The sequence below is a fragment of the Shewanella sp. 10N.286.54.B9 genome (genome assembly GCF_041468565.1).
Taxonomy (GTDB): domain Bacteria; phylum Pseudomonadota; class Gammaproteobacteria; order Enterobacterales; family Shewanellaceae; genus Shewanella.
This window is the reverse complement of sequence record NZ_JBFRIY010000033.1, coordinates 1-57,671: the sequence shown is the minus strand read 5'-3', so window position 1 is coordinate 57,671 and position 57,671 is coordinate 1. Positions and strand designations below refer to the sequence as shown.

Sequence of the window (57,671 nt, the reverse complement as noted above, 5' to 3'; positions counted from 1 at the left end):
ACTATTGATCACTCTATGCCAAGGCAGGGCGAGTGAATCAGGCGCTGCCTTTAGTGCTTTGGATACATAACGCGCTCGACCTGGTAACCCAGCTAAATCGGCTATTTTTCCGTATGAACTCACTTTCCCTTCTGGGATCATAGACACAATATGCCATATTTGCGTCATCGGTGAAGCTTTGATATCGCTTTGCATTAACCACTATCCCTAGATTTTATACTGATTGATATTTAATTCTATCGCTAATTTGTATCACTCGACAGTGCTTTTAAGGATTTTGAATGAGCTTAATTGCGTTACGTCTGTTAACGTTTTACGCGCATGCTGCGCACTTATTAGTGCATTGTAATATAAGGTAAAAGTTCTTGCTGACACTTGGTGCTGACGTAATAATAGCGCTTTTTTACGGTATATATCATGTCTATGCAGGTTTCCAAGCCTCTTGTTTGTTCATTGTTGCTGTCAACTTTTTCTGTACCTGCTTTAGCCGAACAGTATCGCCATATTGCTGATCCACTCTATCTTAGTGATTCGCTTTATGTCGGTTTTGATGGTGATGTGCTTAAAGTGGGTGGTAGTTTGGCCACTAGCCATCAAAAATTTACAGGCAATACTAATACCGGCGGCGATAAATGGCATCTTGGCTATTTGTACTCAGCTAACCAGTGGCACCTGCGAGCGTCGATTGATCATGGTAAAACAGACACTCCGGCTGGCAGAGCGAGTCATTATCAATATCAATTAGGATTAATGCATGAGCATAAAGGCTGGCTAAACAGCCAAGTCTTTACAGAGCTGGCGGTTAACCACTTGGCGGTTAAATCCTACACCGATAGCACTGCAGCCAATGCCAGTATGACAGTACTTAAACCTATCACAGAACATTGGTATAGCGAATTGTACGTCAGCGCGAATGCTGGTATTGACGGCGTTGAGCGTTTTGATGCTCGCGGCTGGTTGGCCATGGGTTATCAAGTTAATCCGCAGTGGTCATGGGTAATACGTTATCAGTATGATTGGGAAAAGCTTGAACAATATGAAAGCGATGATACTCAGTGGGTGTTTGCGGTACGTTCGCAGTTCTAATTTAGATAAAGCCCGCGTAAGTATTATTTGCGCGGGCTTTAAAATGACGGTTTAGCGCCTATATCACGTTAATTGGCTTGAGCAAGTTCGCCGTTAACCTCGTCTTGTGCTTGTGGTGTCACGCCAAATTTATGGAAGATGATCAAACCAAAGGCGGTGAGTAAGCCCAGTGCACCAATAATAAACCACATTAGATCTGGACGTTCAGCGCCTTTAGCAACTTCACTGTAAAGGTAGCCAGATAGCGGTCCTGCCAGTAAGAACCCAATCGCTGATGATACAAAGTAGTAACCCATGAACATGGCTTTTTTGTCATTGGGTGCAAAGCTTGCGACATATTCTTGGCTCTTTGGTGACGCAACCATTTCGCCAATAGAGAATACTAAAATAGATGTCAGTACCATCGCGCCGCCCATTACTGCACCATGTGCAAATCCGCCAATAGCAGTACCCAGTGCGAGAATAATCGTACCACCAACCAACACCGGTAGTGCTTGGAAACGTTCAACAAAACGGCTGATCAATAATTGCATCAAAACAATCGACAAGAAGTTAAGTCCAATTAGATATTCAGGGTTCACTTGGCGATAGTCATTAGCCCAGCTCTGAGCATATTGTGCAGCTAAGGCTGGGGTTTGGCCAATGGCGGTAAACGCTTGAGCTATTTCCACTGTAGGCACCATCACTTTTGCATGAACTAGCTCAAAATAGGCTTGCTTAGCGTTTAATGTGCCAGTACTGAACTCTTGCGCTAAGCGAGCTAACTCTGATTGCAGTAACGCGGTATCGACAGGAGCAAAGAATTGCTGCAAGTCAGGGTAGTTGGCTAGCATTAGTACCAGGTCGGTAGTGTCGACAAAGTCACGAATGTAGATAGGTAGGGTAATAAATATTTGCTGATAGACCATCCAAAGGCCAGATAGAATAAGCAGATAGATCACAAAAGGTTTATTACCTAAACTAATTTTTTGACCGTACCAAGGCGCGCCCTTATTAGAGGAAGCTAATCTGTCCCATATAAGATGCCCCGTGAACCAAGCTGCGTAGATGATTAACGTTGTTTCACCGGTAATCCATTTTGCGCCATAAGACATTAATATAATAAGCGTACCAAAAAATAGAATAGCGAAACGGGCGTTACCGAGTACTTCTTGGATATCGTTAAAGACCGCTTTGAGTGGCTTACCTTTTTGGCTGTTTTGATCTGTGGGTTCTTTGTAGAAAAACAGTGCAGGAATAAAGTTAAGCCCGATCCAAAATGCCGACATGATGAACACCCAGTCCCAACTAATAGCGCGCACATATCCAGCAACAAATGGCCCTAAGAACCCGCCGATATTCACCATCATGTAAAAGATCCCGAAGCCTAAACCACGGTTAGTATCATCGGTTGTTCGTGCCACGGTGCCTGTTACTACAGGTTTAAAACATGCGGCTCCGACCGCGACCCCCATAAAGGCAATAAAGAAACCAGTAAAGCTATCAACTTGGCCAAGTAAATAGTAACTGGGACACATAATCGCATAGGCGACCAAGAACATTTTCCGATAACCATAGCGGTCAGCGAGTGCTCCGGTTAGTACAGGGAAGAGGTATAAGAAGAAAGGGATCATTCCCTGTAGTAGTCCACGTTCTTGGTCTGAAAACCCGAGTCCACCTTGATTTTGTGGTGATGTCATATAGAGGGATGACAGCGCGAAGAAGCCATACCAAGCGAGTCGTTCAAATATCTCCATAGTATTGGCAACAAAGAATGTAGGGGGTAAAGGGGAGCGCACAGCTTGTGACATATTATTATCCGTATATTTTATACATTTCTACAAATATAACATAACTGATCCATTAAATGGACTGAATTGTCGGTTTATGAACTTTTTTAGAGAAAAGTCGCAGGGGGGAGTTATGCCAATTGTGAGCAACTCTTTAATGGAGTTAGTATTATGGCTGTTGATCTTCCGATCTTGGTTTTTGTTCGAGCTCAATGATTTTAGGGCAAGGCTGAGCGATGATGCTTAGCGAGCTAAGTGAAAAGTGGTAACGCCCGCTATGTTATCCCCGTTCTATCTGAAAATGCAGCTTATTTGTGGAGAATGACTAAACCCCATAGCTTCTGTTTTTCAACCTAGCTAATAAACTGCGGTCAAAACAACTGTGGAAGATCAACAGCTTCTTGTTTGAGTTTATAAAGCGAAATGTACTGATAGTTGCCTTTGCTGTTGATTCGGTCATAATAGCGCGAATTTTTTAGTTAATACTAGTGTGATAATGATATGGCAGTGTTAGAAATTTTAACGATCCCTGATGCTCGGCTTAAGCGTAAAGCCGAGCCAGTGAAAGACATTGATGCGGTACAGGGATTTATTGATGACTTAATTGAAACCATGTACGACACCGATGACGGCATCGGTCTTGCGGCAACACAAGTGGGTAGTTTACACGCAATTTTGGTTATCGATCTGTCTGAAGAACGTGATCAACCTATGGTATTAATTAACCCTGAAATTGTTGAGTCACGCGGTGAGTTCCAAGGTGAAGAGGGCTGTTTGTCTATCCCTGGTTACCGCGCGAAAGTGAATCGCCATGAAGGCGTTAAGGTCACAGCATTAGATCGCACAGGTGAAGCATTCGAAATTGATACTGATGAGTTTCTTGCGATTGTATTGCAACATGAAATGGATCATCTTAAAGGTATTGTGTTTACCGATCATCTGTCGATGCTAAAACAACAAATAGCGCTTAAAAAAGTGAAGAAGTTTAAATAGTCCATTGACAGCAAACTGTTTCGAGAACGCCCCTCTTTTTAGAGGGGCGTTTTTTTTGGGCTGAAACAACAGGCTTGTTATAGACCATGCAAACGTATATCGAATGCCACATGCGCGGTATTAAGTGATTTTTCCATGCCATATACCAATTGCATTGAAAGTTTGACCATTCAGCATTTTGCCCATTTTTTACTTCAGCCGCACTACGTGAGCCCTTCAGTCTTTCCACTTCTGCTTTGCATTGGCTTTAACCATTTGTTCCACAAGATGCCTTGAATGAAAGCTCTGAACTGAGCATATCTTTAATGGGATTGCTATAAAGCAATGCTTGCGATCTTAACCAAGATAATTATACTGTATGTATATACAGTATTTGTTGTGTTGGAATAAACCCAGTCAAATGTGCAGGTGATCCCTTCAAATAAATACGCTTTTATTACCACAAAAGGTGTAAAGATGGGGCATTCAAGTGCAAAGGCATATTCGATACTGCAAGATATAGCGGCATCAGAGCAGGTTGGCAGTACGCCGCTTTTAAAACCTGTTGCGGATAATGCGAGTTCATTGAGTCAATTATTGGCGCGGCAAGATATTTGGCGTGGGCAGCAGTGGCAACAGCAACAGTTGGGTTATTCAACAGGCTTCGCACTTCTTGATGAACACCTTGCAGATAATGGTTGGCCGCAAGTTGGTGTATGTGAAGTACTGTGTGAGGGGACCGGACAAGGTGAACTGAGTATGGTACTGCCCTTGCTCAGTCAGCTGATTGGCTATGATTTATCACCAACAAAAACCGCAACACAACAGCAAGATACCATGGTTATGCTGGTGGCACCGCCTCATGTTCCTTCTGCTCAAGCATTATTACAACAAGGGCTCGAATTAGCGCGTTTAATTTGGATTGATACCGAAGAGAGAAAAGAGCGTCTATGGGCTATTGAGCAGGCGCTTTCCAGTGGTTGTGTACCGCTAGTGCTGGCTTGGTTAGATAACCTTTCGACCACTGAAGCGAGACGCTTACAACTAGCAGCAGAGAAGGGCGAGTCGTTATGCATGCTCTATTTACCAAGCCGTTGTGCACAGCAGTCACATCCAGTTAATTTACGTTTAGCACTGCAGCGACAGCATTTTTCGGCTAGAAATAGCGTTAATCACCACAGTGCTCATCATGAGTATGCAGACTCAAGTACTGCTGCGCCCACGTTGAAATTGGTACCTAAACAAGCCGCGTTAACCCAATTTTTAAATAGCCACTTAGGTATGACCGAGGTCAATATTATTAAACGTAGAGGAGGCTGGCCTAGCCCTATGTTGAGTTTACCCTTGCTACCGCCACACATTAAGGAAAGCCTACTTGGAGTCGATGTTTACCCGATGCAAAATACCTTATTGAAAGAGAATAGTGCTGTGCAGTTGCACAGCCGCGAACAGTTTGCTCAAGTCCCTGTTGAGACGTTATCGATGAGTAATGAAGAAGGGCTTGCCGATTATAGTGTGGAGTTTAGTCAGCCACTGTTACCGATTACGGCTAGTTATCAGCATGTATTTATCTATGTGACAAATGCGAGTATCGCCATGACAACGCTGACGATAGCCACAACTAGCACAGGTCTTACAAGGCGTCGTACAGACAATCGCATTAAAGAGCACAATGACGCTAATCAGCAACGGGTTTATCAAGACTCGGCACCGGAGCAAGAGTCTGCTTTATTTCTTGAACCTATACGCAGATTAAGCTTACAAGCTACAAGCTCTCTTAAACGCCCTTTTAGTGAGTTTGTGCAGGGCTCCATTGAACAAGGTGACGAGCTTGCCGCTCCCTCGTTCTCCAAGATTGGAAATTACCCTCAAGGTACACTTGAAGGCGCAGCGGTTAGTTCTACTGTTGATTTATGGGTTGAACCTTCTTATAGCTCGTTACCGTCTGTACGCAATTTTTCTCACAAGATCCATTAAAAAGGTCGTTGATTGATATGTTATGGCTGGCCGCACATTACCCGCAATGGGCATTACAATATTTTTGTTATCGTAATGAGCTTGGGCAAAACACGGCTGTATTGCTGTATGAGCCGAAGTCATTGCAAGTGCTTGCGCTTGATCGTCAGAGTGAACAGGCTGGCGTAAAATTGGGAATGAGCCTGTCTACTGCACAAAGTCTAATGCCGTCGGCGATGTTAGTGGAGTTTGATGCCTCTATTAGCCAACAGGCTTCAGATTGGTTGTGCCAATGGAGCTACGAGTTCAGTGCCCGAGTCGTGCCGCTACGCTGCTCATTAACCGTTGAGGTACAAAGTACACCGAGAACTAAGTTTGATGTCGATGAATTTTTACCCGATACACTGTTACTGGAAGTCAGTTCCATGGCACTCATTTTTAATGGTATTGATAAGCTTGTTGAGCAGTATCGTCAACGCGCTAAAGCGTTAGGCTTAGAGGTTTCACTTGCCCTCGCCAAGACTCCTTTAGCCGCTCAGCTACTGGCGTGTGATACTTCAATGGGAAATCTGCAAGCTAAGCCCATTGCTGAAACGTTTAGTCAGAATGACTATCTTAATGCCGATAAAACTTTGCAATTACTTAAACAACTGCCGATTGCTTTATTACCTCTGTCAGATTTTCTACAACAAAGTTTGCACGATATTGGTATTAAATCTTTTGCATCACTGTCTGCTTTACCTGATAAAGAGCTTGGGCGACGCTTCGGAGTCAAATTGTTGCAGTTACTGGCTAAAATATCAGGCAGCTTGCCTCAACCGTTAAGCTATTTTGAGCCAGAAGAAAGCTACCAACAAAAGCTCACCTTACTATATGAGGTTGAATTAATGCAGGGCATTGTTTTCCCCTTGGGGAGAATGCTTAAAGAGATGGCAGGCTACCTACAGTTACGTCAGCTTGCTATTCAACAACTTAAGTTGAGCCTTATCTATCGTGATAGCGAACGAAGTCAGCTCGATATAACTATTCAGTATCCTTTTTCTGAGCATCGTAGTGACCGTTTATTGAGCCTATGTCGTATGCAACTTGAGCGCGTCACTCTGTATCAACCTGTGGTTGAAATGGTTATTTATGTAGAAAAATTTGTGCCGGTAGCCGTATCGCACGACAGTTGGTTTGGACAACAAAAAGAGCAGCAAGGACAGAGGTCAGAAAAAGCGTTGCGGCTAATGGCTCAGCTGCAAGCAAGACTTGGTAAAGCAAAAGTCAAAGGGCTACAGGCTAGTTATGCGCATCTGCCAGAGGATAGTTGGATAGCTACCGATCTGTCAGAGACAGCTAAAGGTCAGTCTATAGCAGGCAAACGACAGCAAGCAGTGTCTGAAACGACACCTGGCTCAAGTGCTCTGTGCGCTGGAGCGTGTCGTCCAAGCTGGCTGTTAACGATGCCAGAGTTGATCGCGGTTGAACAGATTGAGCTTTTAAAAGGGCCAGAAAGATTACAAACCCTATGGTGGCAAGAGCCGCAAATATGTCGTGACTACTATGTCGCCAGCCATTATCAAGGTGGGCTGTGTTGGGTATTTAGAGAGGGGAATCGCTTCTTCTTACATGGCTGGTTTGGCTAATGTACGCCGAATTACATGCTATCTCCAATTATTCTTTTCTTAGAGGAGCCTCTCACCCTCATGAGCTGGTTGAGCAAGCTGCAGGACTTGGTTACCAAGCGATTGCCATTACAGATGAATGTTCATTTGCCGGGATCGTCAAAGCGCATGAGGCAGCTAAAAAGCATCAAATAAAGCTGCTGGTGGGCGCTGAGTTTCTGTTAGCTGAAGGCGTATTTGTAATACTTGCCATGAACCGCAAAGGTTATGGACAGATCAGTCAACTTATCACGTTAAGCCGCCGTCGAGCTGAGAAAGGAGCATACCTATTGCGGCTCAATGAATTGCTGCAGGGCCTAGATAACACCATTTTGCTATGGCAACCACCTTCGCTTAAATCTATCCGTAGCGATCTCGGTGAACTGTCGACTCAAATTGCAGCTTATCAGTCTGGTGTATTAGCGGTGGGACAATCTCTGCAACAGCATTTTTCTCAGCGTTGCTACTTGTTGATGGAACGTAATTTAGTGGCTGGTGAAGCATTAAAAATCCAGCTTTGGACACAAATTGCCATGCAACTGACTATGCCCTGTGTGGCAGCGGGAAATGTACGTATGCATTGCCCACAGCGACAGAAATTGCAGGATGTTCTTACGTGTATTCGATATGGGACTGAACTTGCTCAAGCCGGTGAGTTGCTGCTGGCTAATACTGAAACCGCGCTAAAGCCGGTAGCCACCCTTTATAAGCGTTATCCTAAAGAGTGGATTGAAAATAGTCTATCTATTGCCGAAAGGTGCAACTTTAGTTTGGAGGAGCTTAAATATGAATACCCAAGTGAGGTGGTTCCCAGTGAACTATCAGCAAGTGAATACTTAGCCCAAGAGGTGTATAAAGGTGCATTGCGCCGCTTTAATCATCAAATTCCAGCTAGTGTAACTGCGCAATATAACAAAGAGCTGGTTTTGATTAAAGAGATGCAATATGAGTACTTCTTTTTAACCATTTACGACATTGTTCAATACGCGAAGTCACAACAGATTTTGCATCAAGGGCGTGGTTCGGCGGCAAACTCTGTCGTCTGTTACTGCTTAGGGATCACTGAGGTTGACCCCACTAAAGTTAATATGTTGTTTGAGCGTTTTGTCTCGAAAGAGCGTAATGAGCCACCCGATATTGACGTTGATTTTGAACATGAGCGCCGTGAAGAGATCATCCAGTACATCTATCAAAAGTATGGGCGAGAGCGTGCAGCGTTAGCGGCGACAGTGATAAGTTATCGCTTTAAGAGTGCGCTCGCTGATGTGGGCAAAGCTCTGGGGATCGATAAGCAACATTTAGATCATATCCAGCACAGTATCGATAGACGTGATACTGAAACTGACTGGTTGATACAACTGCAGGAAAAGTCATTGCTGCCTAGCGAAGGGATGGGGAAATACCTATTTCCATTAGTGCAGAGCATTTTGGGGTTTCCAAGGCACCTATCACAGCACGTTGGTGGTTTTATTATCTCCTCAGGCCCGTTAAGTGAACTCGTGCCGGTTGAAAATGCATCAATGGCTGATAGAACTGTTATTCAGTGGGATAAAGATGATTTAGAAAGCTTAGGACTGCTTAAAGTCGACGTGCTTGCACTCGGTATGCTCACTGCCATTCGTAAGTGTTTTGAACTTATTAGCACAGCCACTCATCGTTTTACGATGGACCAAGTCGAGTGGGAGCAAGCTGCTGTATATCAGATGCTGCAGCGTGGCGATAGTATTGGGGTGTTTCAAGTTGAGTCTAGAGCGCAAACCTCAATGCTGCCTAGGCTTAAGCCCAATTGTTATTATGATTTAGTGGTGCAAATAGCCATTGTTCGACCTGGACCTATTCAGGGGGATATGGTGCACCCTTATTTGAAGCGAAGAGATGGTATCGAGAAAGTGACTTACCCCAGTAAAGAGGTCGAGTCAGTATTGTCGCGTACCATGGGGGTGCCTATTTTCCAAGAGCAAGTCATTCAGTTAGCCATGGTTGCTGCAGGTTTTTCTGGCGGTGAGGCCGATCAGTTGCGGCGAGCGATGGCGAGTTGGAAACGTTCAGGAGAGCTACAGCAGTTTGAAGCAAAATTATTGCAAGGTATGCAGAGCCGAGGTTACTCGACAGCATTTTCTAAACAGATCTACCGGCAAATAAGGGGATTTGGAGAATATGGCTTTCCAGAGTCTCACTCAGCAAGTTTTGCATTGTTGGCTTATGTGTCTGCTTATCTGAAATATCACCATCCTGCAGCATTTTGCTGCTCGTTACTTAATAGCCAACCTATGGGTTTTTATAGTCCCTCACAACTTATCCAAGATGTGCAACGTCATGGGGTGGTGGTTTTGGCTGTGTGCGTGAACAAGAGTCAGTGGCAACATACATTGGTGACCATAGCCGGCAATCGTACTGCGATCCGTCTCGGTTTTCGCTTAGTAAAAGGTCTAAACAGACAAGCGATCGAGGAGTTGATTGAGCTGCGACCTGAGCAAGGTTTTTCGCACATAGATCAAATTTATTACTTAGGTATTGCACGCCACGAACTGGAAATCCTTGCCAGTGCTGATGCGTTCAACGATATCGCAGGTCATCGTCATCAAGTTCGTTGGCAATTATCAGCCTGTCAGCCAAGCTTACCGTTATTTGATGATGTGCTAGAAGTACCGCCTCAGAAACGGGCTGACAATCAAGCTGGCTGCACAGATAGTGGATTTAACAAGGTTACAGAGAATACTCTCCCCAGCCCAAGTTTAGTCGAGTCTATGCAGGCTGACTACGCCTATACCGGAGTGACACTAGGCCAACATCCCATGAGCTTATTACGAGATACACCTTGCTTACATCACTGCTCAACTGCTGAGCAATTGGATGAATGCCGCAATGGCCAAGTGGTGACAGTGGCAGGGCTCGTGGTAGGGCGGCAGCGGCCTGGCACCGCATCCGGTGTTACCTTTATTACGCTAGAAGATGAAACTGGCAATGTGAACTTAATCGTTTGGAGCGCAACGGCAAGGGTGCAAAGAAAGGCTTATCTGGTCGCTAAAATCATGAAGGTGACCGGTGTATTAGAACGAAAATCGGGAGTCACCCATGTCGTTGCAGGCAAGTTGGTTGATATTTCTACGGCGCTCAATGAATTAGTGATACCGTCACGAGATTTTCATTAACCACGACCAAGGTAATGATTCACTCACTTAGCAAGGCTCGTATATAATGATCAAGTCGACTGTAAAAGAGAAAAGCTGTTGCAAATTATTCTGTTAACCCATGAGCGAGAAGTTACCCGTCCAACAAATACCGGGCAGCTTGCCATAAATGTGTATCCTGAGCGTTGCAAACGTATTGTTTGGGCGAGAACTGCGCCGGATGAGGCATTATTAAATCTTCTTAAAACAGAGGGCTGCGCTTTATTGTTTCCTGATGAAAACGTAGCAGAAAAAACTGACTTAATTGAATCCGGTTGTACAGAGAATCATCAAAGCGGTATTAGTAAATCGATGCCTAGTACTTTGGTCATTTTAGATGCTACATGGCAAGAAGCGCGTAAGATGATCCGCCGAAGCCCATACCTAAAAGAAGCAAAGAAATATGCGTTACCTAGCGCTCAAGACTCTCGATTTACTTTAAGGCGTAACCAAACTGACGGTGGGCTCTGCACTATTGAGTGTATTATAGCGCTCTATAAGCAAGCCAATATGCCACAAGAGGCCGAAGTATTAACAATAGAGTTTGAAAAAATGCTAAAGCAAGCAAAAGTTTAGCAAACAGCTCTATCATTTTTTTGATTAAGCTGTTTGTATGGATAAGCTTAATGAGGCGCAGTTAAATCACCGTCAAATAGATGCATAGAAAGTGACTTATCGCGCCGCCTAATACAAACAGGTGCCATATGGCATGATTGTAAGGAATGCGTTTAGCGACATAGAATATAACCCCTAAGCTATAAAACAGCCCGCCAGTAATTAACAAGTTAAAGCCCAAAGGCGACATGCCTGCAATCAACTCTTTCATTACTGCAACGCAAAGCCAGCCCATCGCTAGATACAAGACCAAACTGAATACTTTGAAGCGGTTAATAAATAAGGTCTTAAACAGAATACCACCAACGGCCAATGACCAGATTGCAATTAGTACTAAGTTCGCATTCTCATTGCCGGTTTCGCTGTTTAAGCTGAGCAACATTAATGGCGTATAAGTACCCGCAATGAGAAGGTAGATCGCACAATGATCTGCCACCTTAAGCTTATGTTTTAAAACAATATCTGTTGCATTGTGGTAAAGCGTTGAGCAAAGGAAAAGCAGAATGATACTGGTGCAATAAACAATAACCCCGGCCATTTGGACAAAGGTTAAGTGCTCGTAACCTTTGATGATACACATGATTAAGCCTATGACTCCTGCGACTACACCCAATCCATGGCTTAAACTGTTGGCAAGCTCCTCTTTAACGCTATAGCTCGCGTTTGTGACCATATTGGCTTTTGAGGGAAGGGTAGACTCTTGACTCGACATAGGGGGAAACGACTTCTGCTTAAACCACGATTATCTGCAGTCTATCAGCTTTTATCACAAAAGCTATCATTTTAGCGTACACGTGTTCGCTAAAAAGCTGATGTAGTGTATCTATTTGATCTTCAATGCAATTAGCATATATACAGGAGTTCTGTTCAAATGTTGAACTTTTGTAATAAAGCCATCTCTAATGGTATAAACTGCAATAAAATGAAGGTATTTGCTTCAGTTTGGATTAAAGGAGTTCTGAAATTCGTGTGTTTTTACACTCGAATGTAAGCCATTAAGTTACGCATTTTACTGCTTTTTATGGACAAAAAATAAATCATCGGACTGAAAATTTGAAGAGAACTGTTATACCGTCTTTTACGGCGTTTAGCGCTAATGGACCAGCGCTAAATGAATCAAAGCCTAAGCAGCTTTATAACTGCGTAGAGCAAATCTGCGCGAGTAAAGAGCTTGCGAAGGAAGACTGTAAGTCGTTATTAACGGCTGTCTATGCAAACAAGGTTACAGATGAAGTTGCAGAGACTGCGGTGGCAATAAAAAGTACTAAAGATTTTAAGCAGCCATTAAACCCACCGCTGTCATCATCCAGGCATTACCATAAAATTTTATTACTTTTGTTCGTTATTGCTATGCACGTTTTAGTTATCGCAGTAATTAATCAGTTTTGGGTTAAGCAAGATTTGCACTTGTCAGTTCCAACGCCTGTAAAAATTAGTTCTTATCTTTATGTTGCGCCTAAAAAAGCACAGTTAGAGCCTATTGATGACGAAGCAATAGTCAAAACGACAGCAGTTGAAAAAGTACTTGTCGAAAAAACAGCAGTAATAATAGATGAAAAACCTAAGCCGGGTAAATCAACGGAAAGTTTACCTGCTAATGCTCGCCAAACAACGGTAAGTAGCAATACAGAAAACAATGAACTGAGCACTATAGATACAACAGCAAAGACAGCGAGTAAAAACAATCGTTATAGTGCCATGGCTGCGGCGCAGTCATATTTACAACGTCAGAATGATGCGGCGTTAGATGCACTTATTGTCGACAAAGCAAATGAGTACACAGGCCCACACTCTTTGAGCGTAATGGATGGTGACATGGAGGAGTTGGTATTTCCTGAAGTGGATCAATACAGTAAAGTTCCTACTAATGATCATCGACTCGATCCTAACCGAGTCGTGCGTCAAGGCGATACCTGCTATCGGATTGTAAAGACCCCAACTCAGATAAATCCCTACGCTGAAAATATTGGTTTTCCATTCAATTGTGGTGGCGATAAAGTTAAAAAAGCGATTGATGCCGCTATCTCCGCACGGTTAGAAAAGCGCATGATTAGCCGTAAAAATTGATTGTTTGATATGATATTTTTTCACTTAAAAGTAGGCTAACGGTAAGTCTTTTACTTAATTTATTTATTTTTCAAAGTTTTAGTTGAGCTTTTTTTTGATGGCATAACATTGTTTTATTGGGGGCGCCAACTTGTTTCTTAGCCTGAGATAGGATTATACTGCAGCCTCATCTTGTCGGAGTGCCATATGGCTGAGACCGTTTATTCGGGATCCGTTGAACCTGATCAGGCTAGAACCTGCGAAGGAAACAAGCGAAATTTTTGCATTTGTAAGGCTATATTAAAATAGTCAGCTGCAACATTTCGGTGGTTAAGTGTATTTTAAATTGGCATAAAAATGCTGTTTGATTTGCGCTTTCAACATTTACATTCTCAACTCTCCTGACAAGCAACTTCATTTTTATAATAGTGAGTTTGCTAATGTCTAAACGCCGCGAAACCCGAGCTCAGGCTCAACAGTTCATCGATAACTTAAAACCATTACAGCACCCCAATTCTGAAAAAGTATATCTGCAAGGCAGTCGCCCAGATCTAAAAGTGGCTATGCGCCAAATCCACCAAGCTGACACATTGCTTGGAGGTGATGAAAGTAACCCTCAATTTGAAACCAATCCGCCGCTTAAAGTTTATGATTGCGCCGGTGCTTATTCAGATCCAGACGCCAATATTGATGTGCGTAAAGGTTTGGAAAAATTCCGTAATAGCTGGATCATTGAAAGAGATGACACCGAGCAATTGAGTGCAGTTAGCTCAGGCTTTACCCAGCAACGTCTAGCTGATGATGGTTTAGATCATCTACGCTTTGAATCTTTACTGCCTCCTCGCCGTGCAAAAGCTGGTCAGCGAGTCACTCAATTACATTACGCCCGCCAAGGCATTATCACTCCTGAGATGGAGTATATCGCCATTCGCGAAAATATGGCGATGGCTGAAGTTACCGACCCAATTTTGACACAGAAAGATAAGGGAGAAAGTTTTGGCGCCTCAATCAGTGAACCGATCACCGCTGAGTTTGTTCGCAGCGAAATAGCCCGTGGCCGTGCAATTATTCCATTAAACATCAATCATCCTGAAGCTGAACCTATGATTATTGGGCGTAACTTCTTGGTTAAAGTGAACGCCAATATCGGTAACTCAGCAGTAACCTCATCTATCGAGGAGGAAGTTGAAAAGCTGGTGTGGTCTACACGTTGGGGCGCAGACACGGTAATGGACTTGTCTACTGGTCGCTATATTCATGAAACCCGTGAATGGATCATTCGTAACTCTCCTGTACCTATTGGTACCGTCCCTATCTATCAAGCGTTAGAGAAGGTGAACGGTGTTGCTGAAGATCTCAATTGGGAAACGTTCCGCGATACCTTGATTGAACAAGCTGAACAGGGCGTTGATTACTTTACTATCCATGCTGGCGTACTGTTACGTTATGTGCCAATGACGGCAAAACGCTTGACCGGAATCGTGTCTCGTGGTGGTTCCATCATGGCTAAGTGGTGTTTGTCACACCATAAAGAAAACTTTCTTTATGAACACTTTAAAGAGATCTGTGAGATCTGTGCCGCTTATGATGTTTCATTGTCACTTGGTGATGGTATGCGTCCAGGTTCGATTGCAGACGCCAATGATGAAGCGCAGTTTTCTGAGCTGGAAACGCTAGGCGAACTGGTTAAAGTGGCGTGGCAATATGATGTGCAAACCATCATTGAAGGCCCAGGGCATATTCCAATGAATTTAATCAAAGAGAATATGGATAAGCAACTCGATGTGTGTGATGAAGCGCCGTTCTATACGTTAGGCCCACAAACAACAGACATTGCGCCTGGTTATGATCACTTCACTTCAGGGATTGGTGCGGCGATGATCGCTTGGTATGGCTGCGCAATGCTCTGTTATGTGACGCCAAAAGAGCATTTAGGCTTGCCAAATAAAGAAGATGTTAAGCAGGGTTTAATCGCATATAAGATTGCTGCACATGCAGGGGATGTTGCCAAAGGGCATCCTAGTGCGCAAATTCGCGATAATGCATTATCAAAGGCGCGCTTTGAATTTAGATGGGAAGACCAATATAACCTAGGGTTAGACCCCGATACAGCCCGTGCTTATCATGATGAATCACTACCACAAGAATCAGCTAAAGTGGCGCATTTCTGTTCTATGTGCGGCCCTAAGTTCTGTTCAATGAAAATTACCCAAGAAGTGCGAGATTATGCAGCAGCGCAAGAGAAGCAAGCGCTGCAATCTAGCGGCTTAGAGGTAAAGTCTGCTGCTGAATATAAAGCATACAATGAACAAGTCACTTCTACTGGACTATCTGATAGTGATATCAATAGCGGTATGGCACAAATGTCAGCTGAATTTAAAGCCAAAGGTGCCGAGCTTTATCATGAAGCGGATGTTGAACAAAGCGCTAAAGAAACTGCGCTAGAGGATTAAATATGGCGCAGGTTAATACTAACCCTGTGCCAAACTGCAATCGTCCTATTGTGTGGACGATTGCAGGATCTGATAGTGGCGGCGGGGCGGGCATCCAAGCGGATCTGGCGACTATTAATGATTTAGACGCTCATGGTTGCAGTGTAATTACTGCAGTGACAGCACAAAGCTCTGTCACTGTCGCATCCGTTGAAGCGGTATCATCACAGATGTTAATCGCACAGCTTGATGTGTTGGCGGCAGATCTTCCTCCCAAGGCAATTAAAATTGGCCTATTGGCGAGCCAACAACAGATTGATTTTCTGGCTAGCTGGATAGCAAAAAGTCTATTGCACTGGCAAAACCGTGGCTTAACGGTTGCGGTTATTCTCGATCCGGTGATGGTGGCGACTTGTGGAGACGTGCTTACGGGGGCAGAAACGCTCGACTTTACGCCATTCAAGGGACTGCTGACATTAATAACTCCTAATGTTAGCGAGCTTGCCACGTTAGCAGGGCGCGAATTGCTAACTGCAAAGCAGAGCGTTCAGGCTGCTCAAGCTCTAGCCATTCAATTACAAACCTCAGTACTCGCTAAAGGCGGTGATATTGGCCCGAATTGGCATAAAAGCTACGCTCGGGATTTGCTCGTGTGTCATCAAGTGGCTGGTGTTTCGAGTATGCATAGTGAGCAAGCCTTTTGGCTTACTTCTCGCAGAGTCGAGACTGAGAATAACCATGGCACCGGCTGTACACTGTCATCGGCAATTGCCACCGTTATGGCCCATGGCTTTGTATTAAATGACGCGGTAGTGGTTGGGAAATCTTATGTTTCTCAAGGATTAGCTCGAAGCTACCAGCCTGGAAGTGGTCCCGGCTGTTTAGCGCGCTGCGGCTGGCCAAATGAGCTGCCTGTTTATCCATTTATCGAGCTGCTTAGTGAAATAAAAGCCGTTAGTGGTGTTAATGAGTTGAGCGTTAGTGCTTTTAAAGCAGTAACCGAACCATTGGGAGTTTACCCAGTGGTTGCTGAGCTTGATATGTTGCTGCAACTGCTTAAAGCGGGAGCGAAGACGATTCAGCTGCGGGTTAAGGATCCGACCGATCCGCAACTTGAACAAAAAATAGTGCAGGCTATTGCCTTAGGGCGAGATTATAAGGCTCATGTATATATCAATGATCATTGGCAGCTAGCGATAAAGCACCAGGCATATGGGGTTCACCTCGGCCAAGAAGACCTTGTAGTGAGTAACTTACAGCAGCTAAGTGAAGCTAATATCGCACTGGGTTTATCGAGTCATAGTTACTTTGAGATTTTGCTAGCGATGCAACACAAACCATCCTATATCGCTTTTGGGCATATTTTTCCGACAACGACGAAGCAGATGCCATCCGCGCCCCAAGGGCTTGATAAGTTAGCTCGCTATGTCGACTTGATGCAGGGCGAGCTGCCGATAGTGGCGATTGGCGGTATCGACTCTGGTACGATCGCTAAGGTGAAACAAACCGGTGTGGATGATATCGCAGTAGTGCGAGCTGTCACGCAAGCGACACATCCAGAGCAGGCCTACCAAGCCTTAGTCAACCAGTGGACCGAGGGAGCTGATAATGACGCTCTCTGATAAGGACTTTTTGCACTACTCACGGCAAATTCTTTTGCCTGAGGTGGGTGAGCAAGGCCAGAGTACTTTTAATCAGTCCCATATATTGATTATTGGTGTTGGGGGCTTAGGTACTTTGGCGGCGAATTACCTTGCAGCTGCAGGCATAGGCAAAATAACACTGGTTGATGGCGATGTTATTGAACTATCGAACCTTCCTAGGCAGTTACTGTTCTCCAAAGAGGACTTAGGCGCCAATAAAGCGCAAGTTGCAGCCACAAAACTGATGCGCGCTTATGAAGATTGTGACATCGACAGCCACAGCGAATACCTAAGTGCAGCCAATATTGATGAGCTGTTTGGTCGCAAGCATTCTAAGTTTGATCTATTACTCGATTGCAGCGACAACTTTGCTGTGAGGCAACTGGTTAATCAACAAGCTTTAAAGTATGGGATCACTTTAGTGTCAGCATCCGCTGCTCACTTTCAAGGTCAGCTATTGAGTATTAACCAACAAATTGCTCCCGAATCGGGTTGTTATCAGTGTTTATATCCAAGCGATATGAGTGTGAGTCAAACTTGCCAAACGATCGGCGTGTTAGGCCCTATGGTCGGCACGTTAGCCTCAATGCAGGCATTAATGAGTTTGAATCTATTGCTAGAGGCTGAGCTTAGACCGTTATTAGATGAGGATGCGGACACAGCAAACACTAGTGGCTCTCAATTACTCGGAAAGTTATTCCGCTTTGATGGTGCAAGGTTTGTGTGGCGACAAGCATCGCTTTTACGCGATCCCAACTGCAGTGTCTGTAGCGTTTGAAGCGTTTCACTCCGAAGTTGATTGCTAAACAGAATAAGGAAAATGAGAAATGATTAGCATTTTTTTAAATGATGAAGCGATGAATATCGCTACTGGATCATCTTTAACTGATGTATTACAGGGTCAAACCATCGCTGAAAACGGCGTAGCTTTAGTACTCAATTCTGAAGTTGTACCAAGAAGTCGTTGGCCGCATATCATGTGCCAGCAAGATGACACGCTAGAAGTTTTTTCCGTTGTCGCTGGAGGTTAGTGATGTTGAAAATTGGTGATACTGAGTTTAGCTCTAGACTGTTTACAGGCACAGGTAAATTTGCTGATGAAAAGACGATGCTCGCGGCGATTAGCGCTTCAAGTTCGGAGCTTGTCACACTAGCGGTTAAGCGGCTTGATCTTAAAACGGGCAGCGATAATATTTTAAAGCCACTGCAACAGCGTGGGGTAAAATTACTGCCAAACACAGCTGGTGCTCGCAATGTTAAAGAGGCCGTTTTTGCAGCGCATTTATCTCGAGAGATGCTGGGGACTAATTGGATAAAACTTGAGATCCATCCTGATCCAAAATACCTGATGCCCGATCCTATCGAAACATTGGCCGCTGCACGGATTTTGTGTGAGCAGGGCTATGTGGTGCTGCCCTATGTCCACGCTGATCCCGTCTTGTGTCGACGCTTAGAAGAGGTCGGTTGCGCCGCAGTGATGCCACTAGGAAGCCCTATAGGCTCAAATCAAGGTTTAGCAACAGAGCCGTTTTTAAAGATCATCATTGAGCAGTCACAAGTGCCAGTAGTGATTGATGCTGGAATTGGCGCGCCATCACAAGCGACTAGCGCGATGGAACTGGGCGCTGATGCGGTACTGGTTAACACTGCGATTGCGAGCAGTGCCGATCCCGTTGCTATGGGTCAATGTTTTGCACAAGCCGTAGATACTGGCCGAGCTGCATTTAATGCCGGCTTAGGAAGTGTCAGCAAACAGGCAAATAATACCAGTCCATTAACGGGTTTTCTGAATGTTTAGCCGCTTATATACCCAAGCTAGCCAGAAGGTAGCATCATGAGTTTTGTCGATGAGTTCAAAAAGCTGTCACGTAGTGAATTACAGATATCTTTGTATTCAACGACTAAACAGGATGTAGAGCAAGCACTGCAAAATCCTGAGGGCAATTTATCGAGTTTACTGGCATTGCTATCGCCAGCAGCTGAGCCATATCTAGAACAGATGGCGCAGCGTTCTGTAGCACTTACCAGACAACGATTTGGCGCGAGCCTTGGCATGTATATTCCGCTCTATTTATCGAACTTATGTGCCAATGAGTGTGACTACTGTGGTTTTACCATGAGTAATAAGCTTAAGCGTAAGACTTTGTCTGAAAAGGAGTTACTTAAAGAGCTCTCTCTGGTCAAGAAAATGGGCTATGACTCGATATTGTTAGTCTCCGGTGAGCATGAAACCAAAGTTGGTATGGACTATTTTAAGCAGATGTTACCGTTGGTAAAACAGCAGTTTAGTCATGTTGCGATAGAGGTACAGCCGCTTGAGCAAACAGATTACCAATCTTTGATTGAAGATGGACTTGATGCGGTAATGCTTTACCAAGAAACCTACAATCCAGTCACCTATGCTAACCACCACACCCGTGGCAAGAAGAAAGATTTTAGTTATCGATTAGAGTCCCCAGAGCGAGTCGCTAGAGCTGGGGTCGATAAGATTGGCTTAGGCGTTTTACTCGGTCTCGATGATTGGCGCTTAGATGCTCTGCTAATGGGTCACCATTTAGCCTATTTAGAAAAGCACTATTGGCGCAGTCGTTATAGCATCTCATTACCCCGTTTACGCCCCTGCACTGGTGGCGTACCGCCTAAGGTTGAGTTGACCGATAAAGGATTAGTGCAGATGATTTGTGCTTTTAGATTGTTTAATCAACAACTTGAAATTAGTTTATCTACCCGTGAAAGTCCTGCGCTGCGTGATAATCTGTTCGCACTTGGTGTAACCAATGTCAGCGCTGGTAGTTCAACACAACCTGGTGGCTATGATGAACCCAACTCTCAGCTCGATCAGTTTGAAATAAGTGACGAGCGTACTCCGATGGAAGTCGCTACAGCAATGAGTGTTCGAGGCTTAAACCCTGTGTGGAAAGACTGGGAGATGGGGTGGAAGTAAAAAGTAGGTTGGGCTGATACTAAGATAAATGTGTAAATTATTGTTAGCGGATAAAAGGGAAACAGAGTGAATATAGAAAAGATCTCAATTGATAAACTCGATGACTTAGTGCCTTTGTTTGATCAATACATGGTGTTTTATAAGCAAGCTTCTGCACCAACTAAGTATCGTGACTATTTAAAAGAGCGTTTGGGTAATGGAGAAGCGACAGTCTTTATTGCCTATAGCGATAATGAACCCGTTGGGTTTGTGCTTAATTATCACACGTTTTCTTCTGTTTCATTAGCAAGAGTGATCGTTCTTAACGACCTATTTATCTGTGCATCACATCGGCAGCAAGGTATCGCGAATAAGCTGATTGAAAACGTTATAGGGTTAGCTAAATGTACTCACTCTGTACGAATTGACCTCGGTACCGCTATTGATAATTACGCCGCGCAAGCATTGTATGAAAAGATTGGTTTTATTAAAGATACGGAGTACTTTTCATATAGCCTACCAGTTGCTTAAATGACTTTAGCCAAGGTGTTTTTTTAATTTGCTGTAAACATCAGCAGGGGTGATGGGCTTAAAGATATAATCTTGAGCGCCTAACCTTAACGCTAAGTTTTCATCTGAATTTTCATTTAAGCTACTAATAATAATGACTGGGATCGCACGAGTTAAGTCATTATCCTTGATGTCTTTTAGCACTTGATAACCATTTTTATCTGGCATCATGATGTCGAGGAAAATACAGTTTGGTTGCAAACTGGTGGCAAGTTCTGTGGTTTGAATGCCTGAATTAGCTGTGGTGACATGATAATCATCACCTAATATTGACAGTAAAAGGCTTGAGCAGATTGGGTCGTCATCAATCACTAATATTTTGGGTTTTTCCATAGTCAGATTTACCTTTATTTCATATCTAATGATTTAGTTTTTACCGTATCATTTTAATCTGTTAGTGGCTAATTTTAAAAGGGCTTAAGTGGCTAAATAACTCGTTTTTTATAGCTAGATCATCAGTGTGACAGCCCTTTATTTTTAGGGCATTTAGCTAAATATGCGAAATACTACACTAATCTACTTGTACTCGTGCTGAACGGTCAACTATATGTAATACCAACTGCATGAAAAGTTTGACCATTCAGTGTTTTGCCAATTTTTTACCTTAGCCGTACTGCGTGAGCCCGTCAGTCTTTCCACTTCTGCTTTGTAATGGCTTAAAAGGGAATAACCATTTCTTTACCAATACGCTTTGAATTGAAAAGATTGAGGGGCGCTGAACGGGTCAAATACTAATGCAATTGGTATAAGTTACTACAATTTGAGAGCTAGTCATAAAGCACTGTTAACGTCGATGAATGTCTATATGAGTATAGTTGGTTAACTTATTGGAACCGTTAATTATGTTGATAATCACTGTACATTTTTAATACGTTACTTGATAATCTAAGTACTTATTCCAATTGAGCGCTGTTATGCAAATACCTCCTAGTATTATTTCAGGACACAATGGCTTTCAAAGTGCGCAGTCTGATTTAACCCAAGCAACTGTGGATGTTGCTAGTTCAAGTCAGTCCGCTGTAGCGACAACAAGTGCAAGTGTTGGCGATAGTAGCGCAGATATAAATACCGCGCTTATCAATGCCACTCAGGCTGTCCATCATGCCGAAGCATCGGCTGAAGTCATTGAAGCTTCTTCTGAGATGATTGGCACAATCATTAATATCAAAGTCTAGTAATAGAAAAACGCTCTTGCGAGCGCCTTGGCCTTGGTTAAGTGGTTTCAACTTGATGATGAGTTTTAAATAATCGCTCTATCACTTCACTTGCAGGACCTTGTTTATCACGGTTGGGGATCACTAAGCTAAGTGTAGCTTTGCGTTTTGTTGACCCTTTTAAGTTGAGCTTTTTCAACTCACCACTTTCAATCGCACTTTTCACTAAAGCTTCTGGTACCCAGCAAAAGCCTAAGCCCTTTTTTAATATCACGATGGCTTCGTGAAAATTTGCGACGGTCCAACGCTGCTCTGCCTTAAGCCAGCCTAGATCTGCATTAGGACCTTGGGAGGTATCTTTGATCACAAGCTGCAAATGTTGGGCAAGTGTTTGGTCTTCTTCGATGACATCGTACTGAGCTAATGGGTGGTTAGAGTGGCATACAAGACTAAAGTTGATGTCCACTAACGGCTCGGCTAAATATCCCTTAGGCGGTGGCCCCCCACAAATAGCAATATCAACCGTTTCGTTACGGATAAGTTCCGCCGTTCCTGTTAAGACGGTATCAAGCACAGTGACTCTTGTACCACGGCTTACGGGATAGAAGCGGCTGAGGACATCAACGAGATCATCCATTGGATAGATGATCTCGCGGGCGATTGTTAGTGACGGTTCCCAGCCTGTTTCCAGGTTATTGGCCAACAACTCTAATTCAGACACCGATTGGGTTATGTGCCGAGAACGACGAAGCAACACTTCGCCGCATTCTGTGAGGTAGGCTTTTCGGCCTTTGACCTCAAGCAACTGAACTCCCAACTGAAATTGAAGCTTAGCGACAGCATGATTAAGTGAAGATTGGCTTTTGTTCAACTTTTCTGCTGCTTGGGCATAGCCACCATAATCGACTACAGCTTGGATAATTCGCCACTGCTCTAATGTTGATTTTGCTCTGTCCATTACTTAGCTTTCACCTGTTTTGGCAGGTACTTCTTGGTTGCTTTTAGCTCTGCAAGGTGAGGGCCTCGGTGAAGTTTCTCAGGCCAATCCAGCAACATCATTGCTAACACGTTTCGATGTTCACCCATGACGAGATCTGGATTACCGCGTGGTGAAGGGATGATCTGCTCTTTTTTGTTGAACGCGTTGACGATATGCTGCTGGGTTTTGGCCACGACCGGGTTATCTGCTTGCCCAGCTAATAGAAAGCTAATACCGACCTCTGCAATGATATCATCTGTGGCGTCTTTTAAAATCCGATCAATATTTTGCTCAAAATGATCTAATATCCAGGCGAACTCTTTAGCATCAACATTATGTTGGTAATACTCACTGGCTGCGAATATAAAATGAGTCATACCGTAGAGTTTGTTTCGGTATTGCTTTTTATCTAGCTCACTGTCTTTGCTATCAGGATAAACTCCAATGAAGGCCGTTTTGTAGTCAGCTAAGTAATCTCCAACGCCAATTTGCTTAGCCCAGTAAACATAGTTAATCAACTGAGCAGCCCAAGTTTCAATCATGGCTTTATCTGTTAGGCCAGTTTTCAAATCAGCTTTTTTTAGCGTTTCAATTAGCTGCTCATGACAAGGACCGGTTAAATCAAATTCATCAATGCGACTGGAGTAACGTAATAACACATCGGTATAGAAAATAAACTCAGGAAATGGCTTTAATGCTTTTTTACGTGCTTTGGCACGAGGACCTTTTCCTAATACAGAGATAGCCTTATTAGCTTCATTGCTAATAAAATCTTTCTTATCCAGATTACAAGCGTAAAAAGCTTGTGCCTCAGTAACTGCATAAAGGTCGACTAATGCGGCGTTAGCGTATTTTACATCGCCAGTCATACGGTATTGCCGAATACCATAATGACCTTGAATACGTGGCGGTAGCTCAAACAGGTGCTTTTCAAGATTTGCTTTTATAGCATGATAGACTTCAGCGTTTTCTGCTTCAGTGACTGTTGGCGCGGCAATACTACTGGCGCAAAAAAGTGCAGCTGCTACTGTGCTTATTCTGAGCATCGAAGCCATGTTGAATCCTTTTTATAAGTGAATCGGCGTTAATGGGTAAACCTACAAGCATTGTTAGAACTGTTTCAATGCTATTTGATGCCTCATTAACAACTAACGTATCAAAAACGGCAGCTTGGTCTTGGCAGTTTTTGGTGGACTGATAAATATACTCTGCTACTTTCTGTTGCCATAACTTTTGGTAGTAAAGCGGTCCCTGGTAAACAATAGCGCTAAATGTGTAAGGTGCGTCTGCGGTCTTATCCCAGTATTTACCAAAACTAAGATAAAATTGCTGATGAGGATCAAATGAATTTTTTTGTTGATGCGCTCTATATAGGTTTACCGCAATTTTAGCTCTAAAAACATTAAGTTGTTCTGAGTATAGTTGTAAAACGGCTTCACGAGAGCCGTCTTTTACCAGTGGAAGCATTCTATCTGCTAGCCAGTTTTCTAACCATAGCGCATCCAAGTTACTGCTATCGTTTGTTTCGCTTATGGTATTGAGTAAGTAAAATTGCTGCCCTTTAGCTAACTTTGTGATTGCGGTTGAGATAGCTTTTATCGCTTGTTTTTGCTGCTGATATTTAGCAAGCTCGGTAGGGAATGACAACTCAATTTGGCCAAATTGTTGTCCAACCACCAACTGTCTTATTGGTTTTACCGTAACTTTTTTACTTTCAGATAAATAAATGTCGCCTAGAAGGCGGTTTCTATGCCATAGCCGTATTGTTTTGTTATTAATCCAATCGAAACGAACTTCAAGGGCCAGCAACTCTTTTTCGACCGCAAATAGCCACTTTGTAGAATCCATGCTGCTGACCTTTGTCGCCGGAGCATTGGCAAGTTCGTTGCCGATATTCCAAGGTGCAATGGCAATATTATTAGTTTGAGTCATTAAAAATTGCTCAACTAACTCAGGAGAGTGCAGCATCTGCCGCTGTAATAGGTATTCACTGTAACTAGCAAAACCTGCCTGCATAGCTTGTTGCTGTCTAAGTTGTCTAATAGTTGCTAACGCGAGCATATTCTTGCCAGAGGCTCGAGCTTGATATGCTTGCCAGACTCGTTTTCTACATTGCTCATCGGCCTGTTTAATCAAGTAACTGGCCAATGAACCGTTAAAATTTTTGATTACTGGATCAGTACTAGGCTTAGAGATTTGGCAGCTTGAGTCGGAAATATTTAAGCTAAGTGCTTGCGAGCTTATCTCTTGTTTAAAGGCGGCTTGAGCTGTATGCAGTTGTGCTTTGAGTTTCGGGGACATACTGCTCTTTGATAAGTGATTTATCCGTGTTAGCAGTGCACTTATCTGTGGTTGTTGGTTTTTAGCAAGGCTAAACTGTATCGATTGGAAAGGGACTGAATCTAAGTAAAGTGCCAGCTCATCAGCAAGGTAGAGTTGGCACTGCAATAGCAGCTCCCTATCAGCATAAGAAAGCGGGAAGTGGCGATAATACTTAATACGGTCATTGATATTGAAAAAGCCAATAAGCTGCCGTTCAAGGGTTATTGCATTGCTCTTGCTATCTAAGCTTGGGTCGATGGCTAGCGTTGGAAAATCGAAGCGAAGACATTGCTCCACTAAGAGAGGGATTGGAGATACGGCAGCATAAGCTGCCGTATTGACCAAACTTGTAAGGACAATAAAGAGTCCTACAAGGTGTATTTTTAATTTAGCTGGTAGCACTAAAATGTATTTTTGCATATGCCACACGTTCTTCAACTGACATATTATGATTTTTCATCTGCTCAACATGGCGTAAATTACCTAAAATCCCTCGGCCATTGGCGATTTGAATCGCCAAGCCTGGTCGAGCATTTAGCTCAAGTAATAATGGCCCTTTATATTTGTCGAGTACCATATCGGTTCCCAAGTAGCCAAGTTCTGACATTTCATAAGCTTTAGATGCCGTATGTAACAATGTGTCCCATTGTGGAACTTGAATCGCTGTTAGCTCTTTTTGAGTGTCGGGATGTAAAGCTATCGGTGTATCAAACTGCACAGCATGCAGTCCCTTACCGGTCGCTATGTCAACACCCACTCCAACAGCCCCTTGGTGTAGATTCGCTTTACCGTCAGATGCTGCAGTGGATAAACGGATCATCCCCATAATTGGGAAACCTTTAAACACAATAAGCCGAATGTCTGGCACTCCTTCATAGGAATAGCCATCAAATACAGGATCAAACTGTATTAGCCCCTCTACAATGGCGACGTCTGGATTGCCACCTAGAGAGAACAGCCCACTAAGCACGTTAGAGACATGGCGGTAAACTTCTGAAGGGGTAACTTCTTGGCCATTTGGCTTGTAATAACGACCATTTTCTACCTTTGTGACAACTAAGATCCCTTTACCGCCAGAACCTTTTGAAGGCTTAATGACGAAACCATCTTTGTCATTAACCATTGCTGGTATCTCACCAATTTCATGTTGTTCTATAACCGTACCAATAAGATCGGGTACGGCAATATCATTGGCAAGCGCTAACTGTTTTGTCGTTAGCTTATCATCGACTCGTTTATAGAACTTACGCGGGTTATATCGGCCAATATAGTCGATATTACGTTTGTTCATACCCAAAATACCGCCTCGGGCAAGTGCTGAAGGGTTTGCGAGAAACATATTATTCTCCAGCCAGAGGCTTAAAGCGTTTTAGCTCAAGCAAGCGGTAACCTGTGTATTGGCCCATCAATAGTACCAGCGCCAAAATGACTAGGTGGATCCCTAAGAAGTTAAACACCCAATGTTGTACCCAAGTCGCACTCATCGCTAGGTACGCCAATGTCGCAACGAATAGACTGCCGCCACCTTGAATAACAACTTCTTTGGCGCCTTCCTCTTCCCACAGAATAGACATTCTTTCAATTGTCCAAGCTAAGATGATCATTGGGAAGAAGGTAATTGTTAGCCCTTCGCTTAAGCCAAATTTATATGAGAGTAGAGTAAACAAGCCAATAATGCCGATAACCACGATAATGACCGCCGAGATCCTGGATATGAGCAACAGGTTGAGCTCAGACAGGTATGAGCGGATCATCAGGCCGAAGGCAACAATCAACAGGAAGCCTATTAGGCCAGTAAAAAGAGTCGTTTGTATAAACGCCAACGCAATAAGCACTGGCATAAAGGTACCAGAGGTTTTAATACCGATTAGTACTCGTAAAAATACCACCATCAAAACCCCGATTGGGATCAGTAAAATGCCCTTAAACAGGCTCTGCTCTTCAAGTGGTAATTGATACAATGAAAAGTCTAATGCATTGTCATTTTTCATTACATCGATCGCGGTAGCGAGCGCTGAGCGAGTATCTTGCAACATAGAGAAGTTAACTTGAGAGTTTACCCCACCAATGACGTCGAGAACTGACTTTCCTGAGCGATCCCACAACAATAGATTGTCGGGTCTTCCTTGGCTACCATTTGCAGGATTAAATAGATGCCATTCACCGTCATTATAGACTTCAACAAATGTTGACAGCTGTTGTCTGCGGCGTTGATCTTCAAGGAATAAACCGCTGACTTCTTGAGCCGGAATGCCCTTGCTGTGCAGCATTCTGATAAACAGCTTACTTGGTGAATTACCCGCTAGAAGGAGTTCAATATTCTGGCTACGCTCTTCTGCATTGAGATCTTTATTGAGTTGTTGTGCGAACGAAAGGTTAGTTGCACTTTTTGCCCAAACTTCTTCTGCAGCCTGTGCAGCTGCAGCGCTTTCAGTTGCAGGCCACATGTATGCTGTTGGTGCATCTGGTTCAACGTCTGTGAGCAATTGTGTTTGCCCCGTTGGGATCAATGTGACTTTATAATACAGATCTTGGCGGCCTGACGCACTTCGAATAGACCATACTGCGCGACGATCAGCCTTATTGTTGGTGATAGTCAAACCATAACCAGGTGAAGTGGCGTTTTCCACTAAGATCTCATAAGCTGGATCTTCTGGTAAAGAGAAAGAGACTTCAGCGGGTTCCGATGTACCTTGAAAGCTGACTTTAGCGTCTACTGCCCAGCTCTGCACTTGTTTACCGGGTAAAAATGGCACGCTATGCTCAATGCCGCGATAAACGCTTGCAGAGATCCCTGCAATAAAGAGCAGAGCAACCAAAATATAAAAAGGCTTTCTTGAATGCATTAGTATTAGTTCCTATTATTTAGAAGCAGACGATGCGCTGCCGCCTTTCTTCTTACCGTGAATGAAGGTCTGACCTACATCTACCACGGCGATGTCTTGCATAAATTTGCGTCCCAGCAATAACGGGAATTCTAAATGACTACGATCAGTTAGATTAAGGTCTGTTTCCGCTTTATATTTACCTATCTCTAGGTGGGCATGGATAACTGGACGTCTGTCGGTTTTATCATCCGCTTCTTTGATTCTTACAAAGCGTTCAACTTTTGATTCGAATGTTTGTGCTGGTTGCTTTGCACCGTTGGTAAATACGTCAAAACGCACCCACTGGCTACCATCACGTTCAAACAAAATAATATTGTGAGCATCGAGCGACGACGATTCTGCACCGGTATCGATGCGTGTATTAAAGCTGGCTTTTAATTCATCAACGAAGACATTTTCAACTGCGCCTAGAATAAACTTACCTTGCAGCGGAGAAGGAGGGCATTGTGCTGGAGTGATAACCGGCACGACGGCAGTGTTGTCTTTCTTTAGCGTAGCGACTTGTGCATTGAGCTGCTCTAACTGAGCCGATAACGTTGCCATGCTTGCGGTTTGTGTCTGTTTGCAAGAATCAATTGCATTAACAATATTAGTTTCTTGTTGGTTTAAACTGGCTTCTAGCACAGTTGCATCAACAGGTACGGGTTTGTTTGCATCTTTAGTTGATGCACAACCAGTGATTACGGTTGCGATGGCGGCGATACAAATTATCTGCTTAAACATAGTGCTTCCCATTACTATCGGCTAGATTAAATCTTTATTTGGTTGGTTCTTGGTTGCGATTATAGTTGCTCTCTTTGGAGCGGGATAACCTTCAACGGTAAGGCTAACATCATTAGGATCTAAATAATCAACTAATGACTCATTAGGCATCCAATGAGTACTTCTTTGCTCTGCTAGAGAGGTGACATCAACATCTACACAGCGGATGTTGATAAAATCACTCTTTTTAAGCCATAACATCAGCGCTTTTACTGAGGGTAAAAACCACACATTGTTCATTTTTCCATAGCGATCTTCTGGCACAAGAACAGTATTCTCGTCGCCGTCTATGACCAAGGTTTCTAAAACGAGTTCCCCACCAGTTCTTAATTGATCTCTTAGCTGAATGAGATGATCGATAGGAGAACGGCGATGATAAAGCACCCCCATCGAGAAAACGGTGTCAAATGCGTCAAGTGGCGGCAGTTCTTCAATACCTAAAGGTAGGAAGTGAATAGGGTGCTCATTACCTGCGATTCTTTTTACGGCTTCAAACTGGCACATGAACATCGGTGAAGGATCGATTCCGACCACATGTTTAGCGCCATCTCCCAGCATACGCCACATGTGATAACCGCTACCGCAGCCAACATCTAGCACTGTACGATTTGCTAAAGGAGAAATATGTGGCGCAATGCGCTCCCATTTCCAATCTGAACGCCATTCGGTGTCTATTTCAACACCATGAATAGAGTAGGGGCCTTTACGCCAAGGCTTGAATATAGCGAGCAAGTTTTCGAGTTTTTCGCGTTCACCTGCACTGAGTTGCTTACCAGAACCTATGGTAACACTGGTCTTAAAATCGACAGTGTCGGGCTGTGGGTAGTGTAATTTATTAAGTACTTTTTCCCATTTAGGAAGCGAGCCATGCTTATGCTCACGCTGCCACTGGCCTAAAATAGCCGGTAGCGTTTCTAGCCAATGTTGTAAGCTAGAGTCTGAAATTTGTTTATAAAAAGAACTAAAACTTATCACTTAATTGCCACCATAGATGCAAAGTTAAAACATTGGAACCAAACACTAAATTGGCTAAATCCCTGCTGCTTTATTCGTAATTCATGTTGTTGAAGCGTGTCAGGCTTCATGACGTGCTCGAGTGAGCTTCTTTTTTGGCTTATCTCTAACTCACTGTAACCATTTGCCCTTTTGAAATCGAGATGTAAATCATCTAATGTCGATTGTATTTGGTCTTGCTCGAAATAAAGTTTCTCTGAAAGCACCAATAAACCACCTGGCAGTAAACCATCGTAGATTTTTTTGAGTAAACTTTGTCTATGTTCAGGCGCTAAAAATTGCATGGTAAAATTGAGGATCACTAACGATGCATTTTCAATTTCAATATCACGGATATCACCACAAACTAACTTAACAGGTGTTTCACTGACGTAGGCTGACAAGTTCTCTTTACAGCGCTCAACCATAGATTCACTATTATCAACGGCGATAATCTGGCAATTACGGCCCTCTACTCGGCGACGTACACTTAAAGTCGCGGCGCCTAATGAACAGCCAAGATCATATATTTTGCTGTTTGGAGTTGCATATTTTTGTGCCAAATCTCCAATAGTATTAATGATTTGCCCATAGCCCGGTACCGAACGACGGATCATATCATTAAACACTCCAGCAACTTTATTATCGAACTGAAAGTCGCTGACTTGTTGGTAAGGTTTCGCGTATAAGTCGTCTTGTGAAGATTTCATGTGATCAAATAGTGGGAGTTCAACTCTTTATTCTAGCTAAACATATCCGTTACCAGCAAGACTAGTACTGGAAATTCCTGATAAAATTTTGTCTAATAGCCTTATTAATACAAATTATTTACAGATGTTTGACCTTTTATAGGGATTGTAATTGAAATATAACGCTTACGTGTTGCTGATTGTTTTATCACTCTTTTATACCTATCCAGTGTTTTCGGCTCAATATGATAACAACAGACCATTGTTGATATCGATGAGTAACGATTCTTACCCATTTCAATTTGTTGATGAAAGCGGTGTTGCAAGCGGTTTACTGGTAGATTACTGGTTGCTTTGGGCGAAGACAAACCAACGTAATATTGAATTTAAACCTGCAAATTGGCAGCAGTCTTTGAAAGATGTCGAAAATGGTTTAACCGATATCCACATGGGGATGGCTAATACCTTATCTCGGCGTAACGCTTTTGATTTTGCACAATCGATTAGTAAAGTCCAAAGCTACCTCTACATAAATAAAACCCTTGCTAACGCAAAAGAGCTCTCACAGATGAGCCCATATAGAATCGGGGTTGTTAAGGGTGCTGCACATATCGAATTATTGCAGCAGAAACTAACGAATGTGTCATTTGCTTATTATGACACTCGCAAGCAACTTATTGACGCGGTAAAAGCCAACGAAATTTATGTTTTTGTTGGACTAGAGGGCTATCTACAAGAGAGCAAAGTTAGCCAAGAGATGCTGATGTCATTCCCGTTTAAGAGTCGAATAAAGCTTGATGAGTTATCTTTCTACCCTGTGGTTAAAAAGGGGAACGCCTCTATATTGCACCCTATCATGCAGGGGTTTAACCAAATAGAACAAGCGGAGCTTAATGGGATTAAGCGAAAGTGGTTGGGGATCCAACGTGGTCAAAATGAAGTGATCATCGCTATGCAAACTGGTGTTGAGCCTTATGCTGATCTGGGCCCTAATGGCTTACCACATGGACTGCTGGTTGATATTTGGAAGCTGTGGTCGGATAAAACGGGCTTGCCAGTAAGGTTTATCGCTGGTGATATGAAGCAAGCAATAGATAATGTCAAAAAGGGCACCGCGGATGTACAACTTGGCTACCCAGAAAGCGAATCGATGAAATCAGGCCTTAATCGGGCACATCTTATTTATCAAGTTAGCAGTCGATTATTCACCTATAAAAAACAGTATAAGACAATGGCTGAGATGAAAGGCAAGGTATTTGCTGTTGCTCCAACCTCGCCCTATTTAAGCGAGTTGATAGAAGCGCTACCTGATTCGGATTTTCGCTATCTTTCAAATGTAGAAGATATGATTCAAGCAACCGAGTCTGGTGAAATTGACGGTTTTGTCGCTGCATCTGCTTGGACCCAACATTACTTGTTGTTGAAACAGCGCTGGGAGGATTTTTACCCATTTCCAATACTGCATTTTAAAACGGACTTGTATGCCCTAAATAGAGGCAACGACCTTGGATTCTCTGAACGCATCGCGACAGGTTTTAACTCGATGACATCAGCAGAGTTAGCTGCAATCGAAGCCAAGTGGATTTTGAACCCACAAGATCGGATCTATTCAGCGACCAAAGAGCTATTACTATTAAACGCTAAGCAACGTGCCATGATAAAAAGCCTAGGGAAGCTAAAAGTTGGCTTTGTTAATAACTGGGCGCCTATGGAGTATAAAAATACACAGGGCCAATACGCAGGAATTAACAGTGAAATCTTTAGCATCATTGGCAGCGAACTGGGGTTAAAATTCGAATACATTGAATTTAGTGATTGGCAAGCATTGCTAGATGCTTTGCTAAAGGGCGATATTGATATGTCTGGTAGTATTGCTGCAACCACAGAACGTGAAACAGATTTGGTTTTTTCACTTCCGTATTGGCCCTCTCCTTGGGGCGTTGTGACTTCGCTAGACAGCGTAAATATATTTAGCTTATCAGAACTTAAAGGGTTACGACTCGCCGTTGTGGAAGGCTATCACATCGTTGCAGATCTTATGCGGGAGTACCCGACTTTAAAGTTGGTGCTGGTTCCCAATAGTCACGCCGGACTTAATTCTGTCGAAGAGGGCAAAGCGGATGTCTTTATCGATAAAGTAATGAATTTAAGCTCTGGCCTTAAAAAAGGTCATTTTTCTAACTTAAAAATGTCTATGTTAGTCGACTTTGCTGAGCAGCGTAGCCATATTGGCATTAACAACAATAAGCAATCTCTATTACCCTATATAAATGGCGTAATTTCTACAATTGATCGGGAACAGCAACAAGAGATCCACCATAAATGGGTCTCGCAAACCATTGAATTTGGCCGTGAAGATTTCGAGAATAGGTTACGAGTTAGTATTCTGGTATTTTGTGCCTTAGCTATCTTTGTCGTGATGGCGTTATTAGCAAATAGACGTCTAAGAAAAGAGGTCGCCTTAAGGATTGAAGCTGAAAATAAAATGGCACAGTTTGCCAAGCACGACAGTTTAACCAAGCTTCCTAATCGTTCTATGATTGAGGAAAGATTAGAGCAAGCGATATTAATTCATAGTCGTGAAATGTCACAGTTTGCGGTTATTTTTATTGATCTCGATGGTTTTAAAGCCATTAATGATGCATATGGCCACCATGTGGGTGATGATTATCTTGTTGCTGTAAGTGCAGCATTGGCCGCTTCGGTCAGGCGCTCTGATACTGTAGGTCGATTAGGTGGTGATGAATTTATTGTTATTCTTAATCAGGTCGAGTCGATGGCTGCGGTTAACAATGTCGCTGAGTTATTACTGCAATGCTTAGCTAAATCGTTCATCATCGATGAGTTAAGCTTGTCTGCCTCCGCGAGTATGGGGATTGCAATATACCCTGCAGATGGCGACAGTGTCGATACATTGCTCAAAACCGCTGATTCCCATATGTACCGTGCTAAAAATGGCGGCGGGAAATCATCGAGAAATTCGCAGCAACAGTAACGTCGGGTTAAATCTATTCATTTTTATTTAAAATTGACTGATACTTAACCGACTAGTCGATAAGTTATTTCGGAAACGGCAATATACCTCTATAATGCCGCTTTTGTCTTGTTTTGAACCAGAACTACAAACATCGTTTGTGGAATAAAGGAAAGATCTAAATGCGCAGTCATTATTGTGGAGACGTTAATAAGTCTCACGTTGGTCAAGAAGTAACCCTAGTGGGTTGGGTTAATCGTAGCCGAGATTTAGGCGGCGTGGTTTTTCTCGATATGCGTGATAGAGAAGGAATTGTTCAAGTTGTCTATGATCCAGACCTTCCTGAAGTGTTTGAAGTCGCAAGCAGCTTGCGTAGTGAGTTCTGTGTTCAAATTAAAGGCCTTGTAAGAGCAAGACCAGACAGCCAAGTCAACGCTGATATGCGAACGGGTGAAATTGAAATTCTTGGTCTTGAACTGACAATATTAAATAGTTCTGCACCGCTTCCAATCAATATGGACAAGAACCAGCACAACACTGAAGAGCAGCGTCTGAAGTATCGCTATTTAGATCTGCGTCGTCCAGAAATGGCTGACCGTATTGTTTTCCGTTCAAAAGTGACCAGTGCTGTAAGACGTTTTCTTGATGGCAACGGCTTCCTAGACATCGAAACGCCTATTTTGACCAAAGCCACACCTGAAGGTGCCCGCGATTACTTAGTGCCAAGCCGTACTTATAAAGGTCAGTTTTTTGCGCTACCTCAGTCTCCACAGCTATTTAAGCAGCTGTTGATGATGTCTGGTTTTGACCGTTACTACCAAATTGTAAAGTGTTTCCGTGACGAAGATTTACGCGCTGATCGTCAGCCAGAATTTACTCAAATAGATATCGAAACCTCTTTCATGACCTCTGAGCAGGTTATGGCTAAGACAGAAGAGATGACTCGTGGTCTATTTAAAGAGTTACTCAATGTTGATCTGGGTGAGTTCCCAAGAATGACCTTTGCTGAAGCGATGCGTCGTTTTGGTTCGGACAAGCCAGATCTACGTAACCCGCTTGAGCTGATTGACATTGCTGATTTGGTCAAAGAGGTCGAGTTTGCCGTATTTAATGGTCCTGCAAACGACCCTGAAGGGCGCGTAGCAGTATTAAGCATTCCTGGTGGCGCTAAGCTATCGCGTAAGCAACTTGATGAATACGCCAAGTACGTGACCATTTATGGTGCTAAAGGCTTAGCATGGATGAAAGTTAATGATCTTGATAAAGGCATGGAAGGGATCCAATCTCCAGTGCTTAAGTTCTTAACTGAAGACGTGGTTAAAGCGTTACTTGAACGTACTGGTGCACAAACTGGCGATGTCATTCTATTTGGTGCCGATAAAGCCAACGTTGTTGCTGAAGCTATGGGGGCATTACGTCTTAAAGCGGGTGAAGATTTTGACCTGCTTAAAGGTGACTGGAAGCCACTTTGGGTTGTTGACTTCCCAATGTTCGAGCGTACCTCTGATGGTGGTTTGCACGCAATGCACCATCCATTTACAGCACCAAGTAATATGACTCCAGCAGAACTAGAAGCTAACCCAACAGCAGCTATTTCAGATGCCTACGATATGGTATTAAATGGTTGTGAGCTGGGTGGTGGTTCAGTGCGTATCCATAATAGCGAAATGCAGTCTGCAGTATTTAGAATTCTTGGGATTAATGACGAAGAAGCCAATGAAAAGTTTGGTTTCCTACTCGAAGCGCTACGTTACGGCACGCCACCTCATGCAGGACTCGCATTTGGTTTAGACCGTATTATCATGTTGATGACGGGCGCAAGTTCAATTCGTGATGTGATGGCTTTCCCTAAAACAACGACGGCGGCCTGTCCGCTTACAAATGCACCAGGCTTTGCCAATCCAGTGCAGTTAGTTGAACTTGGGGTCAGTGTTATAGAGCCTGAAGTGAAAGACGGCGAATAACAACAAGTAATAAGAGCCGAGTTAAGACTCGGCTTTTTTTTCGGATAATTTTGGCAAACTACAAAATAGCAAAGTGGTTTACTTAAGCATCGAATGTAGGAGATAAACATGGCTGGTCATAGTAAGTGGGATAATATTAAGCACCGCAAAGCCGCGCAAGATGCAAAGCGAGGTAAGCTTTTTACAAAGTTTATTCGTGAGCTTACTGTAGCCGCTCGAGAAGGTGGTTCAGATCCTGACTCAAACCCAAGACTCCGTGCTGCTATAGATAAATCTCTATCAAACAATATGACCCGTGACACAGTAGAGCGTGCGATTAAACGTGGTGCGGGAGAACTCGATGGTCAAGTATTAGAGACTATTATCTATGAAGGTTACGGCCCTGGTGGCACAGCTGTTTTAGTTGAAACCATGACCGATAATAAAAACCGCACAGTGTCTGGCGTAAGAAATGCGTTTAGCAAATCAGGCGGCAATCTAGGTACTGACGGCTCCGTTGCTTACCTTTTTGATAAAAAAGGCATTATTTCTTATCAAAACGTAGATGAAGATACGGTGATGGACGCGGCGTTAGAGGCAGGCGCGGATGATGTTGTTGCTCATGAAGATAACGCTATTGATGTGTTTACCACTCCAGAAGACTTTGGCGCAGTCAAAGATGCATTAGATGCAGCAGGACTTGAAGCTGTTAATGCTGAAGTGACAATGTTACCGTCAACTAAAGCTGAATTAGATGCCAGTACAGCCCCTAAGTTTTTGCGATTAATCGATAACCTTGAAGATCACGATGACGTGCAAGAAGTTTATCATAATGCTGATATTTCAGATGAAGTGATGGCAGGCTTGGAATAGATCTTATGGCCATTATTTTGGGCGTCGATCCAGGCTCGAGGATCACCGGCTATGGAGTCATCAACTGTGTTGGCAGGCAACAGGTTTATGTCGGTAGCGGTTGTATAAGAACCAGTTCTGATGAATTACCACTTAGATTAAAGCAAATTTTTGACGGTCTATCTGAAATTATCAGGCAGTATCAACCTGATGAATTTGCCATTGAGCGAGTTTTCATGGCTAAAAATGCTGATTCAGCATTGAAACTGGGCCAAGCTCGCGGGGCTGCTATTGTCGCAGCAACTGCCGCCAATTTGCCGGTTGCAGAATATAGTGCTACACAAATAAAAAGTGCAGTAGTTGGGACAGGGCGGGCACAAAAGAGTCAAGTGCAGCATATGATCCAGCAACTGTTAAAGCTACCCAGTGCTCCGCAGGCAGATGCCGCCGACGCATTAGGGGTCGCTGTGTGCCATTACCATACAAATCAAAGCTTAGCGGCCATGGGCGGTAGAGCCAACTCTAGAACATACGGAAGATATAAATGATTGGTCGGATACGAGGTTTACTTGTTGAAAAGCAAGCACCTGAAGTGCTTATTGATGTTGCAGGTGTTGGCTACGAAATCCAAATGCCATTAACTAGCTTTTATGAGTTACCTGAAATCGGCTTTGAGGCTGTAGTTTTTACCCATTTTGTTGTTCGAGAAGACGCACAGCTTTTATACGGCTTTATCTCAAAGCAAGAGCGTGCACTGTTTCGTTTATTGATTAAAACCAATGGCGTTGGGCCCAAGTTAGCGTTAACAATACTGTCTGGTATGACAGCAGGGGAATTTGTCGCTTGTGTAGAGAGAGACGATATTGCCACTTTGGTTAAACTTCCTGGTGTCGGTAAGAAAACCGCCGAGCGTTTACTGGTAGAAATGCGCGATAAACTCAAAAGTTTGATGGAAGCATCGGTTGGCTCTGAGCGAGAGTTTATGTTGCAGTCCAACTATACTGCTCCCGTTGTTGCCAATACAGCCGAAGAAGATGCCATTGCTGCTTTATTGTCGCTTGGTTATAAACCTGCGCAGGCCAGTAAAGCCGTATCTGCTGTTTATATCGATGGAATTGATTCTGAATCGCTGATTAAATCAGCACTTAAGTCGATGCTTTAAGGATAACCAATGATTGAAGCTGACAGACTAATACAACCACAAGTCATCGAACCTGATGAAGTTGTCGACAGAGCGATGCGTCCAAAATTGTTGGATGAGTATACGGGTCAAGATGACACTCGAGCGCAATTAAAAATATTTATTGAAGCGGCGCAAAAACGCGGTGAAGCGCTAGATCATATGCTTATTTATGGTCCTCCAGGTCTGGGGAAAACAACACTGGCAATGATTGTTGCTAATGAGATGGGGGTTAATATCAAGTCTACCTCTGGGCCTGTTTTAGAAAAAGCGGGTGATTTGGCTGCGTTATTAACCAATCTTGAAGAAAATGATGTGTTGTTTATCGATGAAATCCACCGTTTAAGCCCAGTCGTTGAAGAGATCCTCTATCCAGCAATGGAAGATTATCAACTTGATATCATGATCGGTGAAGGACCTGCTGCTCGCTCAATTAAGTTAGACTTACCGCCATTTACTCTGGTTGGTGCCACAACCCGTGCCGGTTCATTAACTTCACCACTGCGAGCACGTTTTGGTATCCCACTGCGGTTAGAGTTCTATAACGTTAAAGACCTATCGACGATTGTTATTCGCTCGGCAAAGGTGATGGATTTAGCGATAGACCAAGAGGGCGCAGTAGAGATAGCTCGACGCTCCCGCGGGACACCACGGATCGCCAACCGCTTATTGCGCAGAGTACGAGATTTTGCTGAAGTTAAACATAGTGGTGCAGTGACTAAAGTCGTGGCTGAATTGGCTTTGGATATGTTAGATGTCGATGCCGAAGGGTTTGACTATATGGATCGCAAATTGCTGTTAGCCATTATTGATAAGTTTATGGGTGGGCCTGTAGGCCTAGATAACTTAGCAGCTGCTATTGGCGAAGAGCGTGAAACCATTGAGGATGTATTAGAGCCTTTTTTAATTCAACAAGGCTTTGTGCAGCGGACACCGCGCGGTCGCATCGCGACCCAACGTGCATACAATCACTTTAATCTTATTCAGCCTGAAGCCAAGTAAGCCCATGTTTCATTAGAGGAGCAATCGTTTTACTGTTGCTCCTCAATCCTCAAAATATATTGTGGGTTTTTATCACCCGCAGTGGCATTTTTCCCCGCTACGACTTTTGCTCCAATCGCTATAATCTCGCCATCTGCGCCTGGATTATCTAGGCCGACAGTTGGAAAACTCTTATAAGTTTTGTTCTTGTATCTTACTCGCAGTGTTTTTAAGTTCACTTTACTTTCATTAGCCAATTGAAAGAACTCAATAGTAATAGGGAGGTTAGAGTCTGAACTGACTAAGTATCTGCCTTCATAGTAATCATTGTCGAGCAGTGTGGCGTTTGTCGCATTACCAAGGTTCCCTTTCCAATTGACGAGTACAATTGTCGACTGACTCTGGTTTTTGACGGTGGAAGGGTATTTTATTGGCTGTAACTCAGTAATCGTAATCGCAGCTTCACTGGTTGCGGAGACGGCTGCTATCAGCAGCAAGTGTATGTTTAACAGGACTATCATTCTTTTGAGGCTCAACATTATATTCCCCCTTTTTTAGAGTTAGGTTAACCTGAACAGTTTTCAACAACAATAGAATTATCTACAGGGGCTAAGTTTGTAGTAGTTAAGCATTATAAGTCGTTACGTTTAGTCGTTGTTTCAGTGAAAAATCACGTTTTATTAGACTAAAGGCTTAGTGCTATTGGTTATTAGATATTTCTTAAGGTTATTACTAATAAACAGAACGTTAAATCCTCTGTAGTGTTAAATGTTTTTGAGGTTGGTGGTTTAGGTGTATTCAACTGCTAGTGGTGCGTAGTGCGGTGTTTAATATCTGAAAGCGCTTCCGCTAAACCGTAGTTTATTTAAGGGTAATAAACACCAACGAATTAATTTCAATACCACCGAAACCTTTAAGGTTTAAAAAATGTTGCTAAATGTAACGAAGTTGTTATCTTTCGTTTTCGAGCTAATTAAAGTGCTGCTAAACAAGTGCTTAGGCTCTACCTAAAATTAATGATAATTTCTTGCGCTACAATGGGAACAACATAATGAATAAAAAAATACTCCTTTCATCTTTGATCGCATCATCTCTTTTACTATCAACACAAGCCAATGCTGCTGACGCTACAGGTACTGCAACATTTAATTTGCTTCAACCAATCACAGTAACAAAAACTGCCGATCTTGAGTTAGGCGATATAGATATTACTGTTGATGGTACTTGTTCGTTTAGTGCTGCAGGGGTTGCTGGCGGTGATATCTGTGTTGCAGGTGGTGCCACACAAGCTGTCGGAAGTTTTGATATTACGGGTTCTGACGGTGATGTGAATGTTACTATTGCTGCAACTAACGATGTTGCAGGAGTGACACTTACACCTGAGTTGTCTTCAAACATTGTAACTCTATCTGGAAATGCTGGAACTGTTGACGTTGGTGGCTCTCTAGCTATTGTTGCAGCTAGCGCAGTAGCTGGTTCGGAATCTATAAGCTACACAGTCTCTGTTAATTACTAATATAAGTTTAATTAGCATATTAATGTCTCATACAAGAAAGAAACTAGGTAATGACCCTGTTTTCTTTCTTTATGAAATAAAAAACCATTTATTTTCAGACTAATATGCTAAAATTTATTTGCTCGAAGTAAGCTAAACCAAGAACAATAATGAGGTAAAACCTCGCAATTAGCTGGGCGTATTATGAACAAAGTATATCTAGGCTGCATTGTGGCATTGCTGTCATTTCAAGTTTCAGCCAACCTATTAGTTAATCCAACCCGAGTAGAGCTCGATAACCAAAAGAATCGTAGTGCGGTGTTTTCTCTTATCAATCGTAGCGAACAACCGTCACGGTATAATATCTACTTCGAAGATAAGCAGATGTTAGACTCTGGGGAGTTCGTCACCTTAGAAAAAGATGTTAATAAATTCTCTTTATCAAAATTCGTGCGTTACTCACCTCGTCGGGTCAATATTGAGCCTGAGCAAGCTGTTAAAGTGCGCTTAGCGGCAAGGGTACCTAAATCAATCAAAACTGGCGAGTATCGCAGCTATATGGTTTTTCATCAGATCCCACTGGCACCAGTAAAAAGTGAGTCCAATAAAGTACAATCCGATGTCCTCAGTTTGAGAATTTCAGCATTTTTAAAAATCTCTGTGCCTGTAATATTAAGAGTCGGAGAATTAGATAGTGAACTGACAATTGCTGATAGCGTCATCGATGCTGGTCGTCATACTGTCCAGGTGACGCTACAAAGAAATGGTGAGAGAAGTACTTATGGCGATTTAGAAGTTTTTGATATCGCAACTAACCAGTTAGTTGGCGTATCTAAGAATATAGCTATTTATACAGAACTAACTGAACGCACCTTTTCAATTCCGCTCGTTCAGAGCGTTGCCGCAGACGCGCAGTTACAGGTTCGCTATACAGAAAATAACAAGCTTAATAAACCAAAGACTGTCACGGTGAACCTAGCGCTATAATCTTTGTGGATCAGCTTCTTCATGTATTACAATTTATTCGCTGGCTGACATTAGCAGCGATTTTGGCTACAACGCTCGCTTATCCAACGCCCTCAAATGTCGGCGAAAAGGCCAGCATAGAAAAACGTTCTTTAGCTTCTTTACCATTGGCTAATTCGCAAATAGAGGATGTAGCTTTTATTCCCCCTAAAGTGGATAAAGAAGCCCCGAGTGAGGTGACAGTAAATAAGCAAAACCCCTTAAAAGAACTAAATCTTGTTAGCGCCTCATCCGTAATTCCTAGAGTAAACGTTAATCGTTTAGATAAAGCCTTTTATACTGAAGAACACAATAAAACTTCCGAGCCAATGATTTCAGTAAGCACCGCTAGTCGATCTCCAAAACTAAAGCTTACTCCTATACCTGCAACAGTCGAGAGTAACGATATCGGTGTGGCGCAGACTAATACAGCGATGATTGTACAACCTATTAAAGTGGCTGCTGAGGTGGGAGTCGACGATAAAGTATGCAATAGGAATATCGCAAGGCCATATAGAATACAAGGTGTGAATGAAGAGCTTTTTTTGATTAACCAATTATCCTATGCAGATATGTTGCTAAGCGATGAGATGTTTGTTTACCATCAAGAAGGGGAATATTACCTACCGCTGGAGTTCTTGTCTGAGCTTTTGCTGCTACCAATACAAGTAGATATTGATAATAAAAGTGCACAAGGCTGGTTTATTGAGCAAAAAAGAAAAATTAATATTAGCCAGTTACTTATGCAGTACTGGGTAAACAACTCTGATTGCGGCAGTGATAGCATTAAATTATTTCATGATGACTGGGATATTTATATCGACGTAAAAGTGTTAGTGCAGATGTTTGGTCTAAATATTGTTTTTGACTCTGCTAGACAAAGATTTTCTATTGCAAAGTCAGACAATATCCCTTTGAGCCAATTACTAGAGCGTCAAAAACGTTTTGAAAAATTTACTAAAAACAAAGCGCTCATAGGCTCTGAAGAATTTAAAGAGATCAATTCAGAATATGCACATGTTGGAGATTTAGCGATCAGTGCAGACTTAGGAGTCAGGAGCCAGTCACTTATAGGTCAATCTGATACGGCTATAGATGGTTATATCCAAGCAAAAATGGATCTTTTGAGCCACGATAGCTATTTCTCTTACTCATCATCTACAGAATATGGAGAAACGATAACAGGTTATCTCAACAAAGAGCTTAGTGAAAGTTGGGTAAATGGTTATCGTATAGGTAGTATTTCTTCCCACAGTCTAGCTTTGGTATCGGATGCAAATACTGGGGTGGGTGCATACTTTAATGCTGGAGCTCAGTTCACCAACGACATAAGACATATTGTCGTTGAAGGTGAAACAGAACCAGGCTGGGATGTAGAACTTTATAGAAACAATGGACTAATTGATGTTCAAAGAGTTCAAGCTGATGGAGTTTATCGTTTCTTCAAGGTTCCTTATTACATAGGGTTAAATCAATATCAACTAAGGTTTTATGGCCCGAATGGAGAGTTAAAAACAGAGTCTTTCAGTAAACTATTAGATAACTCTGTAATGGAACAGGGGAGCATTGGTGTCAGCGCGGGTGCGATGAAACGAGAACAAGATGATCTAAAGCAATATTACACTGATTTCAAATGGGCTATGTTGGATAACCTAACCGCGGGTATTTCCCTTATTCAACAACAAGACAGTGACAAACAATGGCAATTCTTGCCTACTCTGTCGGTTAATATTGTTGGTGAATCAGAGCTGCTGCAACTCAATTATGTCCATACTGACGGCGGGCATGCAGCTAGCGTCGCGGTGCAAGGACGTTTAAAGGAGGTTGACTGGCAAGCTGAGTGGCAGAATTATAATCGCTTTAGCTCTTGGGATAATGTCGATGGACGTGTTGCTCAAGATGCAAATGTGCAACTTAGTGGTTTTTTTAAAAGTTCAGGGGTCAATTGGGGGCTTGGTGGGGATTGGCTAGTTTATCAAAGTGGTGTAGAAAACACACAAGTGAACTTTAATCTTTCAGGGCAACTTTCGCTTATCAATTTAAGTAATGAGCTGAGATGGTCCTCGTTAATCGAAACCCAAAAGTGGGTGGACAGAATTGCAGTTTCAGGTAGATTGGGCGATTGGTCAATGAGAAGCTATGTAGAGCTTGAATTAGCACCAGCCTTAGAGTTTAAGCAATGGGTGACTAATATCAACTCTGCCATTAGTGATGCAGCGAATTATCAGCTGGAATTACGTTATCAGCCGAGTACTGAAGGAGACTTTAGTACTAGAAACTCATTATCTTACCTATTCGATTTTGGCACATTGAGGTTAGCTGTCGACAACTATGCGACTGGCGATTGGCTAGCACAATTAAGATGGAACAGTTCATTGTTATGGGAAACGACAGATAACCGCTGGTTGATCGATCGAAACAGCTTTATCAATACTGGCAGCGTTAAAATCATCGCGTTTCAAGATGACAATGCTAATGGCTTATTTGATGCCAACGAAGCACCTCTCTCTGGGCTACAGTTTTCCGGTCATAACAGTCCCAATAGCATGACTGACAATAATGGTGAATTACTCATTACCCAACTTCAAACGAGTCGTGGCCATAAGCTAGCACTTAATGAACGTAGCTTGCCTGACCCATTTTTAGTACCCGTTGCTAGTATTATTAAAGTAAATGCCCATCCAGGTTTTATCCAGCCTATTGCTTTTCCTGTGATGTTTACCGCTGAAGTTGAAGGCTACATTTACCAAGTGAGCGATGAAAATCAACAAGCTGCAAAAGGGGTAAAAGTTTGGCTTAAATCCACAGTCAGTGAAAAGGAATATTTTTCTCGTGTGGAGTACGATGGTGTGTTTATTTTCGAACAAATAGTACCCGGAGAGTACGAGCTGTGGGTAAAGGATCGTCTTATCCAATCTGTTTCACTTAAACCCGGTGATTTCCAACAGCTAGAGGAGATAGTGTTCTAGTACGCAATTGTGTGTTGTGTTGTGTTGTTCGCGCTCAGTAATGACTGCACCTATAATAGTGTCAAACCCTTTTATTCAATTACTAGCAAGTATGCTCTCATTCATAGTCTTAGCATCTGTTATGGGCCAAGCTCAGTTTAATCTTGTTCTACCTGTAAGCATTACTCAGGTAAGTGAAATTGAGCTAGGCGATATTTACAATGCCAAAAACAATACTTGTACGTTAACCATTAATAGCCGTACAGGTAATGCTTGTGCCATATCTGATTCCGCCCTTGGGGAAATTCAGCTGCTGGGAAATGAAGAACAGTCCGTATTGGTTAAGGTGTCTGGTAGCAATAGTAGTCTGGTTGAGTTTACACCTCTATTACCCAACGGCACGCAGCAACAGTTATTCTCGCTTTCAACCAATGCAGCCATCTATATAGGTGGTGAGATAACAGTTATCTCAGATGAAAATGTAGGTAAGGGCAATATTAGTTATACGATCGAAGTCAATTATCAATAAAAACACAGTAATTTTCTAAGCCTCTCAACATAATCATTGATTGGCCATTTTGCACTGAAATTTTGTTTTATGCGGATAAAGTGACTATTTATATATGTAGCATTTACAGGGTTGTTCGACAACAGTTGTTAGCGCGTTGCTAACGCTTTACTCGCGAGTGTCACACTATTGCTACAAGTTATCTTTTGCTGAAGTCTTCATTTCTGAACAAATTCTTTATGGCTAGTCTATTTAGTATCAAAAAAATAGGAGCTAGCTCTAAATATTCGCTATTCATCCAGCTCTCTTACTAAAAAAATACCACTTAAAGTGTGATCGGTGTCACACTTTGCTTTTTTGGTGTGGTTGCGTACTTGTTAACTCAACTGCGGTTTATTCATCTGTTAATTCTCCATATGAAGGTTTTTTGTGTTGCTCTGGTCTGTTTTTGTATTTGCTTTAAACGTAGCGCAATAACTACGGTTACCTTTTTTGTCATTGTCATTAACATTGTAAAGCGAATAGTTAACGATTTGGTGGATTGACGCTTTAAACGTGAAATTGCAGTATCCCTAGCAACGTCAGTGATAACAAATGACGTGCATATAAAAATAATTAAGTTAGGGAGTACGACATAAATGAACAGACCATCTAAATTGGCCTCAGCAATTAAGTTTGGATTGATTGCATCAGTCTCAACATCTGCTATTACAGTATCAACAGCAGCATACGCAGAAGAGGAAGCTAAAGTAGAGCGCATCGCTGTTACCGGCTCCCGCATTCAACGTCAAGATATGGAAACAGCTTCTCCAGTAACCGTGATTGATGCTGCAACGATTAAAGCAGAAGGTTTCACCTCTGTAGACCAAATGCTACAGGCGCAAACATCAATGGCTGGCGCAGCAGTTGGTTCAAGTACCAATAACGGCGCTGACGGTGTTGCTCAGGTCGACCTACGTGGTATGGGTTCACAGCGTACATTAGTTCTGCTTAACGGCCGTCGTATGGTTAACTCAGGTTCTGGCGCAGACAGCGCTGTGGATCTTAACTCTATCCCAGTAGCAATGATTGCTCGCGTTGAAATCCTAAAAGACGGCGCGTCAGCTGTTTATGGTTCAGACGCTATTGCTGGTGTTGTTAACATCATTACTAAGAAAGATTTTGAAGGCTTCCAGATTGACGTAACGGGTGGCATGACTGATAAGAGCGACGGTGAAAACGGCGAAGTCAGTGCACTATATGGATTCAATACCGATACGGGTAACTACACATTTGGTGCCGCATACTCAGAGCGTCGTGGTGTGATTCAATCAGACCGTGACTGGACAGATCCAGGCGCAAGCTCATTTATTCCAAACGGCTCTTTAGGTGGAATGGTTAAAGATGATAGTGGCAACTGGGTCGATCGTGAAGAAAGCTACGATTACACCCAAGATAGTTTCTATCAAACACCAAGTAAGCGTTACAGCTTATTTGCTAACATGACTCAAGAGTTGGGTGATGACTTAGTACTAACAGGTGACATTCTTTATACCAAACGTAAGTCGAACCAACAGTTAGCTCCTCAACCTGCAAACTTAGATCTCGCTGTTTGTGAAGCCGGTGATGATCCTGCAACGTGTCTAGAACTTGATGATGACATGATTGCAGCGGGTATTAAGCCAGACGATAAAGGCAATGTTAACTACAGAAAACGTATGAATGATGTAGGTCCGCGTATCTACAGCCAAGATACAGATACTCTTCGCGTATCTGCAGGCTTAGCGGGTTCAATCGATGTTAATACTGGCATGGATTGGGATTTATCTTACACCTACGGTAAGAACAAAGCTAAAACGAAAGTAGAAAACTCAATCAACGCGACTTTGATGACTGAAGCTATCTACGCAGATCAAGATCCATGGTTGACTGGTCAACCAATGACAGATCAAGACTTGCTAGACAGTGTTGCATACACAGAAGAAGCTGACGGCGGTAACGAGCAGCATGTATTCTCAGCTGGTATCAGCGGTGAGCTATTTGACCTTGATGCTGGTGCAGTCGCATTTGCAATGGGTGCAGAGTACCGTTATGAAAGTGGTTACTACAATCCAGACCCAATTGTTGTTGCGGGTGAAAGTACTGCTGCACAGCAAGACCCAACAGACGGTAACTACAACGTTATTTCAGTATTCCAAGAAGTTAGCGTACCATTTACTGATAAATTAACGGGTGAATTCGCTCTACGTTTCGATGATTACTCTACATTTGGTAATGCATCAACTTGGAAGATTGGTCTAACATACGAAGCAACAGATGACCTAATGATCCGTACTGTAGCGGCAACTGGTTTCCGTGCGCCAAGTGTAAGCGAGTTATACGGCGGAAACTCAGGTTCTTATGATTATCTAACGGATCCTTGGGCAACTGAAGAAAACCCTCAGCAAGATGCTCAGATATTAGTTATTCGTGAATCTGATGAAGATCTTCAGCCTGAGGAGTCTGAGTCTTACACTGCTGGTTTAGTTTACTCGCCTAGCTATGTTGATGGTATGTCGCTAACAGTCGATTACTGGCGCTTTAAGGTTAAAAATGCAATTGCGCGTATGGACACCCAAAATGGTCTAAAAAACTGTAAGGCTGGAGATCAAGCGGCTTGTGATATGTTTAATATTACAATGGATGGTGATTTGACTAAGCTCACTAACACATTGACTAACGTGGGTTACCAAGACACCAGTGGTATTGACTTTAACTTAGCTTATAGCTTTGAAGCGTTAAACTTAGATTGGACCGTAGCTAACGATACAACCTACTTACTCAACTTTGAGCAAGATGGCGTTGATTACACTAACACTATCGATGGTAACTTCGGTGCTTACGCGGAATTCCGTAACAACTTTAGCATTAAAGCCGGTCAAGACGATTGGAGCGTTATGTACTTCAACCGTTACATTGGTGAAATGGATGACCTAGGTGCAGGCACTAAAGTTGACTCAGTGCTATACCACAATGTTTCTGCTAGCTACTACATCAACGATACTTGGATGTTGAGTGCTGGTGTTAAGAACTTGACTGACGAAGAGCCTTCAACCGTTTCTAATGGTAGTGATGGCGGTACAGTTCCAGAAGTCTATGACACCATTGGTCGTCAGTACTTTGCTGGTGTAACTGTTAAGTTCTAATCTTTAAGTCTAGAAATGAAAAAGCGCCGTAAGGCGCTTTTTTTATGTCTTTAATTTTTGTACTTCATTGATGGATTTTTGGCGATGCTTTCTAAGCAGGTTAACTCAGAACGTTAAGAACTCATCCAAGACCTTTTTGTGACGAGCTCATTTGGATTAACTCAATTTTGTAGCCATCAGGATCTTCAACAAATGCTATTTCAGTTGTGCCACCTGCGACCGGACCTGCTGGGCGAATCACCTTACCACCGGCATTCGCAATGGCATCACAACGCGCATAAATGTCTTCTTCACCAATGGCAATATGACCAAAAGCGTTACCCATATCATAGGATTCAGTACCCCAGTTATAGGTGAGCTCTATTACTGCGCTACCTGTTGATTCTTCGTCGTATCCTACGAATGCAAGCGTATATTTATACTCACTGTTTTCGCTTTTACGCAGTAGTTTCATGCCCATTACTTGAGTATAAAATGTGATACTGCGCTCTAAATTACCTACGCGTAGCATGGTATGTAATAACTGTGCCATTTGAACCTCTTAATTTGTTGGTTTTTCTCTTTGATTTATAGCAGAAGTATATCGAATTTAATCCACTTGGGAACTATTTGTGCTTACCTTGCATAATCGTCAGAAAAAGTCTGTATGCAGATCACAAAACCTTGATTATTGCCTGAGAAAGTCTCAATTTTCTTATAGTATTAACTCACTACATTAAGGAGTTGTCGATGCAAACTGAACTAAAAATGTCGCTAGGTCTTAGCGCTATAATTGCAGTGTTTCTGTCTATTTTCTTTATCTGCATGTTTTAGAAAAAAGCCGCGTTAGCGGCTTTTTTATTGACTGTGTTAGCCTGTTAACGGGTATTGAAGGCTATTCTTCTGGATACACCTTGTCCTTAAATTCACACAAATCTTCAATAATACAACTTCCGCAGCGTGGCTTTCTCGCAATACAGGTATAACGACCGTGTAGAATTAACCAATGATGCACATCGACTTTAAACTCTGCAGGAACCACCTTTAGAAGTTTCTTTTCGACTTCTACAACATTCTTGCCCATTGCGAACTTCGTTCGGTTAGAAACTCTATCTATGTGTGTATCTACGGCTATTGTAGGCCAACCGAATGCGGTGTTAAGCACAACATTAGCCGTTTTCCTGCCTACGCCTGGCAGCGCCTCTAGGGCTTCTCTGTTTTCTGGTACTTCCCCGTCATATTTTTCAACTAGTATTTCACAGGCCTTGACGACATTAATTGCTTTATTGTTATAGAGTCCAATGGTTTTAATATAACCTTTAAGACCTTCAACGCCGAGCGCTGCGATAGACTGTGCAGTGTTGGCCACGGGGAACAGTTTGTCTGTGGCTTTATTGACACTGACATCGGTTGCTTGCGCCGAAAGCGTGACTGCAACTAGCAATTCAAAAGGGCTAGAGAAGTTAAGCTCAGTTTCTGGCTTTGGATTATTATCTCGTAAACGCTCTAAAATAAGGCGGCGCTTTTCTGTGTTCATATGCCACTATCCATCTGTTGTTATTATTTAAGGATGTAACTCTTAATCATCTATTTGTTGTGTACTAATTTACTTTAGTTATTCTGACTCGAGCCGGCGCTTCCTGTTCAACTTTAGGCTGTCTAGCTTCAATATAGTTATCAATAACATTCTTAAGCGCAATAAGCAGCCCCATACCGATAAAAGCACCAGGTGGAAGCATGGCCAGTAGGAAAGTGGTATCGACCTGCCAAATTTGAATCGTTAGCCCTTTAGCCCACTCACCTAACAACTGGTCAGCACCATAAAATAGCGTACCTTGACCTAAGATCTCCCGGCTTGCTCCCAGTACACAAAGTACAAGCGTAAAGCCTAAACCCATCATTAGCCCATCAAATGTTGATTTAGCAACGCTATTGCGAGAGGCGAATGCTTCAGCTCTGCCAATGATGACGCAGTTGGTCACAATAAGTGGTAAAAAGATCCCCAGAGATAGATAAAGCCCGTAAGCATAGGCATTGATAAAGAGCTGCACACTCGTCACTAGCGCCGCGATAATCATCACAAATACTGGAATTCGGATCTCTTTCGGAACATAGTCCCTCACAAGGGAAACCAGAATATTTGAGCCGACTAACACTAACATAGTCGCTAAACCCAAACCGAGTGCATTGGTTAACGTGGCAGTCACCGCAAGCAGGGGACACAAGCCTAGTAACTGCACCAGTCCTGGATTATTTTTCCACAGCCCTTGCCATGCTAGTTCTTTGTAATCACTCATAATCTACCTCACAACTCGCAGGTGCGCTCAGTAACTCTTGTTTGTGTTCATTAAAATACAGTGTTGCTAGCTTCACTGCTTTAACGTAGGCGCGCGGGGTGATAGTGGCACCAGTAAACTGATCTATCTGGCCACCATCTTTTTTGACATGCCAACGTTTATCTTTTTCAGAGGACACGCTAAGGCCATTAAACTTGGTTACCCAATCAGACTTGCGAAGTTCAATTTTATCGCCCAGTCCTGGTGTTTCCTGGTGAGATAAGGTTCTGACGCCAAGTACTTCGCCAGCCTTATTTAAACCAATGATTATTTTAATATTGCCGTTATATCCGTCGGGGGCTACGGTTTCAATAGCTATGGCAACACCGTCGCCATTTTGCGTAGCGATATAGGCTGGCAAAGGTTTATCTGTACCTAAATAATCACTATTTTGAATCGTGATACAGTGCTGTGTGAGCTCATTATCATGGACCTCATCAGGAATAATCTGATGCAGCACTCGCGAAAGCTCAATCTGCTCTTGTTGCTTTATTTTTGCAAAGGTAAGCTGGTTTACCCCCGCTACAAGTCCTGTACAAAGCAAGGCAAATAACCCTAGCAATAAGCCATTTTTCAACATTGATTTTTTCAAAATTTTATCTTTAACCTAATCGTCGATAACGTCTATTCTTAGTCACTGTATTTGACAACTACAATCGCAATTTCTCTATTGTTAACTGCCAGCCCGGTGACCATAACTTCTTGGCTTAATATAATAGTCGATAAATGGTGCGCATAAATTGGCTAGCAAAATGGCGAATGCAAAGGCATCGGGATAGCCACCATAAGTGCGGATGACATAAACCAATATGCCAATCAAAGCACCGAACAATAGTCGCCCACGGACACTGGTTGCAGCTGTAACTGGGTCGGTAGCAATAAAAAATACCGCTAGCATCGTTGCACCAGAAAACAGTTGGAATAACGGGCCTATGTGAGTATCTGGGCTTAAAAGATAACCAAAGCTGCTGCAAACGAAAAGTGATACGAGTATACCGACACTGATCTGCCAACGGATCACCTTTAATTTAAGCATGGCTAAACCACCGACTAAATACGCGACATTGACCCAGAACCAGCCAATACCGAAACCGTCCGAAAAAATGGATTTTGATAGGCTTTCTGTAATAGTGAGTCCAAGTGATAGATCCGTTTTAACCGTATCCAGTGGTGTCGCCATTGCGATGCCGTCAATGCCGTACTTGTAGATAGAGAGTTGTTCGGGCGTTAATGCACCAAAAATAGCGCTAAGTGTGAGCCCAAAATCCATTGGTGTTTGTGCTAGTGATAAAGGCACAGACCAACTAGTCATTTGAACAGGAAAGGAGATAAGCAACATTACATACGCCGCCATCGCGGGATTGAAGATGTTTTGCCCAAGTCCACCATAGAGATGTTTAACGATTACAATGGCAAAAATAGTACCAACCACCACTACCCACCAAGGGGCAATCGAGGGGATTGAAACACCAATCAGCAACGCAGTAAGCACTGCACTGTTGTCACTTAATGTTGGCATTATTGGACGTTTACGCAGTTTTAGCACCGCAGCTTCACTTAGAAGTGCAATGGTTATTGCCAGCATGACTTGTACTAATACGCCCCAGCCGAAAAAGTAAAACTGGGCTGCAATACCAGGTAATGCACATAAAATCACTCTGCGCATGACGCTCTGGGTTTGCAGTTGCACTTTTAAGTGTGGCGATGACGCTAACTTAAATGCCATGAATTATTCCTTCTCTTCCAGTTTAGCTTTTGCTTTTTTTGCCTTCGCTTTTGCAACCGCGGCGGCGATACGAGCTTTCTTCATCTCTTCTGGAGACTGAGGAACGTCAGTTTGTGAGCTCAGCTGCTGGCTTTCACCTGTATCGACTTGAGTTGATTCAGCACTGCCTGTCGAGTTTGCCTTTTTGGCTTTAGCTTTGGCAACCGCTGCGGCGATACGGGCCTTCTTTATCTCGTTTGCAGATTGAGCAAAGTCAGTTTGTGACTTCAGCTGCTGGCTTTCACCTGTATCGACTTGAGTTGATTCTGTACTGCCTGCTGTGTTTGCCTTTTTGACTTTAGCTTTGGCAATCGCTGCGGCGATACGAGTTTTCTTTATCTCTTCTGCAGACTGAGTAACGTCAGTTTTTGAGTTCAGCTGCTGGCTTTCACCTGTATCGACTTGAGTTGATTCAGCACTGCCTGTTGTGTTTGCCTTTTTGGCTTTAGCTTTGGCAACCGCTGCGGCGATACGGGCTTTCTTTATCTCTTCTGCAGACTGAGCAACGTCAGTTTGTGAGTTCAGCTGCTGGCTTTCACCTGTATCGACTTGAGTTGGTTCAGTACTGCCTGCTGTGTTTGCCTTTTTAGCCTTAGCTTTGGCAACCGCTGCGGCGATACGAGCTTTCTTAATATCTTCTGCAGACTGAGTCGCATCCGTTTGTGAACTCAATTGGCTAGATATTTCTACATCTACATCTACATCTACTGTATTCGTGCGTTGTTCGTGGACGGTATTACCGGCCTGAACTTGCTTCTTAGCCTTGGCGCGTGCGATAGCTGCGGCTACTTTAGCTTTTTTATCATCGAGCGCTACAGGATTGCTTTGTTCATTGCTAAGCTCTGTGCCGGCTGGACTGGTCTGCTGTGCTTTCTTAGCTTTAGCTCTTGCGATCGCAGCATTTATTTTAGCTTTCTTATCATCAACAATATCATTTGCTTCAGCCGTTGCTGCGCTTGCGTCAGGCGATAACGACTTTTTAGCTTTGGCGCGTGCAATGGCTGCAGCGACTTGCGCTTTCTTATCTTGAACTGTGTCAGTTGGAGTATTGTCTGCTGAAGCATCAGCGGCCTTCTTGGCCTTAATTCGTGCCATCGCGTCAGCGACTGCATTTTTATCGGTGCCGCTCATATTGCTCTTACGGCGTTCGGCGGCTTCTTTAGCCTTATTTTCGCGGGCGAGTTTTTCGTCTTCCAAGCGCTGTTGTCTTGCATCAAAGCGTTGTTTAGCAAAGTCTGCTTGTTTCTTTTCTTCTGACTGTGTCCGAAGCGCTGATTTTGCGACTCGATAATACTCAACCAATGGAATGTCACTAGGGCAAACATAGCTACAACAACCACACTCAATACAATCACTGAGGTTGAAGCTGGCCGCTTTATCATATTCTTGTGCTTGAGCATGCCAAAACAGCTGTTGTGGTAGCAGTAAGGCAGGGCAGGCCACAGCGCACTCACCACAGCGGATGCATGGCATTTCTGGTTGCTCAGGAGCTATCTCTTCACTACTTGGCAATAAAATACAGTTAGTGCCTTTAAGCACTGGTGCTGCAACATCAGGTAATGAATGTCCCATCATTGGGCCACCTATAATAACTTTATCCTGTTCAAGCTTGCCTTTAAAGCCTTTGGTCTGAAGTATATGGTCGATGGGTGTGCCGATCCGAATCCAATAGTTACCTGGGCTTTCACTATTTTGCCCTGTAACCGTGACAACTCTTGAAATTAGTGGCTGGCCGTTAATCACCGCATCCTGGATTGCGTAAGCCGTTGCCACATTTTGAACCAGCATACCTAGTTGTGCCGGAATTGCGCCTGATGGCACCTCTTGGCCAGTCAGGATCTGGATTAATTGCTTTTCTCCACCTGAAGGGTATTTAGTTGGTACGCTAGTTATTCGAGCTTTATCGCTAGACAGTTCACTTCGATTTAATGAATGCTGCATCGCTTCTATTGCTTCAGGCTTGTTATCTTCTATGGCGATAATAATTCGCTTTGGTGTCAATAGACGTTCAATAATCGCGATGCCTGAAATGATTTCATCGCTGTGCTCTTGCATCAGTCTATCGTCAGAGGTGATATAAGGCTCACACTCAATGCCATTGATGATCACAAGCTCAATATCGCTAGCGGGTCGCAGTTTTATATGAGTGGGGAACGCTGCTCCACCAAGACCTGCAATGCCTGCGTCTTGTATCTTTTCTAAAATCTGTTGATTATCTAACGCTGCAACCTCACTAATGTCGGTTTCAACGGCTTCATCCTTGCCATCGGCAATTAAAATACAACTTAACACTGGTAAACCGGACGCATGGTTACTAGGCATCGGCTTTATCGCAGTGATAGTCCCGGATGTAGGCGCGTGTACAGGACAATGAGCAAAGCTTGTCCCTTCTGTAAGCGCTTGCCCCTTAAGTACTTGATCGCCAGCATGAATGGTAAGCAGAGCACTGTCGCCCACTTGCGGGATCGGTACAATAAATTGCTTGGCCAAAGGCAACGTTTCAATTGCGGTTTTATTGGATAAGGTTTTTAACTCTGGCGGGTGAATACCACCATGGGAGCGCCAAATGGTTCCTTTATCAATTTGTTCTAATAAAGTTAGCACTGAGGTTCCTCTTGCACTTGTTTCACTGGTATTGCATTTAACTGCCAATCCCACGTTTTAGTTGTTTGTTCTATCGGTAGCATGTCAATACAATCTACAGGGCAGGGAGCGACGCATAGATCGCATCCTGTGCAATAATCGGTGATTACTGTATGCATCAGCTTACCTGAGCCTAATATGGCATCTACCGGGCATGCCTGAATACATTTAGTACAGCCAATACACTCATCTTCCCGTATAAACGCGACCTTCTTTTCTTGTACTTCTTCTGTTGCTGTTAAAGGTTGGGGATCGACACCGAGCAGATCGGCAATTTTTTCCATGGTAGCGGTGCCACCAGGCGGACATTTATTGATTTGATCGCCGTTGGCAATAGCTTCAGCATAAGGTTTACAACCTGGGTAACCACATTGTCCACACTGGGTTTGAGGTAATAAGGCTTCAACTTGATCGACTAACGGATTACCTTCTACTTTAAATTTTTCTGCGGCAAATCCAAGCAAGACACCAAAGACAAGGGCGAGTATCGTGAGGACAACAATTGCAATAACAATACCTGACATGTTTATTTAACCAATCCTGTAAAGCCCATAAATGCGAGAGACATAAGACCTGCGGTAACCATGGCGATAGCACCGCCTTTAAATGGAGCTGGAACATCTGCAGCAGCAAGCCGTTCACGCATGGCGGAAAACAGGATAAGCACTAAAGAAAACCCTACTGCCGCGCCAAAGCCAAAAATTGCCGACTCTAAAAAGTTATGGTCTTCATTAATATTAAGTAGTGCCACACCTAGTACTGCACAGTTTGTTGTAATCAGTGGCAGATAAATTCCTAATGCGCGATGTAAAGATGCGCTGGTTTTCTGTACTAACATCTCAGTAAATTGAACGACGACAGCAATGACTAGAATAAAGCTCATTGTTCTGAGGTAGCCGAGATCAAACGGCAGCAGAAGGTACTGGTTTACAAGGTAGCTGAGAATAGAAGCCAAGGTCAGCACGAAAGTGGTCGCCATTGACATACCAATAGCCGACTCAAGTTTGCTTGATACTCCCATAAAGGGACATAGACCTAGGAATTTAACTAGTACAAAGTTATTGACCAGCACGGTGCCAACCAATAACAGGAGATATTCACTCATCTCAATTCATTATTTAGACAATATTACCGCTATTATCGGCTTTTCCGGCCCTATAAACAACACAAAGAAAGCAGGGACAAATGAATTTGGTTTCTAGTGAGTGAATTTAGAGCACCAATTGTGGTTTTTCACTGTTACTTACTGTTAGTAAAGGGGTTGGTTTGGCGATGTAGTAGCCTTGAAGGCCATCCATTAACAAATGCTCCATCGCTAATTTCTCTTCTTGGTTTTCTACCCCAGTGGCAATCACACGGATAGTGAGCTTTCTTGCTATATCAATAATCATTTTGACGAAGAATTGATTGTGAGAGTCAGAATTTATTCCTTGGGTATAGCTGCCGTCCAATTTAATAAAGTCTGGTCGTACATCTTTGAAAAACTTAAAAGAGGTGAAGCCTAGGCCAAATCGTTCAATAGATACACGTGCACCTACACTGTGGGCTTCATTGATAAAGTGGTAAGTTGCGGACAAGTTCGTCTGCATCCCTGACTCATTGACTTCAAAAACTAATCTTGCTGCTAAGTGACGTTGACGACCCAACACATTTTTAAGCCACGCAACAAAATTTTCTTGGTTTGCTGACGATGCTGATATATTTATACCAAATAAACCAGACATTGATGGTGTTTCATTGAGCATGCTTAAGGTCTTTAGAATGACGAGTTTGTCGAGCTCCTCGCTCATTCCATGGCGTTCAGCCATCGCTATTACGGTTGCCGTTGGAAGAAACTTCCCTTGGTCATTATAAAATCGAGATAGCAGTTCTCGGTATGATTCGACATCGTTTCTGCAGGGGCGGATAGGCTGGGCATAGAATTTTATCGCTTTACGTTTAACAATATCATCTATCGCGACTTTCCAGCGGCTATCACCAAATAACTCATCGCCAGTCAGTTTCTGTAATACATGTACACTGTTAGGTCCTAATGTTTGAGCAATACTCACGGCGGTATCAGCAAGGGTCATCAAAGATACCGGGTCACTATCCTGTAAGTAGGGGCACAAACCTATATAGGCAACTGAATCAGTACCTAAACTTTGCTGATAATCATCGAATGCATTCTTTACCTGCTCAATTATACTGGTGCCATCTTTAAGCGTGACATCCGGCAGTATGAGTGCAAAATCCGCTGTTGAGATCCGGTAACAATAAGCATTCGGAGATTTAACTAACGATTTTCTAATGTGATTTGCAATTCTGGTTAAGTAATCGTCACCAGCCTCACGACCATGTAATTGGTTTATGGCGCCAAGCTCTGTGGCTTTTACCATGGCAAGTACACCGAATTGTTGGCTATTAGGGGAGCAGATATCATTGAGTTTTTCAGTGAATTTAGCTCGGGTGCCGAAACCAGTAATAGGATCTTGAAATGCTGCTCTTGATAGTTTTTCATTGGACTCATTGAGCTTATCAATTTCGGCTTTTAAATTATGCTGACATGACTCAATCGCTGCAGCTAAAGGCTTGAATTCGCCTTTTAACTTAGATTTTTGTATCGAGTGAAAAGTAAAACTAGGCAGTTCTTCTATGAGTTTTGCGCCATATTGAATTTTCTTTGTTTGGCGGGAAGTGAGTAGTAGTGTAAATAAACTGATAAACAGAAATGTGCCCCAAATGAGCATCAGTTGCAGTTTAAACTGTTCAACGATTTCTAAAAAAGTGTTTCCAATGGAGAGTTTTACTTGTAAGCGTCCATTTGTTAAAGATTGGGTATAGGGGATATCGACGTCAAAGAAGTTACTTGTTATATCGTTATTTTTAAAAAGTAATTGACCTTTAGTGTAACTATTATCGCTATCATTGCTGTCTATATATTGAAAAAATTGAAAAGAGAACTGCTGGTCTAAATCCTGATATAAATCCTTACCATCGCCCTGCCAAATGCTCTTTGCTGCAATGCTGGCGGTGTATTGTGCGAGTACTTCTTCGCTGTGTTTGTCTATGTCGGCTCGATTGATTGAGTATGTGATAAACGTAAGCACGCAGAAAATGGATACTAAAAACAGCTGATAATATCGGAAACTAGTCATATTGAGTCCATTCGCATTTATAGAAGACGGTGATACTGCTAAAAGATGTATCAAAGGCCATTATAAACATGTTTTAAATTTATTATCAGTCGCTTTACTTGAGGAATTTTAATTGGAGATAATCTTTGCTGAAATGCTGAAATGCT

General features: G+C 42.9%; 48 protein-coding genes and 1 riboswitch (1 of these 49 running past the window's edge). Of the genes, 26 read left to right on the top strand and 22 right to left on the bottom strand.

Features of this window, described 5'->3' with window-relative positions; genetic code table 11:
* On the bottom strand, window positions 1–195 hold the 5' portion of the coding sequence (locus AB4135_RS11795) for an MGMT family protein (protein ID WP_259649875.1). 159 nt of this gene lie to the left of the window's left edge; only the first 195 of its 354 coding nucleotides appear in the window; its start codon is at window positions 193–195; its stop codon lies off the left edge, out of view.
* A 222-nt stretch (window positions 196–417) separates the two neighbouring features.
* Between AB4135_RS11795 and AB4135_RS11790 the strand changes: the two genes are divergently transcribed.
* A complete protein-coding gene (locus AB4135_RS11790; RefSeq protein WP_371993060.1) occupies window positions 418–1,086 on the top strand; it encodes a hypothetical protein in 669 nt (222 codons plus the stop codon).
* Between the two features lie 68 nt (window positions 1,087–1,154).
* On the opposite strand, the gene AB4135_RS11785 is transcribed toward AB4135_RS11790, so the two are convergent.
* On the bottom strand, window positions 1,155–2,876 hold the full coding sequence (locus AB4135_RS11785) for an MFS transporter (protein ID WP_371993058.1): 1,722 nt from the start codon (window positions 2,874–2,876) through the stop codon (window positions 1,155–1,157).
* Window positions 2,877–3,356: 480 nt separating this feature from the next.
* Here AB4135_RS11785 and def point away from each other — a divergent pair, with 480 nt between their 5' ends.
* The 5 genes from def (at window position 3,357) to AB4135_RS11760 (ending at window position 11,175) form a co-directional block, all read left to right on the top strand.
* Entirely contained in the window at window positions 3,357–3,848 is a 492-nt protein-coding gene (gene def, locus AB4135_RS11780) for a peptide deformylase (protein WP_371993056.1), read from the top strand.
* A 456-nt stretch (window positions 3,849–4,304) separates the two neighbouring features.
* Entirely contained in the window at window positions 4,305–5,804 is a 1,500-nt protein-coding gene (imuA, locus tag AB4135_RS11775) for a translesion DNA synthesis-associated protein ImuA (protein WP_371993054.1), read from the top strand.
* Between the two features lie 17 nt (window positions 5,805–5,821).
* Window positions 5,822–7,411, top strand: a complete 1,590-nt coding sequence (locus AB4135_RS11770) for a hypothetical protein (protein ID WP_371993053.1) — start codon at window positions 5,822–5,824, stop codon at window positions 7,409–7,411.
* On the top strand, window positions 7,411–10,581 hold the full coding sequence (locus AB4135_RS11765; protein WP_371993051.1) for an error-prone DNA polymerase: 3,171 nt from the start codon (window positions 7,411–7,413) through the stop codon (window positions 10,579–10,581). Before AB4135_RS11770 ends, AB4135_RS11765 begins: the two co-directional genes overlap by 1 nt.
* A gap of 78 nt (window positions 10,582–10,659) precedes the next feature.
* Window positions 10,660–11,175, top strand: coding sequence for a DTW domain-containing protein (locus tag AB4135_RS11760; RefSeq protein ID WP_371993049.1), 516 nt, complete (start codon window positions 10,660–10,662; stop codon window positions 11,173–11,175).
* Between the two features lie 61 nt (window positions 11,176–11,236).
* Here AB4135_RS11760 and AB4135_RS11755 read toward each other — a convergent pair whose 3' ends face one another.
* Entirely contained in the window at window positions 11,237–11,926 is a 690-nt protein-coding gene (locus AB4135_RS11755) for a hemolysin III family protein (protein ID WP_371993047.1), read from the bottom strand.
* Window positions 11,927–12,267: 341 nt separating this feature from the next.
* Between AB4135_RS11755 and AB4135_RS11750 the strand changes: the two genes are divergently transcribed.
* The 8 genes from AB4135_RS11750 (at window position 12,268) to AB4135_RS11715 (ending at window position 20,789) form a co-directional block, all read left to right on the top strand.
* Window positions 12,268–13,281, top strand: a complete 1,014-nt coding sequence (locus AB4135_RS11750) for a hypothetical protein (RefSeq protein ID WP_371993046.1) — start codon at window positions 12,268–12,270, stop codon at window positions 13,279–13,281.
* Window positions 13,282–13,446: 165 nt separating this feature from the next.
* A riboswitch (TPP riboswitch) is annotated at window positions 13,447–13,545 on the top strand.
* Between the two features lie 155 nt (window positions 13,546–13,700).
* Complete coding sequence (thiC, locus tag AB4135_RS11745) at window positions 13,701–15,713, top strand: phosphomethylpyrimidine synthase ThiC (protein WP_371993044.1); 2,013 nt, start codon at window positions 13,701–13,703, stop codon at window positions 15,711–15,713.
* 2 nt (window positions 15,714–15,715) lie between these two features.
* A complete protein-coding gene (gene thiE, locus AB4135_RS11740) occupies window positions 15,716–17,314 on the top strand; it encodes a thiamine phosphate synthase (protein WP_371993042.1) in 1,599 nt (532 codons plus the stop codon).
* Entirely contained in the window at window positions 17,301–18,113 is an 813-nt protein-coding gene (locus AB4135_RS11735) for a ThiF family adenylyltransferase (RefSeq protein ID WP_371993041.1), read from the top strand. The genes thiE and AB4135_RS11735 overlap by 14 nt, the downstream gene beginning before the upstream one ends.
* A gap of 49 nt (window positions 18,114–18,162) precedes the next feature.
* Window positions 18,163–18,366 carry a sulfur carrier protein ThiS gene (gene thiS, locus AB4135_RS11730; protein ID WP_371993039.1) on the top strand — a complete coding sequence of 68 codons (204 nt, stop codon included), beginning with the start codon at window positions 18,163–18,165 and terminating at the stop codon, window positions 18,364–18,366.
* A 2-nt stretch (window positions 18,367–18,368) separates the two neighbouring features.
* Window positions 18,369–19,133 carry a thiazole synthase gene (locus AB4135_RS11725; RefSeq protein ID WP_371993038.1) on the top strand — a complete coding sequence of 255 codons (765 nt, stop codon included), beginning with the start codon at window positions 18,369–18,371 and terminating at the stop codon, window positions 19,131–19,133.
* Window positions 19,134–19,169: 36 nt separating this feature from the next.
* The gene (gene thiH, locus AB4135_RS11720; RefSeq protein ID WP_371993036.1) at window positions 19,170–20,279 is read left to right on the top strand and encodes a 2-iminoacetate synthase ThiH; all 1,110 of its coding nucleotides are present in this window, start codon (window positions 19,170–19,172) and stop codon (window positions 20,277–20,279) included.
* Window positions 20,280–20,345: 66 nt separating this feature from the next.
* Complete coding sequence (locus AB4135_RS11715) at window positions 20,346–20,789, top strand: GNAT family N-acetyltransferase (protein ID WP_371993034.1); 444 nt, start codon at window positions 20,346–20,348, stop codon at window positions 20,787–20,789.
* Between the two features lie 6 nt (window positions 20,790–20,795).
* Here AB4135_RS11715 and AB4135_RS11710 read toward each other — a convergent pair whose 3' ends face one another.
* Complete coding sequence (locus tag AB4135_RS11710) at window positions 20,796–21,161, bottom strand: two-component system response regulator (protein ID WP_248975401.1); 366 nt, start codon at window positions 21,159–21,161, stop codon at window positions 20,796–20,798.
* A gap of 581 nt (window positions 21,162–21,742) precedes the next feature.
* On the opposite strand from AB4135_RS11710, the gene AB4135_RS11705 reads away from it, so the two are divergent.
* Complete coding sequence (locus AB4135_RS11705; RefSeq protein ID WP_371993032.1) at window positions 21,743–22,003, top strand: chemotaxis protein; 261 nt, start codon at window positions 21,743–21,745, stop codon at window positions 22,001–22,003.
* A 37-nt stretch (window positions 22,004–22,040) separates the two neighbouring features.
* Here AB4135_RS11705 and AB4135_RS11700 read toward each other — a convergent pair whose 3' ends face one another.
* The 8 genes from AB4135_RS11700 to cmoA are packed head-to-tail and all read right to left on the bottom strand — an operon-like array spanning window position 22,041 to window position 30,636.
* Window positions 22,041–22,940: a LysR family transcriptional regulator gene (locus tag AB4135_RS11700; protein ID WP_371993030.1), complete on the bottom strand. Its 900-nt coding sequence runs from the start codon at window positions 22,938–22,940 to the stop codon at window positions 22,041–22,043.
* Entirely contained in the window at window positions 22,940–24,016 is a 1,077-nt protein-coding gene (locus AB4135_RS11695) for a DUF3541 domain-containing protein (protein WP_371993028.1), read from the bottom strand. The genes AB4135_RS11700 and AB4135_RS11695 overlap by 1 nt, the downstream gene beginning before the upstream one ends.
* On the bottom strand, window positions 23,961–25,703 hold the full coding sequence (locus AB4135_RS11690) for a M3 family metallopeptidase (protein WP_371993026.1): 1,743 nt from the start codon (window positions 25,701–25,703) through the stop codon (window positions 23,961–23,963). Before AB4135_RS11690 ends, AB4135_RS11695 begins: the two co-directional genes overlap by 56 nt.
* Window positions 25,672–26,622 carry an alpha-L-glutamate ligase-like protein gene (locus tag AB4135_RS11685; RefSeq protein WP_371993024.1) on the bottom strand — a complete coding sequence of 317 codons (951 nt, stop codon included), beginning with the start codon at window positions 26,620–26,622 and terminating at the stop codon, window positions 25,672–25,674. The genes AB4135_RS11690 and AB4135_RS11685 overlap by 32 nt, the downstream gene beginning before the upstream one ends.
* A 1-nt stretch (window position 26,623) precedes the next feature.
* Window positions 26,624–28,129, bottom strand: a complete 1,506-nt coding sequence (locus AB4135_RS11680) for a UUP1 family membrane protein (protein ID WP_371993023.1) — start codon at window positions 28,127–28,129, stop codon at window positions 26,624–26,626.
* 15 nt (window positions 28,130–28,144) lie between these two features.
* Window positions 28,145–28,894: an ATP-dependent zinc protease gene (locus AB4135_RS11675; protein WP_371993021.1), complete on the bottom strand. Its 750-nt coding sequence runs from the start codon at window positions 28,892–28,894 to the stop codon at window positions 28,145–28,147.
* 21 nt (window positions 28,895–28,915) lie between these two features.
* The gene (gene cmoB / locus AB4135_RS11670; protein ID WP_371993019.1) at window positions 28,916–29,908 is read right to left on the bottom strand and encodes a tRNA 5-methoxyuridine(34)/uridine 5-oxyacetic acid(34) synthase CmoB; all 993 of its coding nucleotides are present in this window, start codon (window positions 29,906–29,908) and stop codon (window positions 28,916–28,918) included.
* A complete protein-coding gene (gene cmoA / locus AB4135_RS11665) occupies window positions 29,905–30,636 on the bottom strand; it encodes a carboxy-S-adenosyl-L-methionine synthase CmoA (protein ID WP_371993017.1) in 732 nt (243 codons plus the stop codon). The genes cmoB and cmoA overlap by 4 nt, the downstream gene beginning before the upstream one ends.
* A 151-nt stretch (window positions 30,637–30,787) precedes the next feature.
* Between cmoA and AB4135_RS11660 the strand changes: the two genes are divergently transcribed.
* The 6 genes from AB4135_RS11660 to ruvB all read left to right on the top strand — a co-directional run bounded on the left by AB4135_RS11660 (window position 30,788) and on the right by ruvB (window position 38,566).
* Window positions 30,788–33,610 (top strand): transporter substrate-binding domain-containing protein, encoded by a 2,823-nt coding sequence (locus tag AB4135_RS11660; RefSeq protein ID WP_371993015.1) that lies wholly within the window; start codon window positions 30,788–30,790, stop codon window positions 33,608–33,610.
* A gap of 161 nt (window positions 33,611–33,771) precedes the next feature.
* Window positions 33,772–35,553: an aspartate--tRNA ligase gene (gene aspS / locus AB4135_RS11655; RefSeq protein ID WP_371993013.1), complete on the top strand. Its 1,782-nt coding sequence runs from the start codon at window positions 33,772–33,774 to the stop codon at window positions 35,551–35,553.
* Between the two features lie 108 nt (window positions 35,554–35,661).
* Entirely contained in the window at window positions 35,662–36,405 is a 744-nt protein-coding gene (locus AB4135_RS11650; protein ID WP_371993011.1) for a YebC/PmpR family DNA-binding transcriptional regulator, read from the top strand.
* Window positions 36,406–36,410: 5 nt separating this feature from the next.
* Window positions 36,411–36,932, top strand: coding sequence for a crossover junction endodeoxyribonuclease RuvC (gene ruvC, locus AB4135_RS11645; RefSeq protein WP_020912458.1), 522 nt, complete (start codon window positions 36,411–36,413; stop codon window positions 36,930–36,932).
* Window positions 36,929–37,546 (top strand): Holliday junction branch migration protein RuvA, encoded by a 618-nt coding sequence (gene ruvA / locus AB4135_RS11640; protein ID WP_371993009.1) that lies wholly within the window; start codon window positions 36,929–36,931, stop codon window positions 37,544–37,546. The genes ruvC and ruvA overlap by 4 nt, the downstream gene beginning before the upstream one ends.
* A gap of 9 nt (window positions 37,547–37,555) precedes the next feature.
* Window positions 37,556–38,566, top strand: a complete 1,011-nt coding sequence (ruvB, locus tag AB4135_RS11635) for a Holliday junction branch migration DNA helicase RuvB (protein WP_371993007.1) — start codon at window positions 37,556–37,558, stop codon at window positions 38,564–38,566.
* A gap of 29 nt (window positions 38,567–38,595) precedes the next feature.
* On the opposite strand, the gene AB4135_RS11630 is transcribed toward ruvB, so the two are convergent.
* Window positions 38,596–39,084: a hypothetical protein gene (locus tag AB4135_RS11630; protein ID WP_371993005.1), complete on the bottom strand. Its 489-nt coding sequence runs from the start codon at window positions 39,082–39,084 to the stop codon at window positions 38,596–38,598.
* Window positions 39,085–39,596: 512 nt separating this feature from the next.
* On the opposite strand from AB4135_RS11630, the gene AB4135_RS11625 reads away from it, so the two are divergent.
* The 5 genes from AB4135_RS11625 (at window position 39,597) to AB4135_RS11605 (ending at window position 47,665) form a co-directional block, all read left to right on the top strand.
* Window positions 39,597–40,061, top strand: coding sequence for a DUF4402 domain-containing protein (locus tag AB4135_RS11625; RefSeq protein WP_371993003.1), 465 nt, complete (start codon window positions 39,597–39,599; stop codon window positions 40,059–40,061).
* 183 nt (window positions 40,062–40,244) lie between these two features.
* Window positions 40,245–41,027, top strand: coding sequence for a hypothetical protein (locus AB4135_RS11620; protein WP_371993001.1), 783 nt, complete (start codon window positions 40,245–40,247; stop codon window positions 41,025–41,027).
* Window positions 41,028–41,032: 5 nt separating this feature from the next.
* Window positions 41,033–44,014, top strand: a complete 2,982-nt coding sequence (locus AB4135_RS11615; RefSeq protein ID WP_371992999.1) for a carboxypeptidase regulatory-like domain-containing protein — start codon at window positions 41,033–41,035, stop codon at window positions 44,012–44,014.
* A gap of 121 nt (window positions 44,015–44,135) precedes the next feature.
* On the top strand, window positions 44,136–44,522 hold the full coding sequence (locus AB4135_RS11610) for a hypothetical protein (protein WP_371992997.1): 387 nt from the start codon (window positions 44,136–44,138) through the stop codon (window positions 44,520–44,522).
* Between the two features lie 617 nt (window positions 44,523–45,139).
* Complete coding sequence (locus AB4135_RS11605; RefSeq protein ID WP_371992995.1) at window positions 45,140–47,665, top strand: TonB-dependent receptor; 2,526 nt, start codon at window positions 45,140–45,142, stop codon at window positions 47,663–47,665.
* Between the two features lie 121 nt (window positions 47,666–47,786).
* On the opposite strand, the gene gloA is transcribed toward AB4135_RS11605, so the two are convergent.
* From gloA to AB4135_RS11560, 9 genes are all read right to left on the bottom strand, one after another.
* Window positions 47,787–48,197: a lactoylglutathione lyase gene (gene gloA / locus AB4135_RS11600; RefSeq protein ID WP_371992993.1), complete on the bottom strand. Its 411-nt coding sequence runs from the start codon at window positions 48,195–48,197 to the stop codon at window positions 47,787–47,789.
* A 342-nt stretch (window positions 48,198–48,539) separates the two neighbouring features.
* The gene (gene nth, locus AB4135_RS11595) at window positions 48,540–49,181 is read right to left on the bottom strand and encodes an endonuclease III (protein WP_371992991.1); all 642 of its coding nucleotides are present in this window, start codon (window positions 49,179–49,181) and stop codon (window positions 48,540–48,542) included.
* Between the two features lie 64 nt (window positions 49,182–49,245).
* Window positions 49,246–49,941, bottom strand: coding sequence for an electron transport complex subunit E (locus tag AB4135_RS11590; protein WP_371992989.1), 696 nt, complete (start codon window positions 49,939–49,941; stop codon window positions 49,246–49,248).
* Window positions 49,934–50,560, bottom strand: coding sequence for an electron transport complex subunit RsxG (gene rsxG, locus AB4135_RS11585; protein ID WP_371993154.1), 627 nt, complete (start codon window positions 50,558–50,560; stop codon window positions 49,934–49,936). Before rsxG ends, AB4135_RS11590 begins: the two co-directional genes overlap by 8 nt.
* A 93-nt stretch (window positions 50,561–50,653) precedes the next feature.
* Window positions 50,654–51,706: an electron transport complex subunit RsxD gene (gene rsxD / locus AB4135_RS11580; RefSeq protein WP_371992987.1), complete on the bottom strand. Its 1,053-nt coding sequence runs from the start codon at window positions 51,704–51,706 to the stop codon at window positions 50,654–50,656.
* A gap of 3 nt (window positions 51,707–51,709) precedes the next feature.
* Entirely contained in the window at window positions 51,710–54,349 is a 2,640-nt protein-coding gene (gene rsxC / locus AB4135_RS11575) for an electron transport complex subunit RsxC (protein ID WP_371992985.1), read from the bottom strand.
* A complete protein-coding gene (gene rsxB, locus AB4135_RS11570) occupies window positions 54,343–54,912 on the bottom strand; it encodes an electron transport complex subunit RsxB (protein WP_371992983.1) in 570 nt (189 codons plus the stop codon). The genes rsxC and rsxB overlap by 7 nt, the downstream gene beginning before the upstream one ends.
* 2 nt (window positions 54,913–54,914) lie before the next feature.
* A complete protein-coding gene (rsxA, locus tag AB4135_RS11565) occupies window positions 54,915–55,493 on the bottom strand; it encodes an electron transport complex subunit RsxA (protein ID WP_371992981.1) in 579 nt (192 codons plus the stop codon).
* 106 nt (window positions 55,494–55,599) lie between these two features.
* The gene (locus AB4135_RS11560) at window positions 55,600–57,525 is read right to left on the bottom strand and encodes an EAL domain-containing protein (protein WP_371992979.1); all 1,926 of its coding nucleotides are present in this window, start codon (window positions 57,523–57,525) and stop codon (window positions 55,600–55,602) included.
* Window positions 57,526–57,671 lie beyond the last annotated feature (146 nt).

Bases quoted from the DNA above. Each gene is read 5' to 3' on its own strand.
- thiE (WP_371993042.1), top strand. From the start codon at position 15,716: ATGGCGCAGGTTAATACTAACCCTGTGCCAAACTGCAATCGTCCTATT.
- cmoA (WP_371993017.1), bottom strand. From the start codon at position 30,636: ATGAAATCTTCACAAGACGACTTATACGCGAAACCTTACCAACAAGTC.
- AB4135_RS11620 (WP_371993001.1), top strand. From the start codon at position 40,245: ATGAACAAAGTATATCTAGGCTGCATTGTGGCATTGCTGTCATTTCAA.
- AB4135_RS11625 (WP_371993003.1), top strand. From the start codon at position 39,597: ATGAATAAAAAAATACTCCTTTCATCTTTGATCGCATCATCTCTTTTA.
- thiH (WP_371993036.1), top strand. From the start codon at position 19,170: ATGAGTTTTGTCGATGAGTTCAAAAAGCTGTCACGTAGTGAATTACAG.
- rsxG (WP_371993154.1), bottom strand. From the start codon at position 50,560: ATGTTGAAAAATGGCTTATTGCTAGGGTTATTTGCCTTGCTTTGTACA.
- ruvA (WP_371993009.1), top strand. From the start codon at position 36,929: ATGATTGGTCGGATACGAGGTTTACTTGTTGAAAAGCAAGCACCTGAA.
- AB4135_RS11650 (WP_371993011.1), top strand. From the start codon at position 35,662: ATGGCTGGTCATAGTAAGTGGGATAATATTAAGCACCGCAAAGCCGCG.
- rsxB (WP_371992983.1), bottom strand. From the start codon at position 54,912: ATGTCAGGTATTGTTATTGCAATTGTTGTCCTCACGATACTCGCCCTT.
- rsxD (WP_371992987.1), bottom strand. From the start codon at position 51,706: ATGGCATTTAAGTTAGCGTCATCGCCACACTTAAAAGTGCAACTGCAA.
- AB4135_RS11605 (WP_371992995.1), top strand. From the start codon at position 45,140: ATGAACAGACCATCTAAATTGGCCTCAGCAATTAAGTTTGGATTGATT.
- AB4135_RS11590 (WP_371992989.1), bottom strand. From the start codon at position 49,941: ATGAGTGATTACAAAGAACTAGCATGGCAAGGGCTGTGGAAAAATAAT.
- nth (WP_371992991.1), bottom strand. From the start codon at position 49,181: ATGAACACAGAAAAGCGCCGCCTTATTTTAGAGCGTTTACGAGATAAT.
- AB4135_RS11790 (WP_371993060.1), top strand. From the start codon at position 418: ATGTCTATGCAGGTTTCCAAGCCTCTTGTTTGTTCATTGTTGCTGTCA.
- imuA (WP_371993054.1), top strand. From the start codon at position 4,305: ATGGGGCATTCAAGTGCAAAGGCATATTCGATACTGCAAGATATAGCG.
- AB4135_RS11695 (WP_371993028.1), bottom strand. From the start codon at position 24,016: ATGGCTTCGATGCTCAGAATAAGCACAGTAGCAGCTGCACTTTTTTGC.
- rsxA (WP_371992981.1), bottom strand. From the start codon at position 55,493: ATGAGTGAATATCTCCTGTTATTGGTTGGCACCGTGCTGGTCAATAAC.
- AB4135_RS11765 (WP_371993051.1), top strand. From the start codon at position 7,411: ATGTACGCCGAATTACATGCTATCTCCAATTATTCTTTTCTTAGAGGA.
- AB4135_RS11770 (WP_371993053.1), top strand. From the start codon at position 5,822: ATGTTATGGCTGGCCGCACATTACCCGCAATGGGCATTACAATATTTT.
- AB4135_RS11675 (WP_371993021.1), bottom strand. From the start codon at position 28,894: ATGTTTAAGCAGATAATTTGTATCGCCGCCATCGCAACCGTAATCACT.
- AB4135_RS11755 (WP_371993047.1), bottom strand. From the start codon at position 11,926: ATGTCGAGTCAAGAGTCTACCCTTCCCTCAAAAGCCAATATGGTCACA.
- ruvB (WP_371993007.1), top strand. From the start codon at position 37,556: ATGATTGAAGCTGACAGACTAATACAACCACAAGTCATCGAACCTGAT.
- AB4135_RS11710 (WP_248975401.1), bottom strand. From the start codon at position 21,161: ATGGAAAAACCCAAAATATTAGTGATTGATGACGACCCAATCTGCTCA.
- thiS (WP_371993039.1), top strand. From the start codon at position 18,163: ATGATTAGCATTTTTTTAAATGATGAAGCGATGAATATCGCTACTGGA.
- gloA (WP_371992993.1), bottom strand. From the start codon at position 48,197: ATGGCACAGTTATTACATACCATGCTACGCGTAGGTAATTTAGAGCGC.
- aspS (WP_371993013.1), top strand. From the start codon at position 33,772: ATGCGCAGTCATTATTGTGGAGACGTTAATAAGTCTCACGTTGGTCAA.
- AB4135_RS11725 (WP_371993038.1), top strand. From the start codon at position 18,369: ATGTTGAAAATTGGTGATACTGAGTTTAGCTCTAGACTGTTTACAGGC.
- ruvC (WP_020912458.1), top strand. From the start codon at position 36,411: ATGGCCATTATTTTGGGCGTCGATCCAGGCTCGAGGATCACCGGCTAT.
- AB4135_RS11630 (WP_371993005.1), bottom strand. From the start codon at position 39,084: ATGTTGAGCCTCAAAAGAATGATAGTCCTGTTAAACATACACTTGCTG.
- AB4135_RS11690 (WP_371993026.1), bottom strand. From the start codon at position 25,703: ATGCAAAAATACATTTTAGTGCTACCAGCTAAATTAAAAATACACCTT.
- AB4135_RS11785 (WP_371993058.1), bottom strand. From the start codon at position 2,876: ATGTCACAAGCTGTGCGCTCCCCTTTACCCCCTACATTCTTTGTTGCC.
- AB4135_RS11735 (WP_371993041.1), top strand. From the start codon at position 17,301: ATGACGCTCTCTGATAAGGACTTTTTGCACTACTCACGGCAAATTCTT.
- def (WP_371993056.1), top strand. From the start codon at position 3,357: ATGGCAGTGTTAGAAATTTTAACGATCCCTGATGCTCGGCTTAAGCGT.
- AB4135_RS11700 (WP_371993030.1), bottom strand. From the start codon at position 22,940: ATGGACAGAGCAAAATCAACATTAGAGCAGTGGCGAATTATCCAAGCT.
- AB4135_RS11560 (WP_371992979.1), bottom strand. From the start codon at position 57,525: ATGACTAGTTTCCGATATTATCAGCTGTTTTTAGTATCCATTTTCTGC.
- thiC (WP_371993044.1), top strand. From the start codon at position 13,701: ATGTCTAAACGCCGCGAAACCCGAGCTCAGGCTCAACAGTTCATCGAT.
- AB4135_RS11685 (WP_371993024.1), bottom strand. From the start codon at position 26,622: ATGTTTCTCGCAAACCCTTCAGCACTTGCCCGAGGCGGTATTTTGGGT.
- AB4135_RS11610 (WP_371992997.1), top strand. From the start codon at position 44,136: ATGGGCCAAGCTCAGTTTAATCTTGTTCTACCTGTAAGCATTACTCAG.
- AB4135_RS11680 (WP_371993023.1), bottom strand. From the start codon at position 28,129: ATGCATTCAAGAAAGCCTTTTTATATTTTGGTTGCTCTGCTCTTTATT.
- AB4135_RS11705 (WP_371993032.1), top strand. From the start codon at position 21,743: ATGCAAATACCTCCTAGTATTATTTCAGGACACAATGGCTTTCAAAGT.